This window comes from Streptomyces sp. NPDC001348 (genome assembly GCF_053597535.1).
On sequence record NZ_JBSFIK010000015.1, the window covers coordinates 67,160 to 122,615 of the forward strand.

Annotated in this window: 53 protein-coding genes, 1 pseudogene and 1 riboswitch; of the genes and pseudogenes, 24 read left to right on the forward strand and 30 right to left on the reverse strand. The window is 71.5% G+C overall.

All coding sequences use genetic code 11. From position 1 onward, the window contains the following. The 8 genes and pseudogenes from ACWC21_RS17895 to ACWC21_RS17930 all read right to left on the reverse strand — a co-directional run. On the reverse strand, positions 1 to 840 hold an 840-nt coding region (locus ACWC21_RS17895), incomplete at its 3' end, for a TIR domain-containing protein (RefSeq protein ID WP_450882793.1). Positions 841 to 996: 156 nt separating this feature from the next. Continuing rightward, positions 997 to 2,445, reverse strand: coding sequence for an aKG-HExxH-type peptide beta-hydroxylase (locus tag ACWC21_RS17900; protein WP_450882795.1), 1,449 nt, complete (start codon positions 2,443 to 2,445; stop codon positions 997 to 999). Next, positions 2,442 to 3,617: an FxsB family cyclophane-forming radical SAM/SPASM peptide maturase gene (locus tag ACWC21_RS17905; RefSeq protein WP_450882797.1), complete on the reverse strand. Its 1,176-nt coding sequence runs from the start codon at positions 3,615 to 3,617 to the stop codon at positions 2,442 to 2,444. Before ACWC21_RS17905 ends, ACWC21_RS17900 begins: the two co-directional genes overlap by 4 nt. A 107-nt stretch (positions 3,618 to 3,724) precedes the next feature. Next, complete coding sequence (gene fxsA / locus ACWC21_RS17910) at positions 3,725 to 3,943, reverse strand: FxSxx-COOH cyclophane-containing RiPP peptide (protein ID WP_450882799.1); 219 nt, start codon at positions 3,941 to 3,943, stop codon at positions 3,725 to 3,727. A 13-nt stretch (positions 3,944 to 3,956) separates the two neighbouring features. After that, entirely contained in the window at positions 3,957 to 7,346 is a 3,390-nt protein-coding gene (locus tag ACWC21_RS17915) for an SAV_2336 N-terminal domain-related protein (protein ID WP_450882801.1), read from the reverse strand. Positions 7,347 to 7,353: 7 nt separating this feature from the next. Beyond that, positions 7,354 to 8,373, reverse strand: coding sequence for an AAA family ATPase (locus ACWC21_RS17920; RefSeq protein WP_450882803.1), 1,020 nt, complete (start codon positions 8,371 to 8,373; stop codon positions 7,354 to 7,356). A 109-nt stretch (positions 8,374 to 8,482) separates the two neighbouring features. After that, a complete protein-coding gene (locus tag ACWC21_RS17925) occupies positions 8,483 to 10,582 on the reverse strand; it encodes a VMAP-C domain-containing protein (protein WP_450882805.1) in 2,100 nt (699 codons plus the stop codon). 659 nt (positions 10,583 to 11,241) lie between these two features. Then, positions 11,242 to 11,784: pseudogene (locus ACWC21_RS17930) on the reverse strand (CU044_2847 family protein); the annotation flags it as partial. A gap of 199 nt (positions 11,785 to 11,983) precedes the next feature. On the opposite strand from ACWC21_RS17930, the gene ACWC21_RS17935 reads away from it, so the two are divergent. From ACWC21_RS17935 to ACWC21_RS17945, 3 genes are all read left to right on the forward strand, one after another. Further along, complete coding sequence (locus ACWC21_RS17935; RefSeq protein WP_028420339.1) at positions 11,984 to 12,163, forward strand: DUF6104 family protein; 180 nt, start codon at positions 11,984 to 11,986, stop codon at positions 12,161 to 12,163. A gap of 195 nt (positions 12,164 to 12,358) precedes the next feature. Further along, positions 12,359 to 13,315: a DUF4097 family beta strand repeat-containing protein gene (locus ACWC21_RS17940; RefSeq protein ID WP_450882807.1), complete on the forward strand. Its 957-nt coding sequence runs from the start codon at positions 12,359 to 12,361 to the stop codon at positions 13,313 to 13,315. A 1-nt stretch (position 13,316) separates the two neighbouring features. Then, a complete protein-coding gene (locus ACWC21_RS17945; RefSeq protein ID WP_450882809.1) occupies positions 13,317 to 14,360 on the forward strand; it encodes a helix-turn-helix transcriptional regulator in 1,044 nt (347 codons plus the stop codon). A 22-nt stretch (positions 14,361 to 14,382) separates the two neighbouring features. On the opposite strand, the gene ACWC21_RS17950 is transcribed toward ACWC21_RS17945, so the two are convergent. The 4 genes from ACWC21_RS17950 to ACWC21_RS17965 all read right to left on the reverse strand — a co-directional run bounded on the left by ACWC21_RS17950 (position 14,383) and on the right by ACWC21_RS17965 (position 17,655). After that, on the reverse strand, positions 14,383 to 14,946 hold the full coding sequence (locus ACWC21_RS17950) for a Clp protease N-terminal domain-containing protein (RefSeq protein WP_450882811.1): 564 nt from the start codon (positions 14,944 to 14,946) through the stop codon (positions 14,383 to 14,385). Next, on the reverse strand, positions 14,946 to 15,155 hold the full coding sequence (locus tag ACWC21_RS17955; protein WP_018571396.1) for a helix-turn-helix domain-containing protein: 210 nt from the start codon (positions 15,153 to 15,155) through the stop codon (positions 14,946 to 14,948). The genes ACWC21_RS17950 and ACWC21_RS17955 overlap by 1 nt, the downstream gene beginning before the upstream one ends. 109 nt (positions 15,156 to 15,264) lie before the next feature. Beyond that, positions 15,265 to 16,230 (reverse strand): zinc-binding dehydrogenase, encoded by a 966-nt coding sequence (locus ACWC21_RS17960; RefSeq protein ID WP_450882813.1) that lies wholly within the window; start codon positions 16,228 to 16,230, stop codon positions 15,265 to 15,267. A gap of 201 nt (positions 16,231 to 16,431) precedes the next feature. Then, a complete protein-coding gene (locus tag ACWC21_RS17965) occupies positions 16,432 to 17,655 on the reverse strand; it encodes an NAD(P)-dependent malic enzyme (RefSeq protein WP_450882815.1) in 1,224 nt (407 codons plus the stop codon). Between the two features lie 504 nt (positions 17,656 to 18,159). On the opposite strand from ACWC21_RS17965, the gene ACWC21_RS17970 reads away from it, so the two are divergent. Genes ACWC21_RS17970 through ACWC21_RS17980 form a run of 3 tightly spaced genes read left to right on the forward strand, consistent with a single transcriptional unit; the run spans position 18,160 to position 20,879 of the window. After that, a complete protein-coding gene (locus ACWC21_RS17970) occupies positions 18,160 to 19,122 on the forward strand; it encodes an ABC transporter substrate-binding protein (protein WP_450882817.1) in 963 nt (320 codons plus the stop codon). Positions 19,123 to 19,152: 30 nt separating this feature from the next. After that, the gene (locus ACWC21_RS17975; RefSeq protein ID WP_450882819.1) at positions 19,153 to 20,082 is read left to right on the forward strand and encodes an amino acid ABC transporter permease; all 930 of its coding nucleotides are present in this window, start codon (positions 19,153 to 19,155) and stop codon (positions 20,080 to 20,082) included. Next, a complete protein-coding gene (locus tag ACWC21_RS17980) occupies positions 20,079 to 20,879 on the forward strand; it encodes an amino acid ABC transporter ATP-binding protein (protein ID WP_450882821.1) in 801 nt (266 codons plus the stop codon). The genes ACWC21_RS17975 and ACWC21_RS17980 overlap by 4 nt, the downstream gene beginning before the upstream one ends. A gap of 73 nt (positions 20,880 to 20,952) precedes the next feature. Here the strand turns inward: ACWC21_RS17980 and ACWC21_RS17985 are convergent, their stop codons facing one another. Continuing rightward, positions 20,953 to 21,711 (reverse strand): class I SAM-dependent methyltransferase, encoded by a 759-nt coding sequence (locus tag ACWC21_RS17985; RefSeq protein WP_450882823.1) that lies wholly within the window; start codon positions 21,709 to 21,711, stop codon positions 20,953 to 20,955. 98 nt (positions 21,712 to 21,809) lie between these two features. On the opposite strand from ACWC21_RS17985, the gene ACWC21_RS17990 reads away from it, so the two are divergent. Further along, positions 21,810 to 22,439 (forward strand): CGNR zinc finger domain-containing protein, encoded by a 630-nt coding sequence (locus ACWC21_RS17990; protein ID WP_450882825.1) that lies wholly within the window; start codon positions 21,810 to 21,812, stop codon positions 22,437 to 22,439. Here the strand turns inward: ACWC21_RS17990 and sodX are convergent. Next, positions 22,343 to 22,777 carry a nickel-type superoxide dismutase maturation protease gene (sodX, locus tag ACWC21_RS17995; protein ID WP_450882977.1) on the reverse strand — a complete coding sequence of 145 codons (435 nt, stop codon included), beginning with the start codon at positions 22,775 to 22,777 and terminating at the stop codon, positions 22,343 to 22,345. The two genes, ACWC21_RS17990 and sodX, sit on opposite strands and share 97 nt — an antisense overlap. 145 nt (positions 22,778 to 22,922) lie before the next feature. Here sodX and sodN point away from each other — a divergent pair, with 145 nt between their 5' ends. Further along, positions 22,923 to 23,318 (forward strand): superoxide dismutase, Ni, encoded by a 396-nt coding sequence (gene sodN, locus ACWC21_RS18000; protein WP_450882827.1) that lies wholly within the window; start codon positions 22,923 to 22,925, stop codon positions 23,316 to 23,318. 80 nt (positions 23,319 to 23,398) lie between these two features. On the opposite strand, the gene ppk2 is transcribed toward sodN, so the two are convergent. The 3 genes from ppk2 to ACWC21_RS18015 are packed head-to-tail and all read right to left on the reverse strand — an operon-like array spanning position 23,399 to position 25,751. Continuing rightward, positions 23,399 to 24,301, reverse strand: a complete 903-nt coding sequence (gene ppk2, locus ACWC21_RS18005; protein ID WP_450882829.1) for a polyphosphate kinase 2 — start codon at positions 24,299 to 24,301, stop codon at positions 23,399 to 23,401. Between the two features lie 37 nt (positions 24,302 to 24,338). Then, complete coding sequence (locus ACWC21_RS18010) at positions 24,339 to 24,572, reverse strand: hypothetical protein (RefSeq protein WP_450882830.1); 234 nt, start codon at positions 24,570 to 24,572, stop codon at positions 24,339 to 24,341. A gap of 24 nt (positions 24,573 to 24,596) precedes the next feature. Then, positions 24,597 to 25,751, reverse strand: coding sequence for an anion permease (locus ACWC21_RS18015; protein ID WP_450882831.1), 1,155 nt, complete (start codon positions 25,749 to 25,751; stop codon positions 24,597 to 24,599). 102 nt (positions 25,752 to 25,853) lie between these two features. Here ACWC21_RS18015 and ACWC21_RS18020 point away from each other — a divergent pair, with 102 nt between their 5' ends. Beyond that, a complete protein-coding gene (locus tag ACWC21_RS18020; protein WP_450882833.1) occupies positions 25,854 to 26,258 on the forward strand; it encodes a helix-turn-helix domain-containing protein in 405 nt (134 codons plus the stop codon). Between the two features lie 15 nt (positions 26,259 to 26,273). After that, complete coding sequence (locus tag ACWC21_RS18025; protein ID WP_450882835.1) at positions 26,274 to 26,687, forward strand: VOC family protein; 414 nt, start codon at positions 26,274 to 26,276, stop codon at positions 26,685 to 26,687. A 154-nt stretch (positions 26,688 to 26,841) separates the two neighbouring features. On the opposite strand, the gene ACWC21_RS18030 is transcribed toward ACWC21_RS18025, so the two are convergent. The 4 genes from ACWC21_RS18030 to ACWC21_RS18045 all read right to left on the reverse strand — a co-directional run bounded on the left by ACWC21_RS18030 (position 26,842) and on the right by ACWC21_RS18045 (position 30,252). Next, positions 26,842 to 27,192: a DUF952 domain-containing protein gene (locus ACWC21_RS18030; protein WP_450882837.1), complete on the reverse strand. Its 351-nt coding sequence runs from the start codon at positions 27,190 to 27,192 to the stop codon at positions 26,842 to 26,844. Between the two features lie 9 nt (positions 27,193 to 27,201). Next, positions 27,202 to 27,420, reverse strand: coding sequence for a hypothetical protein (locus tag ACWC21_RS18035; protein ID WP_450882839.1), 219 nt, complete (start codon positions 27,418 to 27,420; stop codon positions 27,202 to 27,204). Positions 27,421 to 27,584: 164 nt separating this feature from the next. Next, a complete protein-coding gene (locus ACWC21_RS18040; RefSeq protein ID WP_450882840.1) occupies positions 27,585 to 28,733 on the reverse strand; it encodes a family 2 encapsulin nanocompartment cargo protein polyprenyl transferase in 1,149 nt (382 codons plus the stop codon). A 112-nt stretch (positions 28,734 to 28,845) separates the two neighbouring features. Beyond that, positions 28,846 to 30,252: a family 2B encapsulin nanocompartment shell protein gene (locus ACWC21_RS18045; RefSeq protein ID WP_450882842.1), complete on the reverse strand. Its 1,407-nt coding sequence runs from the start codon at positions 30,250 to 30,252 to the stop codon at positions 28,846 to 28,848. Between the two features lie 291 nt (positions 30,253 to 30,543). Between ACWC21_RS18045 and ACWC21_RS18050 the strand changes: the two genes are divergently transcribed. Together ACWC21_RS18050 and ACWC21_RS18055 are read left to right on the forward strand one after the other, a co-directional pair. Beyond that, entirely contained in the window at positions 30,544 to 31,137 is a 594-nt protein-coding gene (locus ACWC21_RS18050) for an N-acetylmuramoyl-L-alanine amidase (protein WP_450882844.1), read from the forward strand. A 33-nt stretch (positions 31,138 to 31,170) separates the two neighbouring features. Further along, complete coding sequence (locus ACWC21_RS18055) at positions 31,171 to 32,073, forward strand: 1-aminocyclopropane-1-carboxylate deaminase/D-cysteine desulfhydrase (RefSeq protein ID WP_450882846.1); 903 nt, start codon at positions 31,171 to 31,173, stop codon at positions 32,071 to 32,073. A gap of 75 nt (positions 32,074 to 32,148) precedes the next feature. Here the strand turns inward: ACWC21_RS18055 and ACWC21_RS18060 are convergent, their stop codons facing one another. Next, entirely contained in the window at positions 32,149 to 33,744 is a 1,596-nt protein-coding gene (locus tag ACWC21_RS18060; RefSeq protein ID WP_450882848.1) for a Na+/H+ antiporter, read from the reverse strand. A 61-nt stretch (positions 33,745 to 33,805) separates the two neighbouring features. Here ACWC21_RS18060 and ACWC21_RS18065 point away from each other — a divergent pair, with 61 nt between their 5' ends. The 3 genes from ACWC21_RS18065 (at position 33,806) to ACWC21_RS18075 (ending at position 35,848) form a co-directional block, all read left to right on the forward strand. Beyond that, on the forward strand, positions 33,806 to 34,066 hold the full coding sequence (locus tag ACWC21_RS18065; RefSeq protein ID WP_450882850.1) for a UBP-type zinc finger domain-containing protein: 261 nt from the start codon (positions 33,806 to 33,808) through the stop codon (positions 34,064 to 34,066). Between the two features lie 262 nt (positions 34,067 to 34,328). Continuing rightward, positions 34,329 to 34,742 carry an ATP-binding protein gene (locus ACWC21_RS18070; RefSeq protein ID WP_006136266.1) on the forward strand — a complete coding sequence of 138 codons (414 nt, stop codon included), beginning with the start codon at positions 34,329 to 34,331 and terminating at the stop codon, positions 34,740 to 34,742. Beyond that, entirely contained in the window at positions 34,739 to 35,848 is a 1,110-nt protein-coding gene (locus ACWC21_RS18075; protein ID WP_450882852.1) for an RNA polymerase sigma factor SigF, read from the forward strand. The genes ACWC21_RS18070 and ACWC21_RS18075 overlap by 4 nt, the downstream gene beginning before the upstream one ends. A 143-nt stretch (positions 35,849 to 35,991) precedes the next feature. On the opposite strand, the gene ACWC21_RS18080 is transcribed toward ACWC21_RS18075, so the two are convergent. Next, positions 35,992 to 36,441, reverse strand: a complete 450-nt coding sequence (locus ACWC21_RS18080) for a hypothetical protein (RefSeq protein WP_450882853.1) — start codon at positions 36,439 to 36,441, stop codon at positions 35,992 to 35,994. A gap of 116 nt (positions 36,442 to 36,557) precedes the next feature. Here ACWC21_RS18080 and ACWC21_RS18085 point away from each other — a divergent pair, with 116 nt between their 5' ends. Together ACWC21_RS18085 and ACWC21_RS18090 are read left to right on the forward strand one after the other, a co-directional pair. Next, positions 36,558 to 37,526 (forward strand): diacylglycerol/lipid kinase family protein, encoded by a 969-nt coding sequence (locus tag ACWC21_RS18085; protein ID WP_450882855.1) that lies wholly within the window; start codon positions 36,558 to 36,560, stop codon positions 37,524 to 37,526. Between the two features lie 321 nt (positions 37,527 to 37,847). Further along, positions 37,848 to 38,105 carry a WhiB family transcriptional regulator gene (locus ACWC21_RS18090; protein ID WP_006142322.1) on the forward strand — a complete coding sequence of 86 codons (258 nt, stop codon included), beginning with the start codon at positions 37,848 to 37,850 and terminating at the stop codon, positions 38,103 to 38,105. A 157-nt stretch (positions 38,106 to 38,262) separates the two neighbouring features. Here the strand turns inward: ACWC21_RS18090 and ACWC21_RS18095 are convergent, their stop codons facing one another. Further along, entirely contained in the window at positions 38,263 to 39,729 is a 1,467-nt protein-coding gene (locus tag ACWC21_RS18095) for a sensor histidine kinase (protein WP_450882979.1), read from the reverse strand. Between the two features lie 482 nt (positions 39,730 to 40,211). On the opposite strand from ACWC21_RS18095, the gene nagB reads away from it, so the two are divergent. The 7 genes from nagB (at position 40,212) to ACWC21_RS18130 (ending at position 48,252) form a co-directional block, all read left to right on the forward strand. Continuing rightward, positions 40,212 to 40,997, forward strand: coding sequence for a glucosamine-6-phosphate deaminase (gene nagB, locus ACWC21_RS18100; RefSeq protein WP_450882857.1), 786 nt, complete (start codon positions 40,212 to 40,214; stop codon positions 40,995 to 40,997). Between the two features lie 165 nt (positions 40,998 to 41,162). Beyond that, entirely contained in the window at positions 41,163 to 41,927 is a 765-nt protein-coding gene (locus ACWC21_RS18105) for a GntR family transcriptional regulator (protein ID WP_450882859.1), read from the forward strand. A gap of 137 nt (positions 41,928 to 42,064) precedes the next feature. Next, complete coding sequence (locus tag ACWC21_RS18110; RefSeq protein ID WP_450882861.1) at positions 42,065 to 42,331, forward strand: DUF3311 domain-containing protein; 267 nt, start codon at positions 42,065 to 42,067, stop codon at positions 42,329 to 42,331. Continuing rightward, the gene (gene mctP, locus ACWC21_RS18115; RefSeq protein ID WP_450882863.1) at positions 42,328 to 43,956 is read left to right on the forward strand and encodes a monocarboxylate uptake permease MctP; all 1,629 of its coding nucleotides are present in this window, start codon (positions 42,328 to 42,330) and stop codon (positions 43,954 to 43,956) included. The genes ACWC21_RS18110 and mctP overlap by 4 nt, the downstream gene beginning before the upstream one ends. Positions 43,957 to 44,029: 73 nt before the next feature. Continuing rightward, positions 44,030 to 44,536: a GNAT family N-acetyltransferase gene (locus ACWC21_RS18120; RefSeq protein WP_450882865.1), complete on the forward strand. Its 507-nt coding sequence runs from the start codon at positions 44,030 to 44,032 to the stop codon at positions 44,534 to 44,536. Positions 44,537 to 44,588: 52 nt separating this feature from the next. Continuing rightward, a riboswitch (cobalamin riboswitch) is annotated at positions 44,589 to 44,724 on the forward strand. 121 nt (positions 44,725 to 44,845) lie between these two features. Then, a complete protein-coding gene (locus ACWC21_RS18125) occupies positions 44,846 to 47,239 on the forward strand; it encodes a ribonucleoside-diphosphate reductase subunit alpha (RefSeq protein ID WP_450882867.1) in 2,394 nt (797 codons plus the stop codon). Continuing rightward, on the forward strand, positions 47,239 to 48,252 hold the full coding sequence (locus ACWC21_RS18130) for a ribonucleotide-diphosphate reductase subunit beta (protein ID WP_450882869.1): 1,014 nt from the start codon (positions 47,239 to 47,241) through the stop codon (positions 48,250 to 48,252). The genes ACWC21_RS18125 and ACWC21_RS18130 overlap by 1 nt, the downstream gene beginning before the upstream one ends. A gap of 66 nt (positions 48,253 to 48,318) precedes the next feature. Here the strand turns inward: ACWC21_RS18130 and ACWC21_RS18135 are convergent, their stop codons facing one another. The 6 genes from ACWC21_RS18135 to ACWC21_RS18160 all read right to left on the reverse strand — a co-directional run bounded on the left by ACWC21_RS18135 (position 48,319) and on the right by ACWC21_RS18160 (position 55,410). Next, positions 48,319 to 49,689 (reverse strand): bifunctional albaflavenone monooxygenase/terpene synthase, encoded by a 1,371-nt coding sequence (locus tag ACWC21_RS18135; protein ID WP_450882871.1) that lies wholly within the window; start codon positions 49,687 to 49,689, stop codon positions 48,319 to 48,321. Then, positions 49,686 to 50,771: an epi-isozizaene synthase gene (gene cyc1, locus ACWC21_RS18140; RefSeq protein WP_450882981.1), complete on the reverse strand. Its 1,086-nt coding sequence runs from the start codon at positions 50,769 to 50,771 to the stop codon at positions 49,686 to 49,688. The genes ACWC21_RS18135 and cyc1 overlap by 4 nt, the downstream gene beginning before the upstream one ends. 244 nt (positions 50,772 to 51,015) lie before the next feature. After that, entirely contained in the window at positions 51,016 to 51,666 is a 651-nt protein-coding gene (def, locus tag ACWC21_RS18145) for a peptide deformylase (RefSeq protein ID WP_450882873.1), read from the reverse strand. Positions 51,667 to 51,741: 75 nt separating this feature from the next. Then, on the reverse strand, positions 51,742 to 52,746 hold the full coding sequence (locus tag ACWC21_RS18150) for a tetratricopeptide repeat protein (RefSeq protein ID WP_450882875.1): 1,005 nt from the start codon (positions 52,744 to 52,746) through the stop codon (positions 51,742 to 51,744). Between the two features lie 100 nt (positions 52,747 to 52,846). Next, positions 52,847 to 54,097: an HD-GYP domain-containing protein gene (locus ACWC21_RS18155; protein ID WP_450882877.1), complete on the reverse strand. Its 1,251-nt coding sequence runs from the start codon at positions 54,095 to 54,097 to the stop codon at positions 52,847 to 52,849. Further along, positions 54,094 to 55,410, reverse strand: a complete 1,317-nt coding sequence (locus tag ACWC21_RS18160) for an HD-GYP domain-containing protein (RefSeq protein WP_450882879.1) — start codon at positions 55,408 to 55,410, stop codon at positions 54,094 to 54,096. The genes ACWC21_RS18155 and ACWC21_RS18160 overlap by 4 nt, the downstream gene beginning before the upstream one ends. Between the last annotated feature and the right edge of the window lie 46 nt (positions 55,411 to 55,456).

Here is a 55,456-nt window from a genome sequence, read left to right on the forward strand (position 1 = left end):
TGGCTCGCCCCGGCGCAGCGCGTCACGTACGGCGCGCAGCCGCTCGCCGTACTCGGCGCCGGTCGACAGGCCGAGTTTCGGGGCGAGTTCGGCGAGCAGACGGCGGTAGGTCACGCGTTTCTCGGCGTTGATCCACCACACGACGTCGTACTCGGAGCTGAACCGGTAGACGTACTCGGCGGCGAGCTGGGTCTTGCCCACCCCGGACATGCCGTGGAAGGTGAGCACGCCGGCACCGGACTCGCTGCTGTTCAGCAGGTGGTACGCCTCGTTCAGCAGTGGCTCGCGGCCGGTGAAGCGGGTGTTGCGGCGGGGGACGCCGCCCCACACCTCCGGCATGGCCGACGGGAAGCGCGGTCCGCGCCGGCTCTCGGCGCTCTCCGGCAGCGGTTCGTACGCCAGGTCGAGCCGTTCGACGACCCGTCGTTCGGCTTCGTCCGGGCCGGTGTTGACGAGGTCGACGGGGGCGAGGACGGCGGTGGCGGTGGGGATCGAGGCGGTGGTCAGCGAGACGGCCGCGAAGCGTGCGGGGTCCGGCGCCACGACCTCGCGCAGCGCCTCGTTCCACTCCTCGAAGCTGCGCGGGCCGAGTTTGAAGTACCACTCGCTGATCAGGATGAGGATGCGGCCCTCGGCCAGGCTCAGGTCGCGCAGCAGCTCCGGCAGCGGGACTTCGGGCGGCGCGTCCCAGCGCAGGTACACCACCCGCAGGCCGCGCCGCTCCAGACGGTCCCCGATCCAGGCCGCCCAGGCCCGGTTGAACCCGGCGAAGCTGATCGTGACGGTCTGCTTCGCGGTCCCCCTCCCGGCTGACCCGACCGGCCTACGAGTTCCAGACATGCAGCGGCCTCCCGCTCGCGATTTTAGAAGCTGGGCACGGCCCCGGGAAGGCTCGTGACCGCGCCTGCGCCGATGCTCGTGGATCGCATCCTTTCCCACCGGCGCGGCGATCTTCACCTCCGGACGCGACGCCGTGCGCGTGGACCGGCGCCTCACTCACGCGAAGCGGCGCCCATCGGCCGCGTGGCGCTGTGTCCACAGCCGGCGGGCGGCCCGGACGTACTCGCGGGCCCGGACGGCGTGGTCCCTGGGAACGGTGATGTCACCCATGCGCTGGTGGGTGTCGACCATGGCCTCGACGAACTGCCGCCCCGGCGCGGTGAGATCGTCCGATCCGACGAGCGCCGGGAGCGCCGCCGCCACCTGTTCGTGGTACCGCGCGAACTGGCCCCAGGCGGTGTCGCGGTCCGCGGGGTCCGCCTCGCCGAGAGCGCGGCGCTGGTAGTAGTCCGCGAGCGCGAGATGGGCGTAGGCGCCCTGTAGCAGGCCGTCGTACGGGCGGGGCTCGGGCCGCCAGGGCGCGAAGTACCGGGCTCGGCCGTCCGAGTGATGCAGGATCACCATGTCGCTGAGGACGGCCAGTTTGGCGTGCTGCAGTTCGTGCACCAGGGTGGCGGCGAAGGCCGTGGCGTCCGGTGGGGTGCTGCTGAGGACGGCGCCGAAGGCCTCCCGCCGGGTGGCGCTGCACGAGCCGTGGGCGCGGCCCCCGGCCGAGTCTCCCGGCACGGCGAGCGGCACCAGGCAGCGCAGCAGGACCGCCGCCTCGGTGAGCCGCCCCTCACCGCCGAGCCGCAGCGCCGTCGCGGTGCCCGACCAGGCCTGCAGCCAGCGTTTGCGTTCGCTGTCGTCGAGGGCGACGGGGCCGCTCAGACCGTAGTAGTGCGGTCCGCCGCCGTGCACGGTGCGGTACGGGTCCAGGTCGTCCAGCGGGACCAGGGCGCCCTCGGGGAGCAGGCCGGGCAGCGCGTACGCCGAGGTCCAGGCGCGGGAGCCGGACCAGGCGCCGACGCCGTCCTCCAGGTGGACGACGGTGGTGGCGTCCGGAAGGCGCAGGGTGAGCCGGCCGCTTCGGTGGACGGCGTCGACCGGCGTCGGCTCCGGCCGGTCCGTGCGCAGCGCTCCGACGGAGGGCAGGACGAGCGTCCCGGCGTGCGCGGTGAGGCGTACGGCGAAGGGGATGCCGGCGCGGGCGGCGAGCGCCGCGGCCACGGTGCCGAAGTGGTCCAGGTCGGCGGCCAGGTCCCGCCGGGTCTCCGGGCGGGCGCCGTCGGTGGCGCGCAGCAGGCGCAGGGCGCGCTGCCCCCAGGGGCCGAGCAACGGTTGCAGGAGGCCGGTGCGCACGACCGTGCCGGCGTCCGTCCCGGCCCGTTCGCCGGGGCCCGCCGTGGTGGCCTCCGTCTCCTCCAGCAGCGTCCAGGCCTCCCGCAGCCGCTGCCGCGCGTCCGGGGAGCAGACCGGCGAGTCCGCCGCCCCGTCGTGGACGGCGCGCAGGAGGAGGAGCCGCCGGGTGTCCTGGTCGCGTGCCAGGAGGGCGAGGGTGTCGCGGCTGCCCCCGGTGCGGCCCAGTTCGGTGAGGGCGTGGGCGGGCGGCGGCGGAAGTATCACGGGGGGCCTCCTTCGGCCGAGGCGGCGGCCGGTACGCCTGCCGTTTCCTCGGTGAGCCGTCGCGCCACGTGCCGGATGAAACGCTGGAGGTCCGCGCAGTAGACGGAGGGGTTGGCGAAGCCGTGTCCGGCCCGGTAGCGGTGGGCGTACTGGCCGCCGCCGCACACCCGGAGCAGCGGGCAGGCGCGGCACCCGGCGCCGAGCGCGTCCTCGCCGGTCTGCCGGGCCGCGACCGCCGGGTGGCGCAGCACCTCGTCGAGGCTGTGCCGGAAGACGTCGAGGCCGGTCTCGGCGGCGCCCTCGTAGCAGGACTTCAGGGAGTCGACCTGTTCGAGCGATCCGTCCGTCTCGACGACGACCGACTCGAACGGCGCGAGGCCGAGGGACTCGGTCGCGGCGGGCATGCCGAGCAGCAGGGCTATGCACGCCTCGAAGAGGCGGACCCTGGTCTCCCGTCGTCCCGTCTCCCACCAGCGGTCGAAGACGGCGCACAGCCACCGGCCGTGGCGTTCCTCGCCGAGGTGTGCCGGCGGGGCGGACCAGTTGCCGTGCGGCAGCAGCAGGTCGAGGGCCGGGGGACGCAAGGAGAGCAGCGAGTCGTAGGTCTCGACCGGGTCGAGCGTCGGGTCGACGACGGTGAGGATGCCCGCGTAGGAGCCGGCGAAGTGGTCGGCGAGCAGACGTGCCCCGCGGGACGCGGCGGGCCAGGACGGGCGGCCCGCGTGGTCGACCCGATGGGCGTTGTGGCCGGGCAGGCCGCCGTCGAGGCTGATGCCGACACGGATGCCGGCGGCGGCCAGGACGGTGAGGCGCCGCTCGGTGAGGAGGGTGGCGTTGGTCTGGACGACCGGGTGGACGGAGGTCCCGGACGGGACGCGGTCACGGACCGCCGCGGTGAAGCGGGCCAGGGTGCCGGCGCCGGCCAGGAGGGGTTCACCGCCGTGCAGGACGAGGGAGAACGCGGTCAGGCCGTGGGTGCTCGCGTGCTCGGCGATACGGGTCGCCGTGCGGTCCAGCACGGCGGGGGACGCGGTCCGTGGACGGTCGCGCCAGGTCCGGTCCGGTCCCTCGTAAAGGTAGCAGTAACGGCACGCGAGGTTGCAGCGGCCGTGCGTCTTCACGATGAACTGCCGGAAGGGGAACGGGGCAGCGGGAGCAACGCCGTACGACACTCGCCACCCCCATGCCTTCGGCCGTCCACGGGCCGCATTCCCGAACGGGCCACGGGCAAACTGAACGTGCCTGTGGGCGAAGGGATTTGACCGGATCCCGCCCTGTGTCAGAAGGAGCTGTTGAAGCCCCACAGCATCTCGCCCGGCTGGGCGGCCCGCTCCCGCAGGTCCGCCAGCACCTCGCGCAGCACGGGATGCCGGACCGTCCTCAGCTCGGCCAGGTTCATCGCCAGCACGTCCGGCAGGGGCCCGTCCCCCGCCGCCTCGGGTGCCGGCACCTGCTCCGGCATCTGCTCCGGCACCTGCTCCGTGGGCTCCACGCTCATGGTCTCCCCCATCTCACTCCAGCTCGGCCAGCCTGCGCAGCGTCTCCTCGACGGTGGGCTCGCCCGTGCCCACGCCGTCCCGCGGCATCCGCTGCCACTCCGCCCGCGCCGACCGGTAGGCCTCGCGGGCCGCGCGCGGGCGGGCGGCCGCCTCATAGGTCCTACCCCGCCAGTGGTGTGCCTGAGCGTGCAACTCCACGGCCGCGAGCCGCTGCCGCTCGGTCTCGGCCGTCTCCTCCGCGTCCCCCGCGGCCTGGGCCGCGTCCCGGAACGCGTCCACCGCCGGGTCCAGCCGGGTGGCCCGGCCGAGGCTGCGGTACGTCTCGAACCGGGCCCTGCCGAGTTCCAGCAGGCAGCGCGCGGCCGACAGCGCGTCGTCCGCCTCGGCCGCCGCCAGCTCGAACAGGTGCTCCGCCTCGCGCAGGTCGACCGGGTCGCCCCGGGTGCCGTAGCGGGCCATGAGCGCCTTGCCCAGCGACAGCAGCCGGTGCGCCAGCCGGGGGTCGCCGGGCGGTGTCTCGGTGCGGCACTCGCGCAGCACCCGGATCGCCTGGGACAGCGGGCCGGACGCCCGGCCGCCGGTTTCCGGGGCGGCCAGCCGCAGCAGCGTCTCCCCCCACTCGGCGAGGACCTCCGCGTGGGCGGGCTCGTCGCGCGGTATGCCCCGGGCGGCCTGCTCGAACAGGTCGGCGGCCAGCCGTAGTTCTCGTGGGTCGCCCGACTCGCCGTGCCGTGCCACGCCGACCCGTCCCGAGCGCACCAGCAGCGCCGACCGCAGCGCCCGTTCGCGGGTCAGCCGGAGCCCCTCCTCGATCCGGTCGCGCGCCTCGTCCAGGGGGCCGCCCGAGGCCAGCAGCGCGTCGACCAGGTCGAGCCGGATGCGCACGCCCTCGCGCGGCGGCTGTTCGGTGCCGGCCTCGGCGGCGGTGTCCAGCGCGTCCCGCAGCGACCGGGCGGCCTGCTCGGCGTGGGCGCGGGCCTGCTCGGGATCGGCCGTGGCGTCGGCCAGGCGGAGCAGGATGCGCCCGTGGGCGAGCGGCAGTTCGGGCGGGCGCCGGCGGCGGTCCGGCCAGGCGTCGGCGAACGCCTCCAGCATGCCCACCGCGCCCTGCAGCAGCGCGCTGTCGTGTCCCAGGCGCCACTGCGCCTCCAGGGCGCCGACGCGTTCCAGGGTGAGCTTCAGGGCCTCGTCCTGCGTCAGGTCGGGGGCCGCGCAGGCCACCGCGTACTCGCGGTCGGCGCGGCGCAGCAGGTCCAGTGCGCCGCGGTGGTCCCCGTGCCGTCTGCGGTCGACCGCGGCCGCGTGCAGCACACCGGCGAGGACCGCCCGTTCGCGCAGCGCGTGCGGATGCGCGACGGCCCGCTCCGCGGCCTGCTCCGCCTCGCGCAGCAGCTCCGGCCCGCCCTGCACCTCCCACAGCCGCAGCGTGGCGTGCGCGTACTCCGCCCACAGTTCGGGATCGGAGCCGGCCGGCCGTTCGTGCTCGGTGGCGCCGCGCAGCAGCTGTACGGCGTCGATGACGTCCTGCACCATGCCCTCGTCCGCGAACCGCGCGAGCAGCGAACGGGACCGGGTGACCGCCCGGTGGGCCGAGGGGCGGCCGGCCGGACCGGACGGCGGACGGCCGCCGTAGGCCGCGAACTGTTCCGGCAGCGGCATGAACCGCTCCAGCACGCGCGCGGCGACCTCCGCGAACGGCTGCGGTATGAGCGTGCTGTCACCGGGGTCGCCGGCGGCGCCGGGGACCCCGGGGTAGGGGCCGCCGGGCGCGTACGGGCGTCCGGCGGCGGCGTCGCCGAGCTGGGCCAGGGCCAGCGCGGGGAAGTTGGGGCCGCCCTTGCCGTAGCGCTGCTCGATGTACTCCGAGCAGTGCTTGAGGACGAGGACCGCCTCGTCCCGGCCGAGGGTCGACAGCAGGGCCTCCCGGACGTCGGGCTGCATCTCGTACCACTGGGCGCCGGCGTCCCCGTAGCTCTCGCCCGCGCGGGTGAGGAGTCCGCTGAGCAGCACCTCGGCCAGCTCGGACGGGCCCGAGTCGGGGAGCATCGTGCGCTGGACGAGCTGCATCACCGGCAGGCAGAGCGGGGCGGCCGCCAGGCAGCCGGCGAGCCGGCCGGCGGCCGGGGAGGCGGTGGCGCGGAAGCGGCCGAGTCGCTGCGCCCAGGAGCGCTCCCCGGCGGGGCCCGCGGCCGGCGCGGGCGGCTGGTCCGCGCGTACCCAGCCGACGGCGCCGGCGACCGGAGCGGCACCGGCCCCGGACAGCAGCCGGGCCCACGCCCCGAGGGCCACCGGTTCGGGGGGCAGCACGGGGACGGGCAGGCCGCCGCCCCGCGGCTCCACCGGAACGCCGGCCGGGCCCCGCACCCGCAGCGCGGCGCCGCCCGGCGTCTCGCCGCGGGTGAGTTCGCCGTACGTCACCGGCAGCCGGGTGCGGTTCCACAGGCGCTGCGGAAGCGGCTGGAGTACGGCGGCCGGGGCCTGCCGGGCCAGGTGGTGCAGCAGCCGGTGGGCGCGGCCGCTGCGCCACAGCGGGCCCGCGCAGTCGCTCACCAGCAGGGTGATCCGCCGGCCCGTGGGGTCGCTGAGCCGGTCCGCCGCGTGCAGCGGTGCCGTGTGCGCGTCGGGGCTGCGGCTGACCAGCGGGTCGCCGTCCGGACCCTCGTGCAGATGGCTGACCCGGACGTCCCCGAACGCGCCCAACCGGGCGAAGACCTGCTCGAGTTCGGCGAACATGCGGTCCCACACCCGCATGGACGGCGAGACGTCCAGCACCAGCTGCAGCCGGGTGTCGCCGCGGGTGACGGCCCGGTGCACCGGTATCACCAAGCCCCGTGCGCGGGCGCTCAGTTCGGCGGTGGCGGTCTCGTCCAGCTCCCTGCGCAGGGGCGGCGCGGCGCTCCGGTAGCCCTGCAACGGCCGCAGGGCGCGCTGGAGTTCGAGCGGTGCGGGCAGTGCGGAGGCCACCGGTACCCCGACCGGCAGCGCCGAGGCGCGGCCCGGCGCGCGCCCGCGTCCCGCCCCGCCCGGCGTCGGCGGGTACAGGGGCACGCTTCCGTCGGTCCTGATGCCGTACGACGGCGCCGCGGGCGTCTCCGGCCGCGAGTCCTCCCGGGCCGACGTGGCCGGCCCCGCGGAGGGCGGGCTCTCCCGGTGACCATCGACGGCCCCTCCGCCGCCGCCCCGCCGCGGTCCGTCCGGTTCCGGCACCCGCGTCGGCCGCGCCCAGCGGGCCAGCCACAGGGCGTCGCTGAGCCCCTCGACGTCCGGGTCGAGGCCGACCAGCCGCAGCCGTGCGACGAGTTCGGCGATCGGATCCCCCGTGTCACCCGTGCCTTCGGGGTCCCGGCCCTGCGGGGCCCGGCCCGGGTCGGCGGGGCCGTGGCGTGCCTCGGCGTCGGGCATCAGCGGCTCACCTCGGACGGTCGAGTCGCTGGATGAGCAGGTCGGCGAGTCGGTCACGGCTGGGCGGGGCGGCCGCGTCGGTGAGGTAGATGGCGTTCAACAGCTGGTCGGCGGCGAGGAGTTCGCTGCGCGAGCGCTCCAGGAACCGGGTGATCAGGTCGTCGCCCGTACGGGCCGCCTCGTCGCCGAGGTGGGCGCGCACGAACGTGGCGAGCCGGTTGTGGTCCGGGCGGCCCAGCTCCAGGTGGATGCAGCGGCGCAGCAGCGGGGCGGGGAAGTCCCGCTCCCCGTTGCTGGTCAGTACCACGAACGGGAAGGCTCGGCAGCGCACCCGGCCGTCCCGGACCCGGACCTTGGTGCCGTCGGCGGTGAGCACCTCGGCCTCGCCGTCCGGCAGCCGGTCGGCCAGGCGCTGCAGCTCCGGAATCTCGAACTCGCCCTCCTCCAGCACGTTCAGCAGGTCGTTGGGCAGGTCTATGTCGCTCTTGTCGAGTTCGTCGATGAGCAGCACGCGCGGTGTGTCGGAGGGCAGCAGAGCGGTGCCGAGCGGGCCGAGGCGGATGTAACTGCCGATGGCCTCCACCGATCCGGGGCTGCCCGCCGCCGCGCCGAAGCCACCCTGCGCGGCGATCTGGACGTCCTGGAGCCGGGCGATGGCGTCGTAGTGGTACAGGCCGTCCTGGAGCGCGGAGCGGCTGACGATGGACCAGCGCAGTACGTCGCCCAGCCCCAGTTCGTACGCCACCGAGTGGGCCAGTGTGCTCTTGCCCGCGCCGGGACTGCCGGTGACGAGCAGCGGGCGGCGCAGGTAGAGCGCCGCGTTGATCATTTCCAGCTCCTCGGCGCCGGGCCGGTGCAGCTCCGCCAGGTGCCGGTGCGCGCCCAGCCTGCGCTCCCGGGAGCCGTCGCCGCTCCCGGTGTCCCGTCCGGCGAAGTCCCGCCAGGGCGGCGGCGGAGGCAGCCGGCTCATACCGTCGTGGGGTTCTCCGGCGCCTCGGTAGATGAGCCACTCACTGGGTTCCGTCATGTCCGGTCCTCGTCGTCACTCGTCCGCCACGGCAGCCGTCGAACGTGCATCACGGTATCGACCCGCAGGAAAGCTGGTAAGAGGCCGAAGGACGCTCGGGCACGTTGCATCAGGGGGCCTCCAGGAGATCTCCGGTTCCGGGCAGGGGCTGATGCGGATCGTCGTACAGAAGCGCTATCCCATCGGCCCAGTAGGCCTCGGTGAGCCCCGCGTACCGCTTCACCCGCAGCCCGTGCACCAGGTCGGGCAGGAACGCCGCGCCGTGACCGTCGTCGACGACGTGTCTGACGCCCCGGTGGAACTCCCCGCACACGGCGTCCGGCTGACTGCGCCAGCGGCGCCACACGACCACCGAGAAGCCGGCGTGCAGGATGCGGCCGAGCGCGGCGGCGTCGTCCTCGTAGCGCCGGTCGCCGTAGCGGCACAGCACCGGGACGGTCCGGGGTGGCAGGCCGCGCAGCCCCGCCACGGCCGGCACCGGCTCGCGCACCCCGTCGTCGCAGTCCAGCACCTCGGTCTGGGCGTCCCGGGCGTGCAGCCGGCGCCAGCGGTCCCGGCGTTCCGTCTCCTCCTCCCCGGCGCCGCTCCCCTGCGTGCCGGGCATCCCGGGCTCGCCGTCACCGGGGAGCTGGTCGCGGTCGCAGCAGCGCACGACGACGGGCCGCTCGGCGCCCAGCGGGAGGCCGTCCGGCCGCAGCCGCCACTCGTCCACGGCCAGCCCGAGCAGCGGGTGCGGCAGCGCCGCGTGCAGGGCCACGGGTCGCCCCGGCTCGTCGCAGCGGCGGAAGGCCTCGGCGAGCGGGGCCGCGACCCGATCCGGGAGCTCCTCCAGCAGGGTGCGCTCGTCCTCGTGCAGACGGGTCACGTCGCCGTCCGGTCCGGCCACGGAGACCGACCAGTCGCAGCGATCCGGCTCCCAGCCTCTGGGCAGCACCTCGAGCAGCACGGACAGCCCGGACCGGGCGGGCCGCTCCCCGGCCGGCCACGGCGGCGACCCGGTGCCGCGACGCAGCCCCAGCCATTCGGCACGCCGCCGGGCCAGGCCGTGGCGGTAACCGCTGTCGAGGCCCGTCGACGTCTGTTTCACCCACTCCCACAAGGCCTGTTCGGCCTCCAGCAGGCTGGGGGTGGCCGGGCGTTCCGCCGCCATGACCTGCATCGCGTAGTCGAGTACGAGCTTCAGCGCGCCGTCGTGCCGGGCGGACTCGTACAGCACGCCCAGACCGTCCCGCCAGCCTCGGGGAGCCGGAACCAGGGTGGGGAGCTGGAAGTTCGGCAGCGAGTCGAGGATGTCGAGCAGGCTGCGGGTGGTGACCGGCGGGGGCAGGTCGGCGAGCCGGCCGAGCAGTTCGCCGCGCTCTTCGGGGCCGAGCGAGCGGCCGGGGCGGGCCCCGAGCTCCCCCTGCAGGTCGGCCCAGGTGGGACGACGGGAGTCCGAGGGCTGCTGCCGGTCGCGGTGGTAGCGGTCGTGGGCGTGGAAGACCGCCTGGTAGACGTCGTCGTGCTCGGTCCGCACGCCGTCCGGTGGCGCCTGCAACGTCCGCAGCCGCTCGATCCCCGTGGAGGTGCCGCCCGTCCCGTTGGCCGCGCGCGACTTGAGCACGCCGATGACCTCGCCGCGCACCGGGTCGATCACGGGGCCGCCGGAGACACCCGGCGGCAGGTCGTTCTGCCCGATCCGCATCTGCACCCCCGCCGACCAGCCGCCGATGGTGCCCTGTACCGAGAGGAACCCGTCCAGGATCTGCAGCTGGCCCCCGGTCACCGTCCAGCCCGCGTAGAACACGCGGCCCTCGCCGTAGTGCGCGGCGGGCCGCTCGGACACGTACACGCAGTCGTGCCCGACGGGTTCGCGGAGCCGGACGAGGGCCAGGTCCGGGGCCGGCCAGTTGCCGGGCAGTGCGCGTTCGACGTGTTCCGGGAGGGTGGCCGCCACCTGGCCGGGGACGACGGAGGGGCCCTGGCCGGGGCCGGTCTGGTAGACCACCGCCACTTCGTCCCCCTCCCCGCCGTTCACCACGTGTGCGCAGGTCAGAACCCAGTTCGGGGCGATGAAGAAGCCGCTGCCGAGAAAGGTGCCGGGTTCGTCCAGGGCATACCCGACACCTGTGCGATGAATGCGCACGGTGGCCGCCAGGACGAGTTCACGCAGCGCATGGTGGGCGGCATGGACGCCGTACGGTGCGCCCCCGCCGTGCCCGTCCGTCATACCCGCCCCCCGCCACCGGCCCGCCGGGCGCCCCCGTGCACCAGCACGCCGGGCGACGCGCCCGCGCGGGGGGTGTCGTGGGCTTCTGGTGGGGAGGGGGCGGTTGTGGTGCTTGGGGCTTGTGGGGTTATTGGGGTGGGTGGGGCCGATGCGGCCGGTGGGGCTGGTGGGGCTGGTGGGGCTGGTGGGGCTGGCGGGACCGTGACCGGTGGGGCCGATGGGACCGGTGGGGCGGAGGGTGGTTGGGGCTGGGAAGTACTCGGGGCGGCGGGGAGTTTTGTCGTCGGAGCGGATGCGGGGGCTGAGGCGGGAGCGGGCGACGGGGCCGGGGCGGGTGCTGCGGCGGGAGCGGGCAGCCGGTCCGGGGCGGAAGGCGGGGCCAGGGCCGGAGCGGGGGCCGGAGCTGAAGGCGGGGCCAGGGCCGGAGCGGGCCCTGGGGCGGGAGCGGGGGCCGGAGCTGAAGGCGGGGCCGGGGCCGGAGCGGGCCCTGCGACCGGAGCGGGCGACGGGACCGGGGCCGGTGAGGTGACCGGGGCAGGACTGTAGGAGGCGGCCAGGCCACCGCCCGAAGCCGGGCCCGGCCGGGAGACCGGAGCCGCACCACCGCCCGCAGCGCTGCCAGGGCTGGAAGCCGCGGCGGGACTGGCAACCGCGGCCGGGCCACCGCCCGAGGCCCGGCCGCCGCCCGGGGCCGGACCTGGACCGGAAGCCGGAGCCGTGCCACCGCCCGCAGCCCGACCCGGGCCAGGAGTCGGTGTCGGAGCCGGTTCCGGGCCGGGGGGCCGGGGCGAGCCGGGGGGGGAGGTCGAGGCGGGAGGCGGGGGTGGGTCCGGGGTGGGGTCCGTGGGGTCGGGTGGGCCGCCGCCGTTCCAGGTCAGGGTCACCGTGATGCCGGCCTTGGCCTCGCCGTCCGCGAGCAGTCCCACGACCTTCCCGGCCTTCGCGGTCAGCTCGATCCCGAACTCGACGCTCACCTCGTCCGGCCGCACCGCCCGCAGCGGACCGGCCAGCGAGCGCGCGACACCGGTGACGAGCGAGTGGAGGCTCTCCACGCTCGCCTCCACCCGCTCGGCGAACCCCGTGTCCGCGTACTCCAGCTCCCCCGACGGCACGGCCAGTTCGTCGGCCCCCGATATCCGGGCCCAGACCGGCGTGCCGTCCGGCAACCCGATCCGCGCCACCCGTGTCGCTTCCCGCCCCATCCCAGGCTCCCCCGTTCCCCGTGGCATCGCCCCGCCCGCCGGGCGGGCCGGCACACCCGGCGCTCCCTGCGCCTATCCTTTTCCTGTCCTGTCGTGGCTTCCCGGACGGGAAGCCGGCACCTCTTCTTCCCGAGGGAGAGGGTTCTTCCCACACGGGGGCGGCCCTACCCCTGCACTGACACCACGGAGCACCATCCCCATGTACTTCACCGACCGAGGCATCGAAGAACTGGAGAAGCGGCGCGGCGAGGAAGAGATCACCTTCGAGTGGCTCGCCGAACAGCTCCGCACGTTCGTCGACCTGAACCCCGACTTCGAGGTCCCGGTGGAACGACTGGCGACGTGGCTCGCCCGCCTGGACGACGAGGACGACGAGTAGTCGCGGACCCGGTCCGCACCGACGCCACGCCCCCACGTCCCGGGGCACCCTTCCCACCACCACTGGGTCGCCGAGGAGGCGGCCCAGCTTCCGTCATGCCCACGAACGAGTGTCTTGACTTCGCGCCGCCACGATATATCGTGAATGACGGAAGACGCGATATGGCGTGTCGCACCCTGCCCGAGGAGGGCTCCCATGCCCGAGTGGTCCGTAGCCGAGCCCGCGAAGCTCACCTTCGACACCCCAGTGAGCGACCTGCACGTACGCATCGTCAACGGAACGGTGAACGTCGTGGGCACGGACGAGGGTTCAGCCCGCCTCGAGGTCACCGACATCGAAGGACCACCTCTCGTGGTCACCCAGCAGGGCGGGACGTTGACGGTGGCCTACGAGGACCTGCCCTGGAAGGGCTTCCTCAAGTGGCTGGACCGCAAGGGCTGGCGCCGCAGCGCGGTCGTCTCCCTCGCGGTCCCGGCGGACACCCGGGTGGAGGTGGGCGTGATAGGCGCCGGGGCCGTCGTATCCGGAATCCGGGGACCCTCCCTGATCAAGGGGGTCACCGGCGACACCACGCTCGTCGCCCTCTCCGGCCCGGTGCGCGCGGAAACGGTGTCCGGCAACCTCGAGGCCCAGGCCGTCACGGGCGACCTGCGGTTCAACTCCGTCTCCGGGGACCTGACCGTCGTCGAGGCCTCGGGCTCCTCCGTGCGGGCCGACTCGGTCAGCGGCTCGATGATCGTCGACCTCGATCCGGACGGGCCGACCGAGGTCAAGCTCACCAGTGTCTCCGGTGAGATCGCCATCCGGCTCCCGCATCCCGCCGACGCCGAGGTCGAGGCCAACACCGCGAGTGGCGTGATCTCCAATGCCTTCGACGGCCTGAGGGTGCACGGCCCGTGGGGCGCACACAAGGTCACCGGTCGCCTGGGCGCGGGCACCGGCAAGCTCAGGGCCACCACGGTCTCCGGCTCGATCGCCCTGCTGCGCCGCCCGCCCAGGGAGGACGAGGGCGAGGACGCTCCGTGGGACACCGCACCGGCGGCCCCGCCGACCGGACCGCGTGCGGACTCGGGGGACAATTCCGCTTCCGGCCCGGGCGACGACGCAGGCAGCGCCCCGGCCGACGGCACGACCGACAAGAAGGTGCTCTGACATGCCCCCCGTCTTCGCCCACGGCCGTCTCCGCCTCTACCTGCTGAAACTGCTCGACGAGGCCCCGCGCCACGGCTACGAGGTGATCCGCCTCCTCGAGGAACGCTTCCAGGGGCTGTACGCACCCTCGGCGGGCACCGTCTACCCCCGGCTGGCCAAGCTGGAGGCCGAGGGGCTGGTCACCCACACCACCGAGGGCGGCCGCAAGGTGTACGCCATCACGGACGCCGGCCGCGCCGAACTCGCCGACCGCAGTGCCGAGCTGGCCGACCTGGAGCTGGAGATCCGCGAGTCGGTCGCCGAGCTCGCCGCCGAGATAAGGGCCGACGTGCGCGGCGCGGCGGGCGACCTGCGGCGCGAGATGCGGGCGGCCGCCTCCGAGGCGCGGCGCGGCGGCAAGACGGACTCCGGGAGTCGCGGCCCCTTCGGGGAGCACGGCGAGCCGGGCGAGAAGGAGGCCTGGCGACTCGCCACCGACGAGATGCGCCGGGTCAAGCAGGAATGGAAGGAGCAGGCCCGTCGCGCCAAGGACGAGAGCCGCCGGGCCCGCGAGGAGGCCCAGCGTGCCCGGCGCCAGGCCCAGGAGGCCCAGTCACGGGCGCGGGCCCAGGCACAGGAGGAGATGCAGCGCGTCGCCCGCCGCGTCCAGGAGCACGTCCAGGACCACTTCGCGCGGGGCGACTGGCCGACGGGGGTCAGGGAAGGCCTTGCCGAACTCGCCAAGGAGTTCGGCAGGGACTTCGGCAACGACTTCGGGTTCGGACGCTCCGAGCCGGGAGCCCGGACCGCCAAGTCCGCCCCCGCCCCGGAGTACTCCGACACCCCGGAGGACTTCCCCGCCGGCTACGAACCGACCTGGGCCCATGAGGACCCGACCGGCGACCCAGCCCGCGACCTGGACCGCCTGCTCGACCGGTTCCGCGACGACATCCGGGACGCGGCCCGCGACCACGGAGTCACGGACGAACAGCTCCGCGACGCCCGACGGCACCTGTCGACGGCAGCGGCGCACATCGGCGTCATACTGCGAAGCCCCAAGGTCTGAGCGCCCCACGGGGCAGGGGACGTCAGCCGGCCTTCGCCTCACCGTCGCCGTACAGCACCAGCGTCAGCGACTCGAAGGTCACACCGTGATCGGCGAGGACCTCGGCGGGCACGCCCGGGCGGGCGGTGAGGGCGAGGAGGAGGTGCTCGTCGCCGACGTGGCGGTCGCGGCGGCTCACAGCCGTGCGCAGAGCTCCTTCGAGGACGTCCTTGGCTCCCCGGCTGAAGCCGCGGCGGCCCGACCACCAGGCCTTGTCCTGCCGGTCACCCGACATGGCACCCACGCCGTGCACCTCCTCGACCCGGGCGACGATCCCCGAGACGTCGATCCCGAGCCCGGCAAGAGCATCCGTCTCCGCCCGGGACAGACCGGCACGCCGGCGCGCCTTCCCCAGCGCCCGCCGCACCGACTCCTTGCGTTCGCCCAGCCCGAGCGCGGCCAGCGCGAACGATCCCCGGCTCGCTTCGCGGTCGAGCAGGGCGAGCAGCAGGTGCTCGGCGTCGACGGTCCGCGAGCCCGCGCGTTCGCAGTGTTCGACCGCTCCCCGGACCACTTCACGCGCGTCGTTCGTCAACCGTTCGAACATCACTGCCTCCCGTACTTCTTGTGCACGGCCTGCCTGCTGACGCCGAGTTCCGCGGCGATCTCCTGCCACGACCAGCCCTGATTGCGCGCACTGCGCACCTGCACCGCCTCCAGCTGCTCCAGCAGCCTCCGCAGGGCGGCGACGGCCCGCAGCCCGACCCGTGGATCGCGGTCACCCGCACGCTCGGCGAGATCCGTTGCTTCGGTCATGAAGTCAACTTAGGTTGACACTCACCCTCCAGTCAACCCTGGTTGACAAAGGGCGACGGCCGGCCCGGAATCCCGGACCGACCGTCGGACAGCCGTGCGACTGTGCGGATCAGGCGTTGGTGAGGACGATCTTCCCGAACTGGTCGCCGGACTCCAGCCGCTCGAAGCCCTCGCGGGCACGGTCCAGCGGGAGCACCTCGTCGATGACGGGACGCACACCGGTGGCGGCACAGAAGGAGAGCAGGTCCTCCAGCTCGTCCTTGGTGCCCATCGTGGAACCGACGACCTTCAGCTCCAGGAAGAAGATGCGGGTCAGCTCCGCATGCGAGGGACGGTCGCCGCTGGTGGCACCGGAGATGACGAGCGTGCCCCCGGGCCGCAGGGACTTCACCGAGTGGGACCAGGTGGCCGCACCGACGGTCTCGATCACGGCGTCCACCCGCTGCGGCAGCCGCGCCCCCGACTCCAGCGCCTCCACGGCACCGAGCTCCAGGGCCCGCTTCCGCTTGGCCTCGTCCCGGCTGGTGGCGAAGACCCGCAGACCGGCGGCCTTGCCGAGCACGATGGCGGCCGTGGCGACACCGCCGCCGGCGCCCTGGACCAGGACCGAGTCACCGGGCCGCACCCCGGCGTTGGTGAAGAGCATCCGGTACGCCGTCAGCCAGGCGGTCGGCAGACAGGCGGCCTCGGCGAAGGAGAGCTCCCTGGGCTTGGGCAGGACGTTCCAGGTGGGTACGGCGACCCGCTCGGCGAAGGTGCCCTGGTAACGCTCGGTGAGAATGGAGCGGGGTTCGTCCGGGCCGACGCCGTGGCCCGTCTGCCCGATGACGGAGTGCAGGACGACTTCGTTGCCGTCCTCGTCGACCCCGGCGGCGTCACAGCCGAGGATCATCGGCAGCTTGTCCTCCGCGAGGCCGACACCGCGCAGGGACCAGAGGTCGTGGTGGTTGAGGGAGGCGGCCCTGACATCGACGGTGCTCCAGCCGGGGCGGGCCTCGGGGGCCGGACGCTCCCCCAGCTCAAGGCCGTTGAGCGGCTGGTCGCGGTCGATTCGGGCGGCGTAGGCAGCGAACATGGGCTCGACGATAGGTTCCCGGCGGGACCGGTGGAACCACAGCCCCCTGTGACACATGCCCTCTTGCCAGTTCGGCCCAAGCGGGGGCCGGCCGGGGCGCCGCAGCCGCCAGGAAGGCGGCCACCCCTCCGCCACCCGGACGTGCGGGTGGGCGACGTGGGCGAGGAACGGCCCCGCCCCGACGGGCGGGGCCGTTCATGCTCAGCGGCGGGCAACGCCCTCGGCTCGCGCGGCAGCCGCGACCGCCGCGGTCACCGCCGGGGCGACCCGCTCGTCGAACGGCGAGGGGATCACGTAGTCGGCGGCGAGGTCGTCGCCGACGACGGCGGCGAGCGCCTCCGCCGCCGCGATCTTCATCCCCTCGGTGATCCGCGAGGCCCGCACCTGCAGCGCTCCCGCGAAGATCCCCGGGAAGGCCAGCACGTTGTTGATCTGGTTCGGGAAGTCCGACCGCCCGGTGGCGACCACAGCCGCGTACTTGTGCGCGACCTCGGGGTGCACCTCCGGGTTCGGGTTGGCCATCGCGAACACGAAGGCGCCCTCGGCCATGGAAGCCACGGCCTCCTCCGCGACCGTGCCGCCGGAGACGCCGATGAAGACGTCGGCACCGGCCAGCGCGTCCTCCAGCGACCCGGTGATGCCCGCCTTGTTGGTGAAGCCGGCCAGCTCGCGCTTGACGGGGGTGAGGTCCCCGCGGTCGGCGGACACCACGCCCTTGCGGTCGGCGACCGCGACGTCCCCGACGCCCGCCTCGACCAGCATCTTGGCGATGGCGACCCCGGCCGCACCGGCGCCCGAGATGACCGCCCGCAGGTCGCCGAGCGACCGCCCGCTCAGCCGCGCCGCGTTCCGCAGCGCCGCCAGCGTCACCACGGCCGTGCCGTGCTGGTCGTCATGGAAGACCGGGATGTCCAGGCGCTCCTGCAGCTGCCGCTCGATCTCGAAGCACCGCGGCGCCGAGATGTCCTCGAGGTTCACCCCGCCGAAGGACGGGGCGAGCCGGACCACGGTCTCGACGATCTCGTCGACGCCCGTGCAGTCGAGCGCGATCGGCACCGCGTCCACGCCGCCGAACTGCTTGAAGAGGATGGCCTTGCCCTCCATCACCGGGAGGGAGGCCTGGGGGCCGATGTCCCCGAGTCCGAGGACGGCCGTACCGTCGGTCACGACGGCGACCACGGAGGACTTCCATGTGTAGTCGTCGACCAGCTCGGGCTGTTCCGCGATCGCGGTGCACACACGCGCGACGCCGGGTGTGTACGCGAGGGACAGGTCGTCCTTGTCACGGATCGGCACGGTGGCCTGCACGGCCATCTTGCCGCCGCGGTGCAGCGCGAACGCCGGATCGAAGGAATCGAGGGGCTCGGCCCCGCCGTCCTGGTCCGTTTTACCGTCGCTGCGAGGATTGACGATCTCCGCTGCCACTTCGTTTTACCCCTTAAGTATTCAATGGTTGAGGGTTGCCACTCCTGGTGAGGGGTGGGCGGGACCGCGCGGCCCGATTCACCGATACGTACGGGCCTGCGCGACGGGCGCGCCGCACACGCGCCCTGAGCCCCGGATGAGGGGTGTAAAGAACCTTCATACCGGACGGACACCACAGACGACGAGTCCATTAGGTCCAAGGTCACACCTGTGCTCTCGACGTGAGCTCGACGAAGACTCAAACAACGGCCACATCATGAGATACGCAGGAGATTTTCCGGCCAGATGGCTTGATTTCCGCAGATACATGGCCGGAAGGTGGCGAAAATGAGTGGACCTGGTGTGGTTTGGGGTTCACCTGTTATCCGATTTTGACAAAGACAGTCACCTGAACGGCGTAGTCCGAATGGCAAGATGCGGTAAACCCACGAGGTCGCGACACCCGAAGCCGTGTGTTCTCGTCGACCCATCGGCATCTCCACCCATCCGCCGGAGGAACCCACAATGACCGCAAGCTCCACCCCTCGTACTACCGCCGCGCGATCCCGCCTGGCCGCGGTCGGTGCGATCGCGGTCGCGGGCGCGCTGCTGCTCACCGGCTGCGGTGACCACACCGACAAGAGCGGTTCGGACAACTCCAGCTCCGGCTCCTCCACGGCGCCCCTCGCCGGCAAGCTCCCCGCGGACATCCGCAAGGCGGGCGTCATCAAGGTGGGCTCCGACATCGCGTACCCGCCGGTCGAGTTCATGCAGGGCGGCAAGGCCGTCGGCATCGACCCCGACATCGCGGACGCCCTCGGCAAGCAGCTGGGTGTGAGGTTCGAGTTCGACAACGGCAAGTTCGACAACCTGATCGTGGGCCTCCAGGCCAAGCGCTTCCAGGTGCTCATGTCGGCGATGAACGACACCAAGGACCGCCAGAACGGCATCGACTCCGACAACGGCCACAAGGTCGGCAACGGCGTCGACTTCGTCGACTACTTCACCGCCGGCACCTCGATCCTGGTCCAGAAGGGCAACCCCAAGGGCGTCAAGTCGCTCGACGACCTGTGCGGCAAGGTCGTCGCCCTGCAGAAGGGCACCACGTCCGAGGGCATCGCCAAGGCGCAGAACAAGAAGTGCACCAAGGACGGCAAGAAGGCCATCGACCTGCAGACCTTCGACACCGACCCCGAGGCGCTGCTCCGTCTGAAGCAGGGCGCGTCCGTCGCCGACCTGAACGACTTCCCGGTGGCGGCCTACAACGCGAAGACCTCCGGCGGCGGCAAGGACTTCGAGGTCGTCGGCGACCAGATCGAGGCGGGTCCGTACGGCATCGCGGTCAGCAAGGACAACACCCAGCTGCGGGACGCCCTCCAGGCCGCCATGGCCGCGATCATCAAGAACGGCGAGTACGGGAAGATCCTGACGAAGTGGAACGTCACGCAGGGCGCCGTCACCGAGTCGAAGATCAACGGCGGCTCCTGAGCAGCTCCGCAAGACTGAAGGGCTGTCCCTGTGACTGACATCGTCGACAAGGTTCCGGCGCCGTCGCTGCCGCCGGAGCAGATCAAGGCCATTCCGGTGCGGCACTACGGCCGCTGGGTGTCCGCCGTCGTGGTCGTCGCCATCGTGGCGCTGATCGTGGTCGCGTTCTCCAACGCGAAGATCAACTACAGCGTCATCCCCGACTACCTCTTCGATCCGGGCATCGTGTCCGGCGCCTGGACCACGCTGTACATCTCCGTGCTGGCCATGGTGCTCGGCATCGTCCTCGGCGTGGTCCTCGCCGTGATGCGGCTGTCGTCGAACCCGGTCACCAGCACCGTGTCCTGGTTCTACATCTGGTTCTTCCGCGGCACCCCGGTCCTGGTCCAGCTGCTGCTCTGGTACAACATCTCGCTCGTCTTCCCCATCCTGAACCTGGGGTTCTACAAGGACGAGATGAACCAGGTGATGACGCCGGTCCTCACGGCCCTGCTGGGTCTCGGCCTGAACGAGGCCGCGTACATGTCGGAGATCGTCCGCGCCGGCATCCAGTCGGTCGACGAGGGGCAGACGGAGGCGTCCCACGCGCTGGGCATGACCCAGGGCCAGACGCTGCGCCGGGTGATCCTCCCGCAGGCCATGCGGGTCATCATCCCGCCGACGGGCAACGAGTTCATCAACATGCTGAAGACCTCGTCGCTGGCCTACTCGGTCCAGCTCCCCGAGCTGATCAAGAAGGCCCAGGACGTCTCCAGCGCCTCGCTGGCGGTCGTCGAGATGTACTTCGTCGCCTGCATCTGGTACCTGTTCCTCACGACGATCTTCAGCATCGTCCAGTACTACATCGAACGCCGTTACGCCCGCGGTTCGACGCGCAACCTGCCGCCGACCCCGTTCCAGCGCCTGAAGAAGAACCTCCGCATGTTCGGTTCGTTCCGCCGCCCGGAGGTGGCCCGATGACCGGTCTCAGCAAGGACATCACGCCGCCGAGCAGCGGCGCGCCGATGGTCAGGGCCGAGGGCGTGCACAAGTCCTTCGGGCCGGCGCACATCCTCAAGGGCATCGACCTGGAGGTGAATCCGCGGGAGGTGTTCTGCCTGATCGGGCCGTCCGGCTCCGGAAAGTCCACCTTCCTGCGGTGCATCAACCACCTGGAGAAGATCAGCGCCGGCCGGCTGTACGTCGACGGCGACCTGGTCGGCTACCGGCAGAAGGGCGACAGGCTCTACGAGCTGAAGGAGGCGGAGGTCGCGGCGCAGCGGCGGGACATCGGCATGGTGTTCCAGCGCTTCAACCTCTTCCCGCACATGACGGCGCTGGAGAACGTCATGGAGGCGCCGGTCCAGGTCAAGCGCGAGTCGAAGGCGGTCGCCCGGGAGCGCGCGGAGCGTCTCCTCGACCGGGTGGGCCTGGGGGACCGCAGGGGTCACTACCCGGCGCAGCTCTCCGGCGGTCAGCAGCAGCGCGTCGCCATCGCCCGGGCGCTGGCGATGCAGCCGAAGCTGATGCTCTTCGACGAGCCGACCTCGGCCCTGGACCCGGAGCTGGTCGGCGAGGTCCTCGACGTGATGCGGGACCTCGCCGAGGACGGCATGACGATGATCGTCGTCACGCACGAGATGGGCTTCGCCCGGGAGGTCGGGGACTCGCTGGTGTTCATGGACGACGGCGTGGTGGTCGAGTCCGGCCACCCGCGCGAGGTCCTGACGAACCCGCAGCACGAGCGGACGAAGTCGTTCCTGTCCAAGGTGCTGTGACGACGGCGCTGTGACGACGCACTGAGCGAGGGGCGGTACGGGGGTTGTCCGTACCGCCCCTCGTGATGTCAGGTCACTTCAGCGCCAGCAGCAGCGTGTCCGACGGTGAGCACCACACCGGCCGCGCCTCGCCGAAGCCCTTCTCCCGCAGCACACGCGCGTGCCATGCGGCGGGCGGCATGTCGCCGTCGGCGTGCTCGCCGTAGATCTCGAAGCGACGGGCCGTGGGCCCGGCCAGGGCGGGGTCCTGGGCGGCCAGCTGCCACCATGCGGACCAGTCCAGCGCTCCGGCGGCCTTGGCCTGATCCATGCGGGCGTGGCGCTGGGCGCGCTCGGCGGCGTTGATCCGGGGCGTCGTGTCGTCGATCATGTGGTCCGCGTTCATGAACACACCGCCGTCGCGGACGAGTCCGGCGACCTGACCGTAGAGGGCCGCGAGAGGTTCGCTGTGCAGCCAGTGCAGGGCCGTCGCGGTCAGGACGGCGTCGTAGGAGTCGTACGGCAGCTTCGCCGGCCAGCCGGGGTCCTTGAGGTCGGCCGTGACGAGGGTGACCCGCTCGTCGCCGGCGAAGGTCCCCTCCGCGATGGCGAGGAGGGCGGGGTCGAGGTCGACGCCGACACCGGTGGCGCCCGGGAACCGGGCGAGCAGCCGGGCGGTGATGCTGCCGGTGCCGCAGGCGAGGTCGAGGACCCGCGGCGTGGTGCCGACGAGCGCCTCCACCATGTCCAGCATGATGCGGAAGCGTTCTTCGCGGTCCGGCATGTACCACTCCTGCTGGCGGTCCCAGCTCTCCTGCCAGGCCGTCCAGTCGGTGCCGGTACTGGTGGTCATGAAACCCCGCCTTCCCTCGCCCGAGTAATACCCTGGAAGCACGACCGTCTGTTACCCGACCGTGTCCACACCATAGAGCGCCCCCGTAAGGACTACAAGTGGAACTGGCCTATTACTCGGATTACGCCGTGCGCCTCGTCAACAGCGAGGAGCCGGTCCGGGGCAAGGACACCCTGACCTCGGTCGAGGCGGTCCGTGACCTGTTCGGCGCCAACTCCTCGGCGGCCCGCCGGGCCACCGACGCGGATGTCACGCGCTTCCGCTCGGTCCGTGCCCGGCTGCGCGCGGTCTTCGAGGCGGCCGACACCGGGGACGAGACCCTGGCCGTCGACCTGTTGAACTCCCTGCTCCTGGAGTTCCCGGTGAGCCCGCAGATCTCCGGGCACGACCACCGCGACGAGGACGGCCGCCCGCTGTGGCACATGCACCTGGCCGAACACCCCTCGAACGTCACCGCGGGCTACGCGGCGACGGCCGCGATGGGTCTGGCCTTCCACCTGACCGAGTACGGCGTCGACCGCCTCGGCCTGTGCGAGGCGGCCCCCTGCCGCAACGCCTACCTGGACACCTCCACCAACCGCTCGCGGCGCTACTGCTCGGACCGCTGCGCGACCCGCGCCAACGTGGCCGCCTACCGCGCCCGCAAACGCCTGGAGGCCGACCGGTCGGAGAGGACCGGCCTCGCCGCCGACAGCGCCCAGCGCACCAGCGCGAGCGGCGAGCGCTGATCGGCCCTCAGCGGCCGGAACCGCAGCAGGACCCTCCCGAGGATCAGATCCTCCGGCACGGCCCCGTAGTCCGTGCTGTCGCCCCCCGCGTACGCGTTGTCCCCGAGCACCCACCAGCCGCCCTCGCGCAGCTCCACCGCGCGCTTGACCACGAGCAGGTCCTGCTGGAAGGGATGGCGCAGGACGACCACGTTCCCCGGCCTGATCCGGGCCGCGTACCGGACCACCAGCTGATCCCCCTGGTACAGCGTGGGCACCATGGACGGTCCGGTCACCTCGGCCAGCCCGAAGGGCGTGGCGCCCCTCCCCCGCTCGGTCTCCTGCGACAGCTCCGGCATCCCCGGCACCTCCCCGGTCCGTTCATCCACCAGTCCCAGTCTCGCCCCGGACTTTTGTCCTAAGCCCAAGGGGGCACTCGCGAAAACCGGTCCCTCAGGGAGTAATGTCCCACCTGAGAAGACGATCACGAGGAAGGAATGCTCCATGCTTTCCCGCCTGTTTGCCCCCAAGGTCAAGGTCAGCGCGCACTGCGACCTGCCCTGCGGTGTGTACGACCCGGCCCAGGCCCGCATCGAGGCGGAGTCGGTGAAGGCCATCCAGGAGAAGATGGCCGCCAACGACGACCCGCACTTCCAGGCGCGTGCCACCGTCATCAAGGAGCAGCGCGCGGAGCTCGCCAAGCACCACGTCTCCGTGCTCTGGAGCGACTACTTCAAGCCCCCGCACTTCGAGAAGTACCCGGAGCTGCACCAGCTGGTCAACGACACCCTGAAGGCCCTCTCGGCCGCCAAGGGCTCCACCGACCCGGCGTCGGGCCAGAAGGCACTGGACTACATCGCCCAGATCGACAAGATCTTCTGGGAGACCAAGAAGGCCTGACGACCGCGAAGCTCCGCAGTCACGAAGCCTCGAGAAGGGGCCCGGCCGGGACGATCTCCCGTCGGGCCCCTTCGGCGTGCTCAGCGGTCGCCGTCGTCGTCCTCCCCGGCCTCCAGCAGGCCCGCCGCGGCGCCCACGATGCGGGGATCGGGGCGCCCGACGACCTCCTCGTCCTTGTCGGTGTAGTCGAAGCGGGCGAGGACGCTGCGCATGGCCTCGACGCGGGCGCGCTTCTTGTCGTTGCTCTTCACCACGGTCCAGGGCGCGTGCTCGGTGTCCGTCTCGCGGAACATGGCGACCTTGGCGGCGGTGTAGTCGTCCCAGCGGTCCAGCGAGGCCAGGTCCATGGGGCTGAGCTTCCACTGCCGTACGGGGTCGACCTGACGGATGGTGAATCGGGTGCGCTGCTCGCTCTGCGAGACGGAGAACCAGAACTTGACCAGGTCGACGCCGTCGTCCACGAGCATCCGCTCGAACAGGGGGGCCTGGCGCATGAAGCGCCGGTACTCGTCGTCCGTGCAGAAGCCCATGACCCGCTCGACCCCCGCCCGGTTGTACCAGGAGCGGTCGAACATCACGATCTCGCCCTCGGTCGGCAGGTGCTCCACGTACCGCTGGAAGTACCACTGGCCGCGCTCGCGCTCGGTCGGCTTCTCCAGCGCCACCACCCGGGCGCCGCGCGGGTTGAGGTGCTCCGTGAAGCGTTTGATGGTGCCGCCCTTGCCGGCCGCGTCCCGTCCCTCGAAGACGACGACCAGCCGCCGCCCGGTCTCCTTGATCCAGCTCTGCAGCTTCAGCAACTCGATCTGCTGGAGCCGCTTGTGCCAGTCGTACTCCTTGCGCTCCATGCGGTGCGCGTACGGGTAGTTCTCCCGCCAGGTGTCGATCGGACTGCCGTCGGGGCGGATGAGCACCGGGTCGTCGGGATCGGTGTAGTCGACCTGCAGGTCGGCCGACTCGGTCAGCAGGGGGATCGTGGCCATCCTTGCTCCCGTCTCAGTGGATCGGTGTCCCAGGGGATCAGTGGAACTGCGGCACGATCAGATAGATGCCGTACGCCACCACGGCCGCGCAGGCGAGGAAGCACAGGCCGGCCTGGACCATGCCGACGGCGGGCGCGCCCGCGCCCTCCTCGCGGGCGCCCTCGAAGCGGGCGAGGCCGAGGACGCCGAGGGTGAACACGGCGACCACCGCGACGGTGACGCCGATGCTCACCGCGGTGACCTGGCCGAGTGCGTTCCAGTCCAGATGCATGACGGGTCTCCTGGATCTCCTGGATCAGGCGGCCGTGCCCACGTGGGCCGGTGCCGTGGTGCGGACGTTGACCTCGTGGTGGTCGTTGACGTTGCCGGCGTGCACCGGGTTGCGGCGCGAGATGACGACGATGCCGGCGGCGAGGGCCGCGCCGACCAGTGCGACGACGACCGTGCCGATGTCGCCGCCGTGCGTGACGACGGTCGCGGCGAGCCCGCCGGCCAGTGCGGCGGCGGGCAGCGTGATCAGCCAGGCGACCACCATCCGGCCCGCGACGCCCCAGCGGACCTCCGCCAGACGCCGGCCGAGGCCCGCGCCGAGGATGCTGCCCGAGGCGACCTGGGTGGTGGACAGGGCGAAGCCGAGGTGCGCGGAGGTGAGGATGACGGTCGTGGAGGCCGTCTCGGCGGCGAACCCCTGCGGGGACTGGATCTCGGTGAGGCCCTTGCCCATCGTGCGGATGATCCGCCAGCCGCCGATGTAGGTGCCCAGGCCGATGGCCAGCCCGGCCGACCCGATCACCCACACCGGCGGTCCCGCGTCATGGCCCAGCGCGCCCGCCGAGATCAGGGTCAGCGTGATGACGCCCATGGTCTTCTGCGCGTCGTTCGTGCCGTGCGCCAGCGAGACCAGCGAGGCCGAGGCGATCTGCCCGAGCCGGAAGCCCTTGGTGACCGAGTCCTTGCGGGCCCGCTGGGTGAGCTTGTACGCGAGGTAGGTGGCGATCAGCGCCGCGAGGCCGGCCACCACCGGTGAGGCCACGGCCGGGATCAGCACCTTCTCGAGCACCTTGTCGAAGTGCACTCCATGGGATCCCGCACCGACCCAGACGGCACCTGTCAGACCGCCGAAGAGCGCGTGCGAGGAGCTCGACGGCAGCCCCGCCAGCCAGGTCAGGAGGTTCCACAGGATCGCCCCGACCAGGCCCGCGAAGATCATCCCAGGACTGACCAGGGTGTCGTCCACGATTCCGCCGGAGATCGTCTTGGCGACCTCCGTGGACAGGAACGCGCCGACCACGTTGAGGGCACCGCTCACCAGCACCGCGGTTCTCGGGCTGAGCGCGCCGGTGGCGATGGACGTGGCCATCGCGTTCGCCGTGTCGTGGAATCCGTTGGTGAAGTCGAAGGCCAGCGCCGTGACGATGACGACCGCCACGAGGAACGTGATGTGGTCCATGCCCCCATGGGAGCAAGGGCTTTCATACGGCGGGCGAACTCAAGGCAAAGCGCGCTCCAGGTACAGGCGCCCGACCGGTGAGGATCGTGCGATGCTGACGTGGTGAACCGTGAGGACCTGGTACGTCTGCGCAAGGCCCGCGACCGCATGGACCGCGAGTACGCCGAACCCCTCGACGTGCCCGCCCTCGCCCGCACCGCCCTGATGTCGCCCGGCCACTTCCAGCGGCTGTTCCGCGAGGCCTACGGCGAGACCCCGTACAGCTACCTCATGACCCGCCGGGTCGAACGCGCCAAGACCCTGCTGCGCCGGGGCGACCTCACGGTCACGGAGGTCTGCTTCGCGGTCGGCTGCACCTCCCTCGGCTCCTTCAGCTCACGCTTCACGGAGCTGGTGGGCGAGTCGCCGAGCGCCTACCGGGCCCGCTCGCACGAGGAGATCGCCGATGTCCCGCCGTGTGTCGCACGGGCGTACACCCGTCCGACCAGGACGTATCGGTCGTACTGACCTTAGGTTGGAAGCATGGACCTCAAACTCAACACGTGTTTCATCGCGGTCGACGATCACGACAAGGCGTTGGAGTTCTACTGCGACGTCCTGGGCCTGGAGGTCCGCAACGACGTCAAGTACGAGGGCATGCGCTGGGTGACCGTCGGGGCGCCGCTGCAGCCGGACGTGTCGATCGTGCTGGAGCCGCCCGCCGCGAACCCCGATCTCTCCCCGGCCGACCGGGAGGCGATGGAGCAACTGCTGGCCAAGGGCGTACTGCGCGGGGTCAACTTCACCACCGAGGACTGCGACGCCCTCTTCGCCCGCGTCCAGGAATCCGGTGCCGAGGTGATCCAGGAACCCATGGACATGCCGTACGGGGTGCGCGACTGCGCGTTCCGGGACCCGGCGGGGAACATGCTGCGTTTCATGGAGCGCAAGGGGTGAGCGGGCGGGTCCGGGGGACGTGAACCTTCGCCGCCCGGCCGGCCGGGCGGTCGGCACGGGCCCAGGACCTCTGGACGGCCGTGACCGGCACCCGGCTCTCCGAAGGGCGGCGTACGCGCGGGGAGTGCGTGACGCCCGGCCTGCGGCCGGCGGTCTAGGAGTGCTGTCCGGTGGCCCGCCAGGGCTCCACCTCCACCACGGCGTCGACCGGCACGGGTCCGTACACGTGCGGGAACTCCTCGCCGCCCGGCTCCACGGCCTCGTACTTCACGGGGACGCCGAGCCGGCCGGGGTCGACGACCAGGACCACCAGGTCGTCGGGGCCGTCGTAGGAGCCGTACAGGAAGGCTGCGACGCGCGGGAGCTGGTCGCGGGTGGAGAAGTGGATGAAGCCCTCGTCCTGGAGGGTACGGCCCCGGGTCGACACCTCGAAGGTGCCGCGCTCCCGGGCCGCTTCCCACAGGGAACGTTCCGTGATGTGCAGGATGTACGGCAGTTTTGTCATACGGCCACGCTACGGGCCGGGTTCCCGCCGCGCCGGATCGTTCTCCTCGGCGGGTGGCGGAAGATCGCGCCGGGCTCCGGGCGCGGCTTCGGAGCCCGCCGGGCAGTCGGGGTTGCGGCAGGGCCCGGGGACCCACACCGGCACCCAGGCGCCCAGTGTCTTGTGCCGCCGGACGACCGTCTCGACGGGCCGTCCGCACACCGGACAGAGGTGTTCCTTGCCGCCCATGCCCTCAGGGTAGAACGGAGTACGGACCGGCGGAGAACAAGGACGGGCCCCGCACGCCGTGGGGAGGTGCGGGACCCGTCGGGCCGGAGCCCCCGGCGACCGTGCGGGGTCAGGAGCCGCACGGACCCGGAGGCCCCGGGGCCTTTGACCGACAGCCGTCGGCCTCAGTTGCTGCGCCGGGTCACGAACTCGGCCAGCGCCAGCAGACCGCCGGCCGCCTCCGGGTCCGGGACGGCCCGGGTCAGCTCCTGCATCGCCAGGGCCATCCGGTCGGCCGCCTGGGCCTGCGCCCAGTCCCGTCCGCCGGCCCGCTCCACGGCCTGCGCCGCCCGGGCGATCCCTTCGGTGTCCCCCTCCTCGTACGGCGTCCCGTACAACTCGGCGAGTTCGGCGGCGGCCGGGGTGCCCGAGGTGAGGGCGGCCACCACGGGCAGTGACTTCTTGCGGGCGGTGAGGTCGGAGCCGGCCGGCTTGCCGGTGCGCTCGGGATCTCCCCATATGCCGATGACGTCGTCGATCAGCTGGAAGGCGAGCCCCGCCTGCCGTCCGAACGCGTCCAGCGCCGCCACGTCGTCCGCGGTCGCCCCCGCGTACAACGCGCCGAGTGCGCAGGCGCACCCCAGCAGCGCACCGGTCTTGGCCTCGGCCATGACGAGCACCTCGTCGAGGGTGACCTCGTCCGGGGCCCGCCGCTCCATGGCCGTGTCCGTGTGCTGACCGGTGCACAGTTCGACGACGCAGCCGGCGAGCCGGGCGGCCGCCGCCCCGGACGCGGGATGCGGATCCTCGGCGAGCAGCCGCAGGGCCAGCGCCTGCAGGGCGTCCCCGGCGAGGATCGCGTCCGCGTCGCCGAACACGGTCCACGCCGTGGGCCGGTGCCGACGGGAGGTGTCGCGGTCCATCACGTCGTCGTGCAGCAGTGTGAAGTTGTGGACGAGCTCCACCGCCGCCGCGGCCCGTACGGACGCCGCCCGCGCCCGCGGCCCGCCCAGCGCGTCGGCCGCCGCCAGGACGAGCGCGGGCCGCATGGCCTTGCCCGCGTTGCCGGTCGCGGGGGTGCCGTCCGCGTGCCGCCACCCGAAGTGGTACTGCGCGATCCGCCGCATCGGTGCGGGCAGTGACTCGACGGCGGCGCGCAGCTCCGGATCGACCGAGGCGCGGGCGCGGTCCAGGATCACCGCGGCCTCGGGCCCGTCGAGCGGGCCCGTCGGTCCGTCGCCGGCGGGTGTTCGCCGCCGGCCTGGCTCGAGCATCCCGTCGGACGACGGCGATCCCCCTGAGCGCTGCTTGGTCTCCGTCATGGACTCGGCCATGGGTCCCCCTCGCGAACCACGCTGACGGTGGCGCTTCCTTCCCGACTGAGCGCATACCGGGAGGGTCTACCCGTCCCGGCGGCCGGGGACACGGCGGCGAAGTGCGGAAACGTCACCTCCACCGGCCGATCTCGACGTTCTCCAGCACACCCAGCGCGTCCGGCACCAGGACCGCCGCCGAGTAGTAGGCCGTGACCAGGTACTTGATGATGGCCTGTTCGTTGATGCCCATGAAGCGCACGGACAGGCTGGGCTCGATCTCGTCCGGGATGCCCGACTGGCGCAGCCCGATGACGCCCTGGTCCTCCTCCCCCAGTCGCATGGCGATGATGGAGCTCGTCCGCGCCTCGCTGACCGGGATCTTGTTGCACGGGAAGATGGGCACCCCGCGCCAGGTCGGGATGCGGTTGCCGCCCATGTCGATGGTCTCCGGGACGAGACCCCGTTTGTTCAGCTCGCGGCCGAAGGCGGAGATCGCGCGCGGATGGGCGAGGAAGAGCTTGGTGCCGCGCCGACGGCTGAGCAGTTCGTCCATGTCGTCCGGACTGGGCACACCGTCGTGCGGCTGGAGCCGCTGGTCGTACTGGCAGTTGCTGAGCAGGCCGAACTCAGGGTTGTTGATCAGCTCGTGTTCCTGCCGCTCCTTCAACGCCTCCACGGTGAGCCGGAGTTGCTGCTCGGTCTGGTTCATCGGCTGGTTGTAGAGGTCGGCCACGCGCGTGTGGATGCGGAGCACGGTCTGCGCGATGCTCAGCTCGTACTCGCGCGGGCTGGCCTCGTAGTCGACGAAGGTGTGCGGGATGTCCGGTTCACCGCTGTGGCCGGCGGCGAGGTCGACCTCCTTCTCGCCGTACTTGTTGGTGCGCTGCCGGGGGATCGAGCGCTGCTTCCGGACGTGCTCACGCAGGGAGTCGGCACGCTCGGCGACCTGCTCGAAGTCCTGACGGGAGAGGATCAGCACGGTGCAGGCGGTGTCCGCGCGCGCGGTGTACTCCCAGATGGCGTCCGGATCGAGGAGCGCGTCCTCACCGAAGTAAGCGCCGTCGGCGAGGACGCCCAGGACCGCGTCGTCGCCGTACGGGCCCGTGCCCACCTTCTCGACCCTGCCGTGGGCCAGCAGGTAGACCTTGTCGGCCTGGCTGCCGAAGGAGGCGATCACCTCTCCAGGGGCGAAGTCCCGCCGGTGGCAGCGCTGGGCCAGCTCCGAGAGCACCTCCTGGTTGTCGTACGACCGCAGGGCCGGCAGTTCGGCCAGTTCGGCCGGGATGACCTCGACGCGATCACCGGTCTTCACGAAGGTGATGCGCCCGTCGCCGAGCGCGTACGTCAGTCGCCGGTTGACCCGGTACGTGCCGCCCTGCACGTTCACCCATGGCAGCATCCGCAGCAGCCAACGGGAGCTGATCTCCTGCATCTGGGGCGCGGACTTGGTGGTCGTGGCCAGGTTCCGCGCCGCCGCGGTGTTCAGACTCTGCTGCGGCTTGTTCTGTTCCTCGCGGACCTCTTCGCCTACCGACATAGAGAATTGCCCTCCCGGTCATGCTCCGGCGCCGACTTGCGCCGGGCATCGATCTCGCGAGCAGGTTCTCATCACGCAACGTGTCGATGCCATTACCCGAAAGAGCGGGATTCGATCATCGCACTACTGGGCAAACAGGAGGATCGCACTCTTCGCCCGCCGCTATGGAGTGTCCGGATCGGCTCGCACAGCGTGCGAACGATGTGTCCGGGACGTCCGTTTTCGGTAGTACCAGCTGTAGCGATGCGATCACGCAAGGTGATCGCGCGGTACGGTACGAAGGAGGCGATCATGGCCTCACCCATGTCCGCGGGCGGTTTCCTCGACGCCCTGAGAGCGGAGGGACTCACCGTCGTGGAGGTCGGCGACTGGGAGCACCACAACCGCAACCGAAAGGGTCCGTGGGGGCCCGTACACGGCGTGATGATCCACCACACGGTGACCGCGGGCAGCGAGCGGACGGTCGCCCTGTGCCGGGAGGGCACCACCGACCTGCCGGGCCCGCTGTGCCACGGGGTGATCACCAAGGACGGCACCGTCCACCTGGTCGGCTACGGCCGCGCCAATCACGCCGGGCTCGGCGACGACGACGTGCTGCGCGCCGTGATCGCCGAGAAGGGACTGCCACCGGACAACGAGGCCGACACCGACGGCAACCGGTATTTCTACGGCTTCGAGTGCGAGAACCTCGGCGACGGCAAGGATCCCTGGCCCGAGGTTCAGCTCGACGCCGTGGTGCGGGCGGCCGCGGCCGTCTGCCGCCACCACGGCTGGACGGAGCGCTCGGTCATCGGCCACCTGGAGTGGCAGCCGGGGAAGGTGGACCCGCGGGGCTTCACGATGAAGTGGCTGCGGGGGCGGATCGGGGAACGCCTGAAGGCGTGACGACAGGAGGCGCTCCCGGGCGACAATGAACCCGTGACCAGCCCCGACGCCCTCGCCCCCCGCCTCCCCTCCCCCTTGCGCGAGGTCTCCGACGAGCGGTTCACCGGGCGCGGCGTCCGTCTCCTGCTCAAGCGGGACGACCTGATCCATCCGGACCTGGTCGGCAACAAGTGGCGCAAGCTGGTCCCGAACCTCGAGGCGGCGGCCGGCCGGACGATCGTGACCTTCGGCGGCGCGTACTCCAACCACCTGCGGGCCACGGCCGCCGCGGGCCGCCTCCTGGGCCTGGACACCGTCGGCGTGGTTCGCGGCCAGGAGCTGGCCGACCGGCCGCGCAACCCGTCCCTGGCCCGGTGCGAGGCCGACGGGATGCGCCTGCATTTCATCGACAGATCGACATACCGCCGCAAGACCGAAGCCGGCGTCCTGGACGCCGTCCTGCGCACCGTCGGCGCGCGGGACGCCCACGTCGTCCCGGAGGGCGGCAGCAACGCCGAGGCCGTCCGTGGCTGCCAGGCCCTCGGCCGGGAGCTGCGCGGCCACGACGCCCCCGTCGACGTGGTCGCCCTCGCCTGCGGCACCGGAGGCACCCTCGCCGGCACGGCCGCCGGCCTGGCCCCGGGCCAGCGCGCCCTGGGCATACCCGTCCTCAAGGGCGGCTTCCTCGCGGCCGAGATACAGGCCCTCCAGGAGCGCGCCTTCGGCGCCCGCCGGGGCACCTGGTCGCTGGACGACCGGTTCCATTTCGGCGGCTACGCCCGCACCACCGAGGAACTCGACGCCTTCGCCGCGGACTTCGAGGCCCGCCACGGCCTCCCCGTGGAGCGACTGTATGTCGCCAAGCTGCTCTACGCCCTGACCGCCCTCACGGACGAGGGCGCCTTCCCTCCCGGGACGACGATCGCCGCCGTCATCACCGGCCGACCCTTCCCGTGACCGCCCTGCCCCCCCCCCTTGCCCCACCTCCGCGCCCGGACGCGACCGCCGACGGCGTGGTCCGCCGGACAGGCCCTACGCCGCCTCCCGGTACGCCGCCGCCTCCTCCAGGTCCAGCCTGCGCAGCAGGGTGCGCAGCATCTCGTCGTCGATGTACCGGTGGTCGCGCAGCCGGACGAACACGTCGCGTTCGGCGCTGATCATGTCCCGGGACAGCCGGCGGTAGGTGTCGTCGACCGTCTCCCCGGTCACGGGGTTCACCGCGCCGAGCCGCTCCCAGACGGCGTTGCGGCGGCGTTCCAGGACCATGCGCAGGCGGTCGGCGAGCGGCGGGGGAAGGGTGTTGCGCTCGTCGGACAGGAGCTCGTCCAGGCGTTGCTCCGCGACCCGGGAGGCCTGGGCCTGGGCGTTGGCCTCGGCGAGCGTCTCCGCCTGCGTGTCCCGGCCGGGGAACTTCAGCAGGCGGATGAGCGGGGGCAGCGTCAGGCCCTGCACGACCAGCGTCCCGATGACCGTGGTGAAGGTCAGGAACAGCACCAGGTTGCGCTGCGGGAAGAGGGCGCCGCCATGCACGGTCCGCGGGATCGAGAAGGCGATGGCCAGGGAGACCACGCCCCGCATCCCGGCCCAGGAGGTGACCATCGCGCCCTTCCAGGTGGGGTTCGGCTCGCGGTCCCTGATCCGTGACGACATGAGACGCGGCAGGAAGGTCGCCGGGTACACCCACACGAACCGGGTCACGACCACCACGAGGAAGACGGCCACCGCGTACCAGGCGGCGTCGGCACCCTCGTACGCGCCGAGGCCCTTGAGGACGACCGGCAGCTGCAGTCCGATGAGCGCGAAGACAGCGGACTCCAGCACGAAGGCGACCATCTTCCACACCGCTTCCTCCTGGAGCCGGGTGGCGAAGTCGACCTCCCACGCGCGGTGCCCGAGGTGGAGGGCGACGACCACGACCGCCAGCACCCCGGAGGCGTGCAGCTGCTCGGCGACGCCGTACGCGACGAACGGGATGAGCAGGGAGAGGGTGTTCTGCAGCAAGGGCTCCCTCAGGCGCGTGCGCATCCAGTGGATGGGGGCCATCAGGACCAGACCGACGCCGACACCGCCGACGGCGGCGAGCAGGAACTCACCGACCCCGCCCATCCAGGTGGCGCCCTCCCCGACGGCCGCGGCGAGGGCGACCTTGTAGGCGGTGATCGCCGTGGCGTCGTTCAGCAGGGACTCGCCCTGCAGGATCGTGGTGATCCGCGAGGGCAGCCCGACGCGGCGGGCGACCGCCGTCGCCGCGACCGCGTCCGGCGGCGCCACCACCGCGCCCAGCACGAGGGCGGCGGGCAGGGGTATCCCGGGGACGAGCCGGTAGACGGCCCAGCCGACGACGAAGGTCGCGAAGAGCACGTATCCCACCGAGAGCAGCGCCACCGGACGCAGCTGGGCCCGCAGGTCGAGGTAGGAGCTGTCGGTCGCCGACGTGTACAGCAGCGGGGGCAGCAGGAGAGGGAGTACGACCTCGGGGTCGAGCGTGTAGTCGGGCACCCCCGGCACGTACGACACCAGCAGTCCGGCCGCGACCAGCAGCAGCGGAGCCGGTACCGGCGTCCGCCGGGCCGCCCCGGCGATCGCGGCGCTCCCCGCCACCAGCAGCAGCAGCGGCATCACGTCCATCGTCCTCGCCCGCCCTCTTTTTCCGCGCGGTCACCCGCACGCCCGTCGTAATCTGGCAATCATGAAACAGTGCACGCACGCCGACGCGCTGCCGCACCCGGAGCCCGAGCCGCAGAACGAGACCTGCCCGGAGTGTCTCGCGAACGGCACGCACCCGGTGCAGCTGCGCCTGTGTCTGACCTGTGGCCACGTCGGCTGCTGCGACTCCTCACCCGGGAGGCACGCCACGGAACACCACGAGAAGTCCGGTCATCCGGTGATGCGGACCTTCGAACCGGGTGAGAACTGGCGCTGGTGCTTCGTCGACCACGTCCTCGTGTAACCCTGTATGCAGGCGTGGAGCCGGACGGTTCGACCGTCTGACGTCTGGGTACGTCAATCCGGCGCGCGCTCTTCCCAATTGAGACCGCTGGACCTCTAGACACGGAGCGTATCCACAGCTTTACTGTGAGTGACGCCAGGGGGTTGGGGTCCCGGGGACAGGAACGTTCGGAGCGCGATAGCGTCACCGCTGAAACACGTTTCGCGTTACCCCGAGGGGCGACCCTCGGCCCCGTAAAGCTTGTACCACCATGGAGGTGAGGGTGTCCCAGATCGCAGGCGAGCCCGCGACCCAGGACTTCGTGGAAGTCCGGCTGCCGGCTGCGGGTGCCTACCTGTCGGTGCTGCGGACGGCCACGGCCGGTCTCGCCGCCCGCTTGGACTTCACCCTGGACGAGATCGAGGATCTGCGCATCGCGGTGGACGAGGCCTGCGCGATCCTGCTCCAGCAGGCCGTGCCCGGCTCCGTGCTCAGTTGTGTCTTCCGACTCGTCGACGACTCGCTCGAGGTCACGGTCTCGGCACCGACCACGGACGGACACGCTCCCTCACGGGACACCTTCGCCTGGACGGTGCTGTCGGCCCTGGCGGGCAAGGTCTCGTCGGCCGTCGACGAGGACCGGACCGTCTCGATCAGCCTCTACAAACAGCGCGGCGCGGGACCCGGGCCGGCGTGAGGAACGGGGACGGTCCGGTGCGGGACGAAGAGCGCGGCACACGGGGGCTGCCGATCGGAGGCGCGGGTTCTCCGGGCGGTTCCCCACGCATGCGGGACGGCATCGACGGGATCCCCGAGCAGGCCAGGCCGCACCCGGAGGACCACTCCGCGGAGGCCGGCCACCCGGACGAGGGGCAGCGGGATCGAGAAGGTGCCGTGCAGAGCACGCCTCTGGAGCGGCGGAGCGGGGTTTCCCCGGCCCGGACGGAGGCGAGGGCTCGGGGAATGGCGACGGGCGGGACGATGAGCGAGCACGAACGGGACGACGACGAGCTGGACGCGCAGGCCGTGCCGGCCCTGCAGGGCGCTCAGCACGACCGCAGTGGGGCGCGTGCGATGTTCGTCGAGCTGCGGGCGTTGAGCAGCGGCAGCCCCGAGTACGCGGAGCTGCGCAACCAGCTGGTCCGCATGCACCTGCCGCTCGTCGAGCATCTCGCGCGCCGCTTCCGCAACCGCGGTGAGCCGCTGGACGATCTCACCCAGGTCGCCACCATCGGTCTGATCAAGTCGGTCGACCGCTTCGACCCGGACCGCGGCGTGGAGTTCTCCACCTACGCCACCCCGACCGTCGTGGGCGAGATCAAGCGGCACTTCCGCGACAAGGGCTGGGCGGTCCGCGTGCCGCGTCGGCTGCAGGAACTGCGGCTGTCGCTCACCACGGCCACGGCCGAGCTGTCGCAGCAGCACGGGCGCTCCCCGACGGTCCACGAGCTGGCCGAGAAGCTCGCCATCTCCGAGGAGGAGGTCCTGGAGGGCCTGGAGTCGGCGAACGCCTACTCCACCCTCTCCCTGGACGTCCCGGACACGGACGACGAGTCCCCGGCGGTCGCCGACACCCTCGGCGCGGAGGACGAGGCCCTGGAGGGCGTCGAGTACCGCGAGTCCCTCAAGCCCCTGCTGGAGGATCTCCCGCCCCGGGAGAAGCGCATCCTTCTCCTCCGGTTCTTCGGCAACATGACCCAGTCCCAGATCGCCCAGGAGGTCGGCATCTCCCAGATGCACGTCTCGCGCCTCCTGGCCCGCACCCTGGCCCAGCTGCGGGAGAAGCTGCTGGTCGAGGAGTAACCCGGGGGGCTGGGAAGCAGCCCCCCGTCGGCGTGCGAGGAGCGGGGCCCGGCGCGGGCCCCAGGCGATGGCGAAGGGGCGCGGCCCGGAGCCCTACCGCTCCGCGCGACCCGGAGCCCTACCGCTCCGCGCGACCCGGAGCCCTACCGCTCCGCGCGACCCGGACCCTTGATGCCGAGTGCCTTGGTCGTGGCGGGGTTCAGCAGGAGGATCAGCGCGGTCAGCGCGACGACGGCGAGGACGATGCCGGCCGGGATCGCGGCGCTGTCGGCCTGGAGGAGGCTGTAGGCGACCGGAAGCGCCATGATCTGCGTGATGACGGCGGGGCCCCGGCTCCAGCCGCGTCGCAGCAGCAGGCCGCGCGCGGCGAGCAGCGGAAGCAGGGCGAGGGCGATGAAGGTGACGGCCAGGGTCACCGCCTGCTGCCGTCCGTCCGGTTCACCGGCGACCCCCAGTACGAGCAGCCACACACCCCCGACCACCAGCGCGATCCCCTCCAGCGCGGCCAGCGCCGCCGCATAGGTCAGCCGGCGCGGACGCGGGCCTTCGGCCTCCGCGGGGATCTCGGGGGTGGGGGTCTGCTCACTGCTCACCCCAGAAGGGTAGCCCTCGCCCCGCTCCGCGGGGTGTCCAGGCTCACGCCCCCTCCTCTTACCGGATCCCTACCTGGGTGTGGGTCGAGTACCGCCCAGTAGGTACCCTGCAACCCATGCGTGCACTTCTCGTGGTCAATCCGGCAGCTACCACCACAAGCGCACGTAGGCGTGACGTGCTGATCCACGCGCTGGCGAGCGAGATGAAGCTCGAGGCCGTGACCACCGAGTACCGCGGCCACGCCCGCGACCTGGGCCGGCAGGCGGCGGACAGCGACGACATCGACCTGATAGTCGCCCTCGGCGGTGACGGCACCGTGAACGAGGTCGTCAACGGCCTGCTGCACAACGGCCCCGACCCCGACCGCCTGCCCGGTCTCGCCGTCGTGCCCGGTGGCTCCACCAACGTCTTCGCCCGCGCCCTGGGCCTGCCCAACGACAACGTCGAGGCCACCGGCGCCCTGCTGGACGCTCTGCGCGAGGGGCGGGAGCGCGTCGTCGGCCTCGGCCTGGCCTCGGGCACGCCGGGCACCGAGGACGAGTCCGTCCCGTCCCGCTGGTTCACCTTCAACGCGGGTCTCGGCTTCGACGCGGGCGTGGTCGGCCGGGTCGAGCAGCAGCGCGAGCGCGGCAGGAAGTCGACGCACGCGCTGTATGTGCGCCAGGTCGTCCGGCAGTTCCTCGGCGAACCGCACCGCCGGCACGGCACCATCACGCTCGAGCACCCCGGCGCGGACCCGATAACCGACCTTGTCGTGGCGATAGTCTCGAACACGTCGCCTTGGACCTATCTCGGCAATCGCCCGATGTACACGTCCCCTAAGGCCTCGTTCGACAAGGGGCTCGACGTGCTCGGTCTCAGCCGTCTGTCCACGGCCGCGGTTGCCCGGTATGGCACCCAGTTGCTCACTTCGTCCCCCGAGCGCGGGCCCCAGGGCAAGCACGCCACCTCACTGCACGATCTGGACCGGTTCACCTTGCATTCGAAGGTGCCCCTCCCCCTCCAGATGGACGGCGACCACCTCGGACTGCGTACCAGCGTGACGTTCACAGGCGTACGCCGTGCACTGCGTGTGATTGTGTGAGCGGAACGGGCTAAAGTCCTTTCACTCGAACGTTTAGGCCAGGATCCACCCCATGGAAGTACGGCTGTGACCTAGTCGACACCGAGGAATCAAAAAAAACTTTCCGGAAGGGGTTGTATCCGCCGCTGAGGTTTGCGAGTCTCTACGTGGCGATCGGGACGGCCCGCAACATCGGCCTCCGCTGATCACCGGAACCCCTCTTCACATCATCAGGACCACGCCGGGGAGACTCGGCGGTCGGCCCTTCACTTGTTGAGGGATTCGTGAAAGCGTTCACATTCACAAGCAATGAGCACGTAATACCAAGGAGAGGTAGCAGCCATGGACTGGCGTCACAACGCCGTTTGCCGCGAGGAAGACCCCGAGCTGTTCTTCCCCATCGGCAACACCGGTCCTGCGCTGCTGCAGATCGAGGAAGCCAAGGCCGTCTGCCGTCGCTGCCCCGTTATGGATCAGTGTCTGCAGTGGGCGCTCGAGTCCGGCCAGGACTCCGGCGTCTGGGGTGGTCTCAGCGAGGACGAGCGTCGCGCCATGAAGCGCCGTGCCGCCCGCAACCGGGCCCGTCAGGCCTCCGCCTGACAACACCCGCCCCGCAAACAGCCTGAGCTTGGCGGCGCGTACAGCGAGTACGCATCTCCCGCCCCCGAGCCGCAGCGCGCAGTACCCCCGATGCGCTTAGTAGCAACGAGCACTGGCCTCGGACCGATTTCGGTCCGGGGCTCTTTGCTTTGGGTGACTACTTCTGGCCCTGGACCGGAATGTCGAGGATCACCCTGGTCCCCCGCTCCGGTGCCGGAACCATGTCGAAGCTGCCGCTCAACTCGCCCTCGACCAGGGTGCGTACGATCTGCAGCCCCAGGTTGCCCGAGCGGTGCGGATCGAAGCCCTCGGGCAGGCCGACCCCGTCGTCCTGGACAGTGACCAGGAGGCGGGCCTCCTTGGTGGTGCCGCCGCGCACCGCGGAGACCTCCACGGTGCCGGAGTCGCCCTCGCGGAAGCCGTGCTCCAGGGCGTTCTGCAGGACCTCGGTCAGGACCATGGACAGCGGGGTCGCGACCTCGGCGTCGAGTATCCCGAAGCGGCCGGTGCGCCGGCCGGTGACCTTGCCCGGCGAGATCTCCGCGACCATGGCGAGCACCCGGTCGGCGATCTCGTCGAAGTCCACCCGCTCGTCCAGGTTCTGGGACAGCGTCTCGTGCACGATCGCGATCGAGCCGACCCGCCGCACCGCCTCCTCCAGCGCCTCCCGGCCGCGGTCGGACCCGATCCGCCGGGCCTGGAGCCGGAGCAGCGCCGCCACCGTCTGGAGGTTGTTCTTCACCCGGTGGTGGATCTCCCGGATGGTCGCGTCCTTGGTGATCAACTCGCGTTCCCGGCGACGCAGTTCGGTGACGTCCCGGAGCAGCACCAGGGAACCGATGCGCGTGCCCTTGGGCTTGAGCGGGATCGCCCGGAACTGGATCACCCCGTCGCTGGCCTCGATCTCGAACTCACGCGGCGCCCACCCGCTGGCGACCTTCGCCAGCGCCTCGTCCACCGGCCCACGGGTCGGGGCGAGTTCGGCGGTGGTCCGGCCCAGGTGGTGGCCGACGAGGTCGGAGGCGAGGCCGAGACGGTGGTAGGCGGACAGGGCGTTGGGCGAGGCGTACTGGACGAGGCCGTCCGCGTCCAGCCGGATCAGGCCGTCGCCGACGCGCGGCGAGGCGTCCATGTCGACCTGCTGGTCGGGGAACGGGAAGGAGCCGGCCGCGATCATCTGCGCCAGGTCGGAGGCGCTCTGGAGATAGGTCAGCTCCAGGCGGCTCGGGGTGCGCACGGTCAGCAGGTTGGTGTTGCGGGCGATGACTCCGAGGACCCGCCCCTCCCGGCGTACGGGGATCGACTCGACCCGGACCGGGACCTCCTCGCGCCACTCCGGATCGCCCTCGCGCACGATCCGGCCCTCGTCGAGGGCCGCGTCCAGCATGGGACGGCGGCCACGCGGCACCAGGTGGCCGACCATGTCGTCCTGGTAGGAGGTCGGGCCGGTGTTGGGGCGCATCTGGGCCACCGAGACGTACCGCGTGCCGTCCCGGGTGGGGACCCACAGGACCAGGTCCGCGAAGGAGAGGTCGGAGAGCAGCTGCCACTCCGAGACCAGCAGGTGGAGCCACTCGAGGTCGGAGTCGTCGAGGGCGGTGTGCTGGCGTACGAGTTCGTTCATGGAGGGCACGTCTGCGAGCGTACCCGGGGGCTGCGAACCGGCCGAAAACACCCGCGGGCCGCGGCGCCTGGGAGGGACCCTCAACCCTCCCGGCACCGCAGCCCGGAGCAGCAACGGCCGTGGGGTGTGCGGTCCCGGTCGGCCGATGGATGAGGAGCCGGGGCAGTCAGGGCAGAGAGCTCCGGTTCCTCGGTCCGCCTTCCTGTGCGGGGAAGACGGAAGAGTGCGCCCCCGCATTGTGGACTGGACCAGCTGGTGTGTCCATGCGTGGGGAGTTGTTGCAACTTGGTGGTTCGAAGCCTAGCCCGCCCGGGTCGCGAACGGGGCCAGATGGCCGTGGCAATTTCGTGAGCAACCTCCGGCCCCCCGGACGGGGCGGGCAGCTCGCTGACGTGAGCGGGGTGCTGGGGGTACGATGCTGTTGCTGTTCGATTGGTCTACACCACACACACTCAAGTGCTCCACAGATCGGCAGGCCCAGCGTGGAAGTTGTCATCGTTCCGGACGCGGAAGCGGGCGGCGAGCTCATCGCCGAGGCCATGGCACAGCTGTTGCGGCGCAAGCCCCACGCCCTGCTCGGCGTGGCCACCGGCTCGACCCCGCTGCCCATCTACCAGGCTCTGGCGGCGAAGGTGCGCTCCGGGGCCGTGGACACCTCGCGGGCGCGGATCGCACAGCTCGACGAGTACGTGGGGCTGCCCGCCGAGCACCCGGAGTCATACCGCTCCGTGCTCCGGCGGGAGGTCCTGGCACCCCTCGGGATCGGGACGGACGCGTTCATGGGCCCGGACGGGACAGCCGAGGACGTGCAGGGCGCGTGCGCGGCGTACGACCGGGCGCTCGCCGAGGCCGGTGGCGTGGACCTGCAGCTGCTCGGGATAGGCACCGACGGCCACATCGGCTTCAACGAGCCCTGCTCCTCGCTCGTCTCGCGCACGCGCATCAAGACGCTCACCGAGCAGACCCGGATCGACAACGCCCGCTTCTTCGACGGTGACATCGAACAGGTGCCGCACCACGTCATCACCCAGGGCATAGGCACCATCCTGGAGGCCCGGCACCTGGTGCTCCTCGCCACCGGCGAGGGCAAGGCCGACGCGGTCGCCGCGACGGTGGAGGGCCCGGTCGCGGCCGTGTGCCCGGCCTCGGCGCTGCAGCTGCATCCGCACGCGACGGTGGTCGTCGACGAGGCCGCCGCCTCCAAGCTGAAGCTCGCGGACTACTTCCGGTACACCTATGCCAACAAGCCGGACTGGCAGGGCATCTGACCGGCATCTGCGGCTGTGGACTAGACCAAGGATGGTCACAACGGTATACAGAGGAGATCACGGAGCGTACGGGCGGACCCCCGGCGCACTGAGCCGTGCCACGATGTGGGCCGTGGCCGACGGGCATGTCGGCCGCTTGGGCACCCGGAGCCGGGAAGGCAGAGCATGAGCACCGACGTCAGCAGTGCGGAGAACGAGAACGGCGCCACCGTCCGTACCGCGCGCGTGCCCAAGTACTACCGCCTGAAGAAGCACCTGCTCGACATGACGGAGACCCAGGCGCCGGGCACCCCCGTCCCGCCGGAGCGCACGCTGGCCGCCGAGTTCGACACCTCGCGCACCACCGTCCGCCAGGCCCTGCAGGAACTGGTCGTCGAGGGCCGGCTGGAACGCATCCAGGGCAAGGGCACCTTCGTCGCCAAGCCGAAGGTCTCGCAGGCGCTGCAGCTCACCAGCTACACGGAGGACATGCGCGCCCAGGGCCTGGAGCCGACCTCGCAGTTGCTGGACGTCGGCTACGTCACCGCCGACGAGCGGCTCGCCGGACTGCTCGACATCACGGCCGGCGGCAGGGTGCTGCGCATCGAGCGGCTGCGCATGGCCAACGGCGAGCCGATGGCCATAGAGACCACGCACCTGTCGGCCAAGCGCTTCCCGGCGCTGCGCCGCAGTCTCGTGAAGTACACCTCGCTGTACACCGCTCTCGCAGAGGTGTACGACGTCCACCTCGCCGAGGCGGAGGAGACCATCGAGACCTCGCTGGCCACTCCCCGCGAGGCGGGCCTGCTCGGTACCGACGTGGGCCTGCCGATGCTGATGCTCTCCCGGCACTCCCTGGACCGGGAGGGCAAGCCCGTGGAGTGGGTGCGGTCGGTGTACCGGGGAGACCGCTACAAGTTCGTGGCGAGGCTGAAGCGTCCGCAGGAGTAGGCGAGTCGGCGTCTTCACACCTTCGCCCCGGAATCGACATGCCGACATGCGGGCGAGGTCTTCCACTCCCCTGACCCCGTCCCCTAGATTGCCTGCGCATTACACAGGTGATCAGTGAGGGGACGGAGCCGACAGAGATGTCCAACGCACCGGATACGACGAGACCGGCGGTGGTGACGCCTCTGCGCGTCGTCATCGCCCTCTGCCTGATCGCGCCCTTCGTGGCGATGCTGTGGGTCGGCTCCTATGCCGAGGCGGACCCCGCGTTCATCGGCATCCCGTTCTTCTACTGGTACCAGATGCTCTGGGTGCCGATCTCCACCGCGCTGACCATGATCGCCTACCAGTTGTGGCGGCGTGACCAGCGCGCCCGCCAGGATGCGAAGGGGGGTACGGCGGAATGAAGGACGGCGTGAACGGCGTCGCGCTCGGCGTGTTCGTCTTCTTCTTCCTGGCCGTGACGGTCATGGGCTTCCTCGCCGCACGCTGGCGCAGGGCCGACGACGAGCACAGCCTCGACGAATGGGGCCTGGGCGGCCGGTCGTTCGGTACCTGGATCACCTGGTTCCTGCTCGGTGGCGACCTGTACACGGCGTACACCTTCGTCGCGGTACCGGCGGCGATCTACGCGGCGGGCGCGGCCGGCTTCTTCGCGGTGCCGTACACCATCCTCGTCTACCCGTTGATCTTCACGTTCCTGCCCCGCCTGTGGTCGGTCTCGCACAAGCACGGCTACGTGACCACCTCGGACTTCGTGCGCGGCCGCTTCGGCTCGAAGGGGCTGTCGCTGGCGGTGGCGCTGACCGGCATCCTGGCGACGATGCCGTACATCGCGCTCCAGCTGGTCGGCATCCAGGCCGTGCTGGACGTGATGGGGGTCGGCGGCGGCGAGAACACCAACTGGTTCGTGAAGGACCTGCCGCTGCTGATCGCCTTCGGCGTGCTGGCCGCCTACACCTACTCCTCGGGGCTGAGGGCCCCCGCGCTGATCGCGTTCGTCAAGGACGCGCTGATCTACATCGTCATCGCCGTCGCGATCATCTACATCCCGATCAAACTGGGCGGGTTCGACGACGTCTTCGCCAAGGCGGGCGACGCGTTCAGCCAGGTCAACCCGGCGACCGGGAAGCCGCGCGGCACGCTCGTGCCGGGCGAGGCGAACCAGTGGACATACGCGACCCTGGCCCTGGGCTCCGCGCTGGCGCTGTTCATGTACCCGCACTCGATCACCGCGACCCTGTCCTCGCGCAGCCGTGACGTGATCCGCCGCAACACCACGATCCTGCCGCTGTACTCCCTGATGCTGGGCCTGCTGGCGCTGCTGGGCTTCATGGCGATCGCGGCCGGGGTGAAGGTCACCAACGGCCAGCTGGCCATCCCGCAGCTGTTCGAGAACATGTTCCCGGACTGGTTCGCCGGTGTGGCCTTCGCGGCGATCGGCATCGGTGCGCTGGTGCCGGCGGCGATCATGTCGATCGCGGCCGCCAACCTCTTCACCCGCAACATCTACAAGGACTTCATCAAGCCGGACGCCACGCCGAAGCAGGAGGCTCAGGTCTCCAAGTTCGTGTCGCTGCTGGTGAAGGTCGGCGCGCTGGTCTTCGTCCTCACCATGGACAAGACCGTCGCGATCAACTTCCAGCTGCTCGGCGGCATCTGGATCCTGCAGACCTTCCCGGCCCTGGTCGGCGGCCTGTTCACCCGCTGGTTCCACCGCTGGGCGCTGCTCGCGGGCTGGGCGGTCGGCATGGTGTACGGCACGCTCGCCGCGTACGGCATCTCCTCGCCGACGCAGCCGCACTTCGGCGGCAACGCCAAGGAGATCCCGGGCCTCGGGGAGATCGGCTACATCGGCCTGACGGCGTTCGTCCTCAATGTCCTCGTGACCGTGGTCCTGACCTTCGTCCTGAGGGCGGCGAAGGCCCCCGAGGGCGTCGACGAGACCAGGCCGGAGGACTACACGGCGGACGCCGGCGACCCGGGCGTACAGGTGGAACTGCCGCCCGCGACGGCCGGCAGCACGCACTGAGCCGTACGCGTCGGACGGGCCGCCGGGGAAATCCGGCGGCCCGTCGTCGTACCCGTCGGGCACACTCGCCCCCATGGACATCCTGATACGGCACGCGGCAGCCGACGAGTACGAGGCCCTCGGTGAGATCACCGCCCAGGCCTATCTCCAGGACGGGCTCCTCGACTTCGGGGAGGGCGACCGGTACCTCGGTGAGCTGAGGGACGTGGCCAAGCGGGCCGCCGCCGCCGACGTACTGGTCGCCGAGGCGGACGGGGAGGTGCTCGGCGGGGTCACCTTCGTACCGTCCGGCGGACCCATGGCCGACATCGCCGGGCCGGGAGAGGCCGAGATACGGATGCTCGCGGTCGCCCGCACGGCGCGCGGCCGGGGCGCCGGCGGGGCGCTCGTCCAGGCCTGCGTCGACCGTGCGCGGGCCACGGAGGGCTGTGTGCGGATCGTCCTGTCGACCCAGCGCGCCATGCACGCCGCCCACCGCATCTACGAACGCCTGGGTTTCGTCCGCACTCCCGAGCGGGACTGGGCCCCCCTCCCGGATCTCGCCGACGTCACTCTCCTCACTTATGAGTTGACGCTCTGAAGCAGACGCAACACAACATCTGGGGGTGCCACCACAGCCCGGCACTAGATGTATGCTCATGCTCGCTGTCGCCGCAGGGGAATCCGGTGCGAATCCGGAACTGTCCCGCAACGGTGTACTCGCACCCGTATGCCCGCATACGGGTGGCGAGGGTCAGTCCGAGGACCTGCCGACAGCGTGCCCGGCCGTCCGGTCGGGCGCCCATGACGTCCGGGCCTCGTGGAGTGGGCCGGTGGACGCGACGCCGCGTGCGCTCGTGCCGCCCCCTGCCCTCCGCCAGGCCCCGTGCCGAGCGAGGGAGTGCCCCACGTGACCATCGCGCCAGCCGACCCGGCTTCAGCCACCCCGGCGACCGAGGCCGTCCCGGTGGAGCCGGACGGTCCCGGAGCCACGCTGCTGCGGACCCTGACCGAGCTGACCGCCGACCTGCCCGACGCCGACCCCGGCCGGGTGGCCGCCGCCGCGCTGCGCGGCCGGTCGGCGCGGGCCGACGAGGCCGAGCTGCGCGAGCTGGCCACGGAGACGGCCGCCGGCCTGATCTCCGAGGATCCGGCCTACTCGAGGCTGGCCGCCCGGCTGCTCACCCTCACCATCCGCGCCGAAGCGGCCTCGCAGGGCGTCACGTCCTTCACCGGGTCCGTCGCCGTGGGCCATCGCGAGGGGCTCATCGCCGACCGCACCGCGGAGTTCGTACGGCTGCACGCCGAGCGCCTGGACGCGCTGGTCGACACCGGCGCCGACGACCGTTTCGGCTACTTCGGTCTGCGCACCCTGCACAGCCGGTACCTGCTGCGCCACCCGATCAACCGCAAGGTCGTCGAGACGCCCCAGCACTTCATGCTGCGCGTCGCCGCCGGTCTCGCCGAGGACGACACCAGCCGCTCGGTGGACGAGGTCGCGGCGCTCTACGGGCTGATGAGCCGCCTCGACTACCTGCCCTCCTCCCCCACCCTCTTCAACTCCGGCACCCGGCATCCCCAGATGTCGTCCTGCTACCTCCTGGACTCCCCCAAGGACGAGCTGGACTCCATCTACGACCGCTACCACCAGGTCGCCCGGCTGTCCAAGCACGCCGGCGGCATCGGGCTGGCGTACTCCCGTATCCGCTCCCGCGGTTCGCTGATCCGCGGCACCAACGGGCACTCCAACGGCATCGTGCCGTTCCTGAAGACGCTGGACGCCTCCGTCGCCGCGGTGAACCAGGGCGGCCGCCGCAAGGGCGCCGCGGCCGTCTACCTGGAGACCTGGCACTCCGACATCGAGGAGTTCCTGGAACTGCGGGACAACACCGGCGAGGACGCCCGCCGTACGCACAACCTCAACCTCGCGCACTGGGTCCCGGACGAGTTCATGCGCCGGGTCGACGCCGACGAGCAGTGGTCGCTGTTCTCCCCGGCGGACGTGCCGGAGCTGGTGGACCTGTGGGGCGAGGAGTTCGACGCCGCCTACCGCGGGGCCGAGGCGGCGGGCCTGGCCAGGAAGACCATCCCGGCCCGCGACCTGTACGGCCGGATGATGCGCACCCTCGCACAGACCGGCAACGGCTGGATGACCTTCAAGGACGCCGCCAACCGCACCGCCAACCAGACGGCCGAGCCGGGCCACGTCGTGCACTCCTCCAACCTCTGCACGGAGATCCTCGAGGTCACGGACGACGGGGAGACCGCGGTCTGCAACCTGGGCTCGGTGAACCTCGGCGCCTTCGTCGACACGGCGAGCGGCGACATCGACTGGGAGCGGCTGGACGAGACGGTCCGCACCGCCGTCACCTTCCTCGACCGCGTCGTCGACATCAACTTCTACCCGACGGAGCAGGCGGGCCGCTCCAACGCGAAGTGGCGCCCGGTCGGCCTGGGCGCGATGGGCCTGCAGGACGTCTTCTTCAAGCTGCGGCTGCCCTTCGACTCCCCCGAGGCCAGGACGCTCTCCACGCGCATCGCCGAGCGCGTCATGCTCGCCGCGTACGAGGCCTCCGCCGACCTCGCCGAGCGGAGCGGCCCGCTGCCGGCCTGGGAGAAGACCCGCACGGCCCGCGGTGTGCTGCACCCGGACCACTACGGCGTCGAGTTCGCCTGGCCGGAGCGCTGGGCGGCGCTGCGTGCGCGGATCGCGACGACCGGCCTGCGCAACTCGCTGCTGCTGGCCATCGCGCCCACCGCCACCATCGCCTCGATCGCCGGCGTCTACGAGTGCATCGAGCCGCAGGTCTCCAACCTGTTCAAGCGCGAGACGCTCTCCGGGGAGTTCCTGCAGGTCAACTCCTACCTGGTGAAGGACCTCAAGGAGCTGGGCGTGTGGGACGCCCGGACCCGTGAGGCGCTGCGCGAGTCGAACGGCTCGGTGCAGGAGTTCGCCTGGATCCCGGCCGAGGTACGGGCCCTGTACCGCACGGCCTGGGAGATCCCGCAGCGCGGTCTGATCGACATGGCCGCCGCGCGCACCCCGTTCCTGGACCAGTCCCAGTCGCTGAACCTGTTCCTGGAGACGCCGACGATCGGCAAGCTCTCCTCGATGTACGCGTACGCCTGGAAGCAGGGTCTGAAGACGACCTACTACCTGCGCTCCCGCCCGGCGACCCGGATCGCCCGCGCCGCCCAGGGCCAGGCGCAGTCCCGGAAGCCGATCCCCGTCCAGCAGGCCGCCGACCCCGACGCGGTCGCCTGCTCCCTTGAGAACCCCGAGTCCTGCGAGGCCTGCCAGTAATGACCACCCGATCCGCGAACCTGCTCGACCCGGGCTTCGAACTGACCCTGCGTCCCATGCGCTACCCGGACTTCTACGAGCGCTACCGGGACGCCATCAAGAACACCTGGACCGTCGAGGAGGTCGACCTCCACTCGGACGTCGCCGACCTCGCGAAGCTGTCCCCTGCGGAGCAGCACCTGATCGGCCGTCTGGTCGCGTTCTTCGCGACCGGTGACTCGATCGTCGCGAACAACCTCGTGCTGACCCTCTACAAGCACATCAACTCCCCCGAGGCGCGGCTCTACCTGAGCCGGCAGCTCTTCGAGGAGGCCGTGCACGTCCAGTTCTACCTGACCCTGCTGGACACCTATCTGCCCGACCCGGAGGACCGCACCGCCGCCTTCGCGGCCGTGGAGAACATCCCCTCGATCCGTGAGAAGGCCGGGTTCTGCTTCAAGTGGATCAACGAGGTCGAGAAGCTGGAGCGGCTGGAGTCCCGGGCGGACCGCCGTCGCTTCCTGCTGAACCTCATCTGCTTCGCCGCGTGCATCGAGGGCCTGTTCTTCTACGGCGCCTTCGCGTACGTCTACTGGTTCCGCAGCCGGGGTCTGCTGCACGGCCTGGCGACCGGCACCAACTGGGTGTTCCGCGACGAGACGATGCACATGTCGTTCGCGTTCGACGTCGTGGACACCGTTCGCAAGGAGGAGCCGGACCTCTTCGACGACGAGCTCCAGCAGCAGGTGACCGACATGCTGCGGGAGGCCGTCGAGGCCGAGCTGCAGTTCGCGCGCGACCTGTGCGGTGACGGCCTCCCGGGGATGAACACCGACTCGATGCGGCAGTACCTGGAGTGCGTCGCCGACCAGCGTCTGACGCGCCTCGGCTTCGCTCCGGTGTACGGCTCGGAGAATCCCTTCTCCTTCATGGAGTTGCAGGGTGTCCAGGAGCTGACCAACTTCTTCGAGCGGCGTCCGTCGGCGTACCAGGTGGCGGTGGAGGGCACCGTCGACCTGGACGAGGACTTCTGAGCCGCCCGGGCGGCCCGTAGGTCCGTGGGACGCCGCCGGTGGCGGCGTCCCATCCGGTCACCGGGGTCACCAGGGCACGGGGCGCACCAGCAGCCGGTGCGGGCGGAGCGTGATGCCGACCCGCGTGGCGTCGTTCGACCCGCTGACCTGCTCGAAGCGGTACTTCGCCGATACGGCGGCCGTGATCAGGGTCAGCTGGGCCATGGAGAAGTGGTCGCTGGGGCACTTGCGGTTGCCGACGCTGAACGGGCTCATCGCGTACTTCGGCACGTCCCTGGCGCGGTCCGGCAGCCAGCGGTCGGGGTCGAACTCCAGGTGGTCCGGGTACGAACGCGCGTCGCGCTGGATCGCGTACGGGCTGTAGACGAGGTCCGCACCGGCCGGAATGCGATAGCCGCCGAGCGTGGTTTCGGTCACCGCGCGCCGTGTCAATATCCATACGGCGGGGCGCAACCGCATCGTTTCGACGACGACATTGTTCGTGTGGGTCAGCCCGCGCACGTCCTCGAATCCAACCGGCCGGCCGCCGGTCAGGGATTGGACCTCGGCGCGGACCCTGGCGGCTTGTTCCGGGTGTGTGGCCAGGATCTGCAGGAGCCACATGATCGTGGAGGCGACTGTTTCGCTTCCGGGGGTGAGTATCGCGACCACCTGGTCGTGGATCTCCTGTTCCCCGATGGGGTCGCCGTTTTCGTCCTTCGCCTCCAGCAATGCCGTCAGCAAATCGTCCGGCTTTCGACCGGATGCCCGGCGTTCGGCGACGATCTCGTCGACCAGCAGATGCAAATCGGCCAGGGCCCGGTTGAATTCCCGGTTGGCCGGCAAAGGCAGCCGGTGGAGCGGGCCCAGCGGGACGACCATCCGGCGGTACATGCCGCGGAAGACGGTGGCGAGGGCGGTGCACAGCCGCTCGGCCCGCTCGTCCATGTACGCGCCGCGCAGCAGGCAGCGGGCCGCGACGCGCACGGCGACACGGAAGGCCTCCGAGGTGCAGTCGACGGTCTCGCCGGGTCGCCAGCGCTCGGCCAGCGCGTGCGCCTCCTCCTCCATGACCGGCCCGTACGCGGGGATGGCGTCGAGCCGGAAGGCCGGCTGGACGGTGCGCCGTTGACGGCGGTGCCGGGAGCCGTTGGCGGTGGCGACGCCCTCCTTGCCGAGCAGCCCTTCCAGGGACTCCCACAGCGGTCCGGCGATGATGTAGTCGGCGCTGAGCGCCAGCGCGCCGGTGAGCTCGGGCGTGGTGACGGCGTACACCGTCTTGGGGCCCAGTTTCAGGCGTACCACGTCGCCGTGGTCGCGTAGTCGGGCCATGAAGGCCAGCGGATCTCGGACCAGCTTCCAGCCGTGGCCGAGCATCGGGACGGCGCCCCCGGCGAGGGGCGGTTCGCTCGGCTCGGACGCCTCGGGTGCCGCGGGCCGCACGGATTCGACGGTCATTTCTCACCTGCCGCTTCGTTGGTGACGTAAGGGGGCGTGGACCGGTCGTCCCAGCTGTCGACCATGTACCGGCCGGACTCGTGGTGGAACCAGTAGACGGAGGAGAACCAGTTCCGCATATTGCCGAGGCAGGCGCGTACGGCGACGCCGAGTTCCTTCCCCGGCAGGGTGCCGTCGTCGAGGTCGTCGGCGAACGTTAAGGCGATTCGCTCGGCCTCCAGGAATTCGGTGACGCATTCCTCGACGCGCCGCCTGATGTCCGCCACGGCCTCTTCCAGGGTCAGCCCCTGATGGGTGATCAGGCTGATTCCGAGATTGTGCACCTCGTCGCCCGCGATTTCCTTCGGCAGCGAGCAGAGGTCGTTGTACAACGCGGCGAATTCCTGACTCAGCAGGGCAGCACGACGGTAAGCCGGGTGTTTCCTGACGGCGGCCGGGAGTTCGCATCCCGCGCTGGGCTCCAGCAGGTCCGTCCAGATCCAGTGCGCGAACGTCAGGCGCCGCAGGGCGAGATACTCCTCGACCCCGGGGATGCGGCCTTCCGTGCGGTTGCGGAACTCGCGGTCGTACGCCTCGATCACCGCGTGGAAGTGCCGGGCGAACCGTCCGTTCCAGGTGCTCGGCAGGAACGAGTACAGCCGCAGCACGCTGTCCGCGAGCCCCGCCACCACGGGGTCGGGGTGGTGCAGGTGGTGCGCGGGGAGGTCGAGGGCGATGTGCAGCCGGGACCTCAGCCGCCGCCAGGCGCCCGCGCGGCCGTGGACGACGTCACGGTCGTGGCGGTCGTCCCAGACGAAGAACCACGCACTGTAGTCGGCTATGGCCTGCAGCACCTCGTCGGGGGCACCGAGGTAGTACCCCGCCATGAGGTCGGTGTAGCACAGTCCGTCGGCATATTCCGCGACCTTGTCGGCCGGCATGAGCCGCTTTTCCAGCAGCCACAGGCGGGTCTTCTCCTGAAGCTTTGGCCAATACGGGTGCAGATGCCGGGTAAACGCGTCCTCGATCACCGGAAGGGCGAGCGAGGGTGGAACCGCGACCGCCGTCGGTGTCGATGTGGTGCTGTGTGGGAAAGCATGCACGAACAAGCCCCTCTCAGCCGCCATGAACGCACGCCCCTCCGGCGATACCGGGCGCGCGCCGTTGCGTATCCCCGCACTTCCATTCAGCACCACAACTGACCGGTCTGGGAATGGATTTACTCCACTCACCACCCAAAGATGCCGGAAATCTTGCGACGAACAGACGAACGACGCCCGGCCGGGAAGATCCCGACCGGGCGTCGTCGCTGCTCTCACGCGGTTCCCGTACGTCCGGGTCGCGGTCTCAGTCGTTGGCGACCACGGGGTAGCGTGGCTCGTTCTCGGCCATCTGCCGCAGGGCGTCCTTCCGTTCACGCTTGGACAGACGATCGATGTAGAGGTAGCCGTACAGGTGATCGGTCTCGTGCTGCAAACAGCGTGCGAAGTAGCCCGTGCCGCGTACCTTGATCGGGTTGCCCTTCTCGTCCTGTCCGGTCACCTCGGCGTAGTCGGGCCGCGCGAGCGGCGCGTAGGCCGTGGGGACGGACAGGCAGCCCTCGTTGCTGTCGTCCAGGCGGCGCCGGTCGGCCGGCAGATCCACCGGCTTCGGGTTGCACACCACGCCGACGTGCCGGACGCCCTCGTCGTCCTGGCAGTCGTAGACGAAGACCTTCAGATCGACGCCGATCTGGTTGGCGGCCAGGCCGACGCCCTCGGCGGTGCGCTGGCTGGCGAACATGTCCGCGACGAGCTGCTCGAGCTCCTCGCCGAACGCGGTGACGTCCTTGCACTCCTTGTGCAGCACCGGGTTGCCGACGACCGTGATCGGCCGCGAGGTGCCGCGCTCGCGCCAGGCGGTCTCGCGCTCCTCACAGTCCTCCGTGTCGACGACGAAGCCCTCCTCGTCGACGGGGAGCACGCCCGCGTGCTGCTGATCGGTGTCCTGCTGCGCCATGACCGACGTACGCCTTCCTTGCAAAAACCGGGGTCGAAACAGAGGTGTGATGCTGATACAGGGTACGGCGAACGCTCAGCAGACCTCTTCCAGATCCCGCCAGTCCCGGGAGTCCGGGCTGTCCGCCACCCAGCCGTCCAGCAGACCCCGTACCAGCGAGGCGGGCGCCGCGACGCCGCACTCCCGCTCCGGTACCCACAGCTGCCCGTCCGTACGGTGGCCCAGCGGGCCCGGATGCCCCGGCTCACTGTGGTCGTGCGGATCGAGGTGAATGCCGTCGCCCTCGTCGGACGGCATCCGGGACTCCGAGCACATCCGGCACAGCAACCGCACGGACGACGACCAGTCCTCCGCGGCGAAGCCGGCGTCGGCGGCGAGCTGCTCCAGGGCGTCCCGGTCGGCCTCGGTGGCGGCCTCCAGGAGGACCACCCAGGTGGGCACGGGCGACGGGGCCCACAACTCGATCTCGTCGAAGACGGGGTAGGCATGCCCGGCGGCCGTGGTCCGCTCGCCGTGCGGCACCCCGTCGTGGAGCACGACCTCGCCCCAGCGCCGCCCCGAGGAGGGCAGCGGAATGGACAGCACCTCGATCCGCGCCGGATCGAGCCTGCGGCCCCACACGACCTCGGCCTCGCCCTCCGGCGACAGCCGTACGGCCGCACTGCCCAGGTCCATCCCGAGCGGCTCCCCGGCGCCGGCCACCGCCCCGGCCTTCGGCCTGGCGAGGCCCCCGGGCACCCTGAGACCGTAGGCCTGCCAGGCCCGCCGGGCCAACGGCCAGTCCTGCAGCGCGGTGGCGGCGATGCCCACGTTCCACCAGTCGGGCGCCCCGGTCTCCTTCTCGAGCAGCGCCACCGCCCGCAGGCCCGCCGCCCGGGCCTGCTCCCAGTCGTGCCGGAACTTGTGCAGCAGGGCGAGGTTGAACCAGGACTCCGACAGCCAGGGCTCCAGATCGGCGGCGCGCGTCAGCAGCTCGCCCGCGTCCTCGTACCGGCCGTCCCCGATCAGCGTGAACGCGCGGTCGGTGGCCTGCCGCCAGGAGGCGGAGGGCCGGTGCCGTCCCTTGCCGAAGATCCTCACGATTCCCGCCTGCCAGTTCCAGTTCCGCGCAGTGGGCTGGCCTCTGCCCCCGGACACCCTCTCCCTCGCATCCAACCACGTACGCAGGGACGTGCGCTCATTACCCATGGGTTACCCAGCCCGCGGCAGGGCCAGACGCGCCGCACCCCTGGTTCCACAGCACGCGCGCGAGCGACTCGACGACCTCGGGCGCGTACTCCCCGGCCGCGCCGAGCCGCAGCTCCTCCAACGCCCGCAGCGGGCCGCCGGGCCCGGCATCGCGCACCTTCTCCTCGTAGGCGTTGACGGCCCGGACGATCCGCGCGGCGAGCGGCTGCTCCGGATAGGGGTCGGCCTGCCGTTCCACGACCACGGCGACCGCCGCGTCCACCCCGGTCTGCCGTACGACGGCCCCGCCGAGCAGGGCTATGCGCCGCTGCTCCTCGGCGGGCAGCACGGCGGTGGCCCCGGCCGGCACCGGGTCGACGAGGCTGAGTTGGCCGATGTCGTGCATGAGCGCCGCGTACTCCAGCACGGTGAGCTCGGGCCGGGTCAGCCCCAGGTCGCGGCCGACGGCGCGGCTGAGCGCGGCGACCCGGTGGGCGTGCCCGGCCGGGGTGTAGCCGGCTATCTCGGTGGCCCGGGCCAGCGAGGCGATGGTCTGCCGGTAGGTGGCGCGCACGGCCGCGTACCGCCGCAGCGACTGCTGGGTGAGCAGCAGGGGCAGGCAGAAGACGGGGAGCGCCCACAAGCCCGCGACGGCGACCCCGAGGGCGATCACCGCTCCGGTCGCGCACACCGCGGACCCGATGCCGAGGAGCCCCCGCAGCTCGTCCCTCAGGAGCGGACCGAACGGCCACCGGCTGCGGGAGTGCGCGAGCGCGGCGGCCAGCACGGCGTCGCACAGCGCGGTGAGCGAGAGCAGCGCGATCAGCAGCAGCGCGTAGGCGGGCCCGCCCCAGCTGTCGAACACACCCCGCTGGTAGAGGGGTTGGAAGCAGACGGCGGCGAAGCCGACGGTGAGGACGCGGCGGGCCAGGTGGTCCAGGGTCGGGGTCCGCCCGCTCCAGACGTGCGGCACGCTGCCCAGCAGGGAGGCGGCGAGGACGACGGCGACGACCTGGGGCGCGTCGTGCCGGGTGGCGTGCCCCGAGTCCTCCCCGAGCAGGGCGTACGCCAGCGCACCGGCGGCGCCGAGGGGGGCGGCCTCCCGGACCTGGGCACCGGTCCATCGGCTGAGTTCGCCGACCGTGACGAGGACACCGAAGGCGAGCGCTCCGCCCCGTTCGTCGAGGCCCGTCCAGAGCGTGTCGGCGAGGGAGACGGCGGCGACGAGGGCGGCCGAGGCGTGGATGAGGCGCAGCGCGGTCATCGCCGCGCTCCGGTCCGGCCGTGGACGGGGTCGGGCGGTGCCGTGGCGCACTCCGGTTCGTCGGCGGTGACGGCGGGGTTCCAGCCGTGCCGTCCCAGGGCCCGGACCAGGGCGGCGACCATCCGGGGGTCGAACTGCGCGCCCGCACACCGCTGGAGTTCCTCGAGGGCGGCCGTAACCGGCCGGGCCCTGCGGTAGGAACGGGTGGAGGTCATGGCGTCGAAGGCGTCCGCGACGGCGACGACCCGGGCACACTCCGGGATCTGGCCGCCCACCAGCCCGTAGGGGTATCCGCTGCCGTCGATGCGCTCGTGGTGGTGCAGGATCGCCGCGCGGGCCTCACCGAGGAAGGAGATGCCGCGCACCATCTCGTGGCCGTACTCGGGGTGCAGCTCGATGATGCGCCGCTCCTCAGGGGTGAGCGGTCCGTCCTTGCGGAGCAGGCGCGTGGGCACGCCGAGTTTGCCGACGTCGTGCAGGATCCCGGCGAAGCGCAGCACCTCGACGCGTTCGTCGGCCATGCCCAGCTCGCGGGCGATCAGCACGGAGGCCTGTCCGACGCGCTCGCTGTGCCCGCGCGTGTAGCCGTCCTTGATGTCGACGGCCTGCACCAGTGCGCGGATGGTGGCCTGGTGCGCGGCGCGTTCGCGGTGGTACTGGGCGAACACCCACCAGGAGACGTACATCGGCAGCAGCACGAGCAGCGCGGCGACCGGCCCGTACGGGCTGCGCCACAGCACGGCCATCATCAGGCCTGCCAGCCCGTGCACCCCGATCGGGGCCAGGGACCGTGACAGCAGCCCCCGCCAGGCCCGGCGCGCCGGCAGCCGCTCCCCGACGGCGAGCATCCCGCCGTCGAGCGCGGCCAGCACCAGGCAGAACACCGGAACGGCGGCCACGGCGGGCAGCAGGGCGTACGGGAAGTCCGAGGCCGCGACCGCGTCGCAGCCGCCCAGCGCCCGGTGCGCCCAGGCCGCGCCCCACACGGCGAGCGCCAGTCGCGCGGCCCGCCAGATCCGCCGCACGGCCCCGGGCCGCTGCTCCACCCGGGACAGCAGGGCACCCGGCAGCGGTACGAGCGCGGCGACGGGCGGGGGCAGCAGGAACGCCCCCGCGAGCAGGACGGGATAGACGGGGTGGAACGTGCCGACGGAACGGCGCCGGACGGCGTGCTCGCAGGCGGCGTACACCGTGGCGAGCAGGGCGAGCGCCCACCAGGGCGTGGGGAGTGAGGGCAGCGGCCGCAGACAGAGCAGCGCGAGCAGGCTGACACAGGCCACGTAGCCGCGTGTCCGTGCCGGAACCGCCTCCATGACCCCTCCCCCGACGCCCTTCCAGGCTTCCCGAGCCTAGGGCGGT

What these genes read in the sequence shown, in the direction of transcription:
- fxsA (WP_450882799.1), bottom strand. Translation starts at nt 3,943, where the DNA reads ATGAGCGTGGAGCCCACGGAGCAGGTGCCGGAGCAGATGCCGGAGCAG.
- ACWC21_RS17915 (WP_450882801.1), bottom strand. Translation starts at nt 7,346, where the DNA reads ATGCCCGACGCCGAGGCACGCCACGGCCCCGCCGACCCGGGCCGGGCC.
- ACWC21_RS17920 (WP_450882803.1), bottom strand. Translation starts at nt 8,373, where the DNA reads ATGACGGAACCCAGTGAGTGGCTCATCTACCGAGGCGCCGGAGAACCC.
- ACWC21_RS17925 (WP_450882805.1), bottom strand. Translation starts at nt 10,582, where the DNA reads ATGACGGACGGGCACGGCGGGGGCGCACCGTACGGCGTCCATGCCGCC.
- ACWC21_RS17935 (WP_028420339.1), top strand. Translation starts at nt 11,984, where the DNA reads ATGTACTTCACCGACCGAGGCATCGAAGAACTGGAGAAGCGGCGCGGC.
- ACWC21_RS17940 (WP_450882807.1), top strand. Translation starts at nt 12,359, where the DNA reads ATGCCCGAGTGGTCCGTAGCCGAGCCCGCGAAGCTCACCTTCGACACC.
- ACWC21_RS17945 (WP_450882809.1), top strand. Translation starts at nt 13,317, where the DNA reads ATGCCCCCCGTCTTCGCCCACGGCCGTCTCCGCCTCTACCTGCTGAAA.
- ACWC21_RS17950 (WP_450882811.1), bottom strand. Translation starts at nt 14,946, where the DNA reads ATGTTCGAACGGTTGACGAACGACGCGCGTGAAGTGGTCCGGGGAGCG.
- ACWC21_RS17955 (WP_018571396.1), bottom strand. Translation starts at nt 15,155, where the DNA reads ATGACCGAAGCAACGGATCTCGCCGAGCGTGCGGGTGACCGCGATCCA.
- ACWC21_RS17960 (WP_450882813.1), bottom strand. Translation starts at nt 16,230, where the DNA reads ATGTTCGCTGCCTACGCCGCCCGAATCGACCGCGACCAGCCGCTCAAC.
- ACWC21_RS17970 (WP_450882817.1), top strand. Translation starts at nt 18,160, where the DNA reads ATGACCGCAAGCTCCACCCCTCGTACTACCGCCGCGCGATCCCGCCTG.
- ACWC21_RS17980 (WP_450882821.1), top strand. Translation starts at nt 20,079, where the DNA reads ATGACCGGTCTCAGCAAGGACATCACGCCGCCGAGCAGCGGCGCGCCG.
- ACWC21_RS17985 (WP_450882823.1), bottom strand. Translation starts at nt 21,711, where the DNA reads ATGACCACCAGTACCGGCACCGACTGGACGGCCTGGCAGGAGAGCTGG.
- sodX (WP_450882977.1), bottom strand. Translation starts at nt 22,777, where the DNA reads ATGCCGGAGCTGTCGCAGGAGACCGAGCGGGGGAGGGGCGCCACGCCC.
- sodN (WP_450882827.1), top strand. Translation starts at nt 22,923, where the DNA reads ATGCTTTCCCGCCTGTTTGCCCCCAAGGTCAAGGTCAGCGCGCACTGC.
- ppk2 (WP_450882829.1), bottom strand. Translation starts at nt 24,301, where the DNA reads ATGGCCACGATCCCCCTGCTGACCGAGTCGGCCGACCTGCAGGTCGAC.
- ACWC21_RS18010 (WP_450882830.1), bottom strand. Translation starts at nt 24,572, where the DNA reads ATGCATCTGGACTGGAACGCACTCGGCCAGGTCACCGCGGTGAGCATC.
- ACWC21_RS18015 (WP_450882831.1), bottom strand. Translation starts at nt 25,751, where the DNA reads ATGGACCACATCACGTTCCTCGTGGCGGTCGTCATCGTCACGGCGCTG.
- ACWC21_RS18025 (WP_450882835.1), top strand. Translation starts at nt 26,274, where the DNA reads ATGGACCTCAAACTCAACACGTGTTTCATCGCGGTCGACGATCACGAC.
- ACWC21_RS18030 (WP_450882837.1), bottom strand. Translation starts at nt 27,192, where the DNA reads ATGACAAAACTGCCGTACATCCTGCACATCACGGAACGTTCCCTGTGG.
- ACWC21_RS18035 (WP_450882839.1), bottom strand. Translation starts at nt 27,420, where the DNA reads ATGGGCGGCAAGGAACACCTCTGTCCGGTGTGCGGACGGCCCGTCGAG.
- ACWC21_RS18040 (WP_450882840.1), bottom strand. Translation starts at nt 28,733, where the DNA reads ATGGCCGAGTCCATGACGGAGACCAAGCAGCGCTCAGGGGGATCGCCG.
- ACWC21_RS18045 (WP_450882842.1), bottom strand. Translation starts at nt 30,252, where the DNA reads ATGTCGGTAGGCGAAGAGGTCCGCGAGGAACAGAACAAGCCGCAGCAG.
- ACWC21_RS18050 (WP_450882844.1), top strand. Translation starts at nt 30,544, where the DNA reads ATGGCCTCACCCATGTCCGCGGGCGGTTTCCTCGACGCCCTGAGAGCG.
- ACWC21_RS18060 (WP_450882848.1), bottom strand. Translation starts at nt 33,744, where the DNA reads ATGGACGTGATGCCGCTGCTGCTGCTGGTGGCGGGGAGCGCCGCGATC.
- ACWC21_RS18065 (WP_450882850.1), top strand. Translation starts at nt 33,806, where the DNA reads ATGAAACAGTGCACGCACGCCGACGCGCTGCCGCACCCGGAGCCCGAG.
- ACWC21_RS18085 (WP_450882855.1), top strand. Translation starts at nt 36,558, where the DNA reads ATGCGTGCACTTCTCGTGGTCAATCCGGCAGCTACCACCACAAGCGCA.
- ACWC21_RS18090 (WP_006142322.1), top strand. Translation starts at nt 37,848, where the DNA reads ATGGACTGGCGTCACAACGCCGTTTGCCGCGAGGAAGACCCCGAGCTG.
- ACWC21_RS18095 (WP_450882979.1), bottom strand. Translation starts at nt 39,729, where the DNA reads ATGAACGAACTCGTACGCCAGCACACCGCCCTCGACGACTCCGACCTC.
- ACWC21_RS18105 (WP_450882859.1), top strand. Translation starts at nt 41,163, where the DNA reads ATGAGCACCGACGTCAGCAGTGCGGAGAACGAGAACGGCGCCACCGTC.
- ACWC21_RS18110 (WP_450882861.1), top strand. Translation starts at nt 42,065, where the DNA reads ATGTCCAACGCACCGGATACGACGAGACCGGCGGTGGTGACGCCTCTG.
- mctP (WP_450882863.1), top strand. Translation starts at nt 42,328, where the DNA reads ATGAAGGACGGCGTGAACGGCGTCGCGCTCGGCGTGTTCGTCTTCTTC.
- ACWC21_RS18120 (WP_450882865.1), top strand. Translation starts at nt 44,030, where the DNA reads ATGGACATCCTGATACGGCACGCGGCAGCCGACGAGTACGAGGCCCTC.
- ACWC21_RS18130 (WP_450882869.1), top strand. Translation starts at nt 47,239, where the DNA reads ATGACCACCCGATCCGCGAACCTGCTCGACCCGGGCTTCGAACTGACC.
- ACWC21_RS18135 (WP_450882871.1), bottom strand. Translation starts at nt 49,689, where the DNA reads ATGACCGTCGAATCCGTGCGGCCCGCGGCACCCGAGGCGTCCGAGCCG.
- def (WP_450882873.1), bottom strand. Translation starts at nt 51,666, where the DNA reads ATGGCGCAGCAGGACACCGATCAGCAGCACGCGGGCGTGCTCCCCGTC.
- ACWC21_RS18155 (WP_450882877.1), bottom strand. Translation starts at nt 54,097, where the DNA reads ATGACCGCGCTGCGCCTCATCCACGCCTCGGCCGCCCTCGTCGCCGCC.
- ACWC21_RS18160 (WP_450882879.1), bottom strand. Translation starts at nt 55,410, where the DNA reads ATGGAGGCGGTTCCGGCACGGACACGCGGCTACGTGGCCTGTGTCAGC.